The organism is Brevundimonas sp. Root1279, from assembly GCF_001425945.1.
Classification (GTDB): Bacteria; Pseudomonadota; Alphaproteobacteria; order Caulobacterales; family Caulobacteraceae; genus Brevundimonas.
Window position 1 is genome coordinate 220281 of record NZ_LMEB01000007.1, and the last position, 52279, is coordinate 272559.

The window sequence follows — 52279 nt, forward strand, 5'->3', positions numbered from 1 at the left end:
GTCACGGCCGCAACCGTCGCCGCGGCGGCCGCCCTTGTTATGTCGCTTTGGCCCGCCATCGTCTGACTCCCTCCCGGAGACGAACCATGAAGCCGCTTCTGCTCGCCGCCGTCCTGCTGGCGATCCCTGTCGTCGCCAACGCCCAGGTCGCCGCCGGATCCGTCCCCAACACCTTCGACCGCCCGGCGACCCAGCCGGCTCGCCCGGCCGCCGCCCCGGCCGCCCGCGCCCCCGCGCGGCCCGCCGCCGGCGAGACCGAGGCGCTGTCCCCCAACCGTGTCAGCGTCAACTCCGAGGGCGCCCTGCGCGCCTTCATCCGCGGGGCCCAGGCGGGTCAGATCGACTATGCCGTGATGAGCGACGACCTGGCCGGCCAGGTGCGCCAGCAGGAGTCGTCGGTGACTCCGATCGTGCAGGGCTTCGGCGCCATCGAGGAGGTCCGCTTCATGGGCAGCCGCGGCACAGCCGACCAATACGCCGTCACCTTCGCCAACGGGGCGACGGAATGGATGATCGGCTTCAACGAAGACGGCAAGATCGCCGCCCTGCTGTTCCGCCCGGCCCAATAGCCCGCGCGCCGGGAGGCCCCATGCGCAGTCCCCGAGCCGGCCGGGCGCGGCCGTCGATCTCTCTCGCCGCCCTGGCCCTCGTCGCCGCCGGCCTAGCGGCTTGCGCCGGCGGCCCGTCGCACGGTCCGCCCGCCCCGCCCGCGCCGCCGCTGTTCGTCAGTCCCTTCGGCGAGCTGTTCGTGGGCAAGCCGGAAGATGCGTGGCCCGTCGCCGACTGGTTCCTGGGCGCCGACGCCGACCTGGACGGCGCGATCACCTTCGAGGAGTTCAGCGCCGATGGCCGGCGCTGGTTCGACCGTTTGGACGCCGAGCGCGACGGGCGGCTGACGCAGAGCGAACTGACCGCCTATGAGGTCAGCCTGCACGGGTTCGGCGGCGGCCCCCGTCCGGGACCGCGCCAGCGTGCGCGGCCGGCGAAGGCGATCCCGGGCAACTACGGGGTCGTGGCCGAGGCGGGCTTCTTCGGCCTGCCCCAGCCGGTCAAGGCGGCCGACGTCAACGTCGACCAGCGCATCTCCAGCGAGGAATGGGCCCAGGCCACCGAGCGCTGGTTCCGCGCCCTGGACACGGACCACGACGGCAAGCTGACCCTCGCCGCCCTGCCCAAGACCACCCTGCAGCAACGCAGCCAGGGCGGCCGGCCCTAGTCCCTCGAGGCCGGTCAGTCGATGCGGGGTTTGCCCCGGCCGCTCTTGACCGTACTGCGCTTGGCCTTGCCCTCCAGCCGCCGCTCCTTGGAGGCCCGGGTGGGCCGGGTCGGCACGCGGTAGACCGGCTTGATCGAGGCCTCCGCGACGAGCGCCTGCAGCCGCTCGACGGCGTCGGCGCGGTTGCGCTCCTGGGTGCGGAAGCGCACGGCGGTGATCAGGATCTCGCCCGCCAGGGTCGCCCGACTGCCGGCCAGTTTGAGCAGCCGCTCGCGCACCGGATCGGTCAGGGAGGGCGAGTTCAGGGCGTCGAAGCGCAGCTGGACGCTGGTCGAGACCTTGTTGACGTTCTGCCCGCCCGGCCCGCCGGAGCGGAAGAAGCGGAACTCGAGTTCGTCGTCGGGGATGACGGTCATTGGACCGCCCGCTTCGCCATCACCACCGCCCGGTCCAGGGCCTGCAGGAAGTTGGAGCGGTCCTTGGGGCCGAACGGCGGCGGGCCGGAGGTCGCCACGCCCATCGAGCGCAGGTGCTCGCCGACCATGCGGCCGGCCAGGGCCGAGCCGATGGAGTCAGCGGTGAAGGGCGTGCCGTTCGACTTGAGCGCCTGGGCCCCGTTCTGCAGGCAGCGGTCGGCCAGGGGGATGTCCTGGGTGATGACGATGTCGCCCTTGCCCGCCCGCTCGGCGATCCAGTCGTCGGCGATGTCGGGGCCGGCGTCGACGACGATCTGCTCGATCCACGGGTCGCGGCGGGTGTTGATCCAGCCGTTGGAGACCACGAACACGTGCAGGCCGTAGCGCTCGGCCACGCGGTAGACCTCGTCCTTCACCGGGCAGGCGTCGGCGTCGATGAAGAGGCGAGGAAGCATCGAAGGTTCTAGGGGTTAGGTTCTAGGGGCTAGGGAAGGAGAATGGACTGCCGAAGCATCCTTCCCTAGCACCTAGCCCCCAGAACCTAGAACCTCCTTACCGGCTGTACGCGGGCGGCATCGCGCCTTCGCCGCCGTTGCGGTAGCGGTCGCGCAGCAGGAACTGGCGGCTGGTCGGGGCCTGTTCCTGGCCGCCGATGAAGATGGTCTCGGCGATCGACAGGGGCTCCAGCGGGTCGCCTGTCCAGACCACGACGTCGGCGGCGGCGCCGGGGCGCAGCTCCCCGAACTGGCCGGCCATGCCGAAGATCTTCGCCGGATTGACCGTGATCGCCTCGATCGCCGATGCGTAGGGCAGGCCGTGCGAGACGGCGTTGCCGGCGTTGTAGCGGGTCTCGCGGGCGCGGTGGATCGAGCCTTCGTTGCCCTTGATGGCGATGGTCACCCCGGCGGCGTCGAGCGCGGCGGCGTTCTCCATGCGGGCCGCGCGGGTCTCGAGATTGCCCGGCAGGTTGGAGATCGGGTTGAGCAGCACCGGCACGTCGGCGGCGGCGATCTGGTCGGCGACCAGCCAGCCTTCCTCGGCCCCGTCGAGGATGATCTTGACCCCTTCCTCGCGGGCCAGACGCAGCACCTGCTGGATGTCCGAGGCGCGGCGCACGGTGACGATCAGCGGCATGGTCCCGTTGGCGACGGGGATCAGGGCCTCGAGATCGGCGCGCGACAGGCTGAGATCGCGCAGGCCGGCGCGATCATAGGCGGCCTTGTTGCGGGCGTAGAGGCGGACCTCGGCCAGGGTTTCCTTGAACTGGGTGAACTGGGCCCCGCGCGAGCCGCCGGAGATGCTGGCCCCGGCCTCGCCGAAGGGCGCGACCATGGCCACGCGCGGCTTGACCAGGATGTCGGTCCCCGCCGCCAGATGGATGATGGCGGCCTGGCCGGCGAACAGGCTGGGCGCCTGCAGGCCGTCCTCGATGCCCGCGAAATTGGAGTCGTCATGGGCGTGGCCGCCGCCCCCGCCGCCGGCGTGGCTGGGCACCACCACCGCGCGGGTGATGCCGCCCAGGCGGGCCACCGGCAGGGTGAAGGACCAGGGGTCCAGGCCGTAGGAGACGTCGAAGGAGGCGCTGATCGAGTTGGCGCCGTTCGACAGGTCGTCCGAGCCGTTGACCGACGAGATCTCCGAACCGCCGAGGCCGGAATCGACCGCCACGAAGCCGGGCGAGACGACCTTGCCGCGGGCGTCGATGACGCGGGCGCCCGAGGGGGCGGCGCCGGTCCCGACCGAGACGACCCGGCCGTTCTGGATGACGACCGTGCCGTTCTCGATCACCGACGTGCCGGTCAGGACGCGGCCGCCGGTGATGGCGGTCAGCTCCTGGGCGAGGGCGGGGCTGGCGAGGGCGGCCGCCGAGACGGCCGCGAGGATGAGGGTCCTGAGGCGCATCAGCGGGCTCCCTGCGGCACGGTGGCGGCCGACAGGCCGAAGCCCGGCTGGCCGAGTTCGAAGTCGGAGACCGGCTGGTAGGCCGGGTTCATGCGGTCGAAGGCGAGGCCGCCGTCGATGAACACCTGGTCGGCGCGGGCGTAGACCGAGAACGGATTGGCGCTCCAGATCACCACGTCGGCGCGCTTGCCGGCCTCCAGCGAGCCGGTCTGGTCGGCGATGCCGAGCGACCGGGCCGGATTGAGCGTGATCCAGCTCATGGCCCGCTCTTCCGGGATGTTCATGCCGATGCGGCGGCCGGCGGCGAGGCCGGCGGCGGCTTCCTGGTTGAGGCGCTGGGTCAGTTCGGCGTCATCGGAGTGGATGACGGCGCAGGAGTTGGGCTGGGCGTCGACGAGCGCGGCGTTGGCCTCGACCGCGTCCAGGGCCTCCATCTTGAAGCCCCACCAGCCGGTCCACATGTCGGCGCAGATGCCTTCGCGGGCCAGTTGCGGGGCCAGCTTGTAGGCCTCGATGGCGTGGTGGAAGGCGGTGATCTTGTAGCCGAACTCCTTCGACAGATCGATCATCATGGCCATCTCGTCGGCCCGGTAGCAGTGGTTCTGGATCAGGACGGTGCCGTCCAGGACTCCGGCCAGGGTCTCGAGCTGGAGGTTGCGGGTCGGGGGCGAGCCCTCGCCGTCCTCGCGCCACTTGTCCCACTTCGCCTTGTACTCGCGCGCGGCGATGAAGGCGGCGCGATAGCCGGCCATGTTGCCCATGCCGGTGGCGGGGCTCTGATTGCGGCCGCCATAGACGCGCGACGGGTTCTCGCCGCAGGCCATCTTCAGGCCGTAGGGCGCGCCGGGCATCTTCATGCCCTGCATGGTCACCGAGGGCACGTTGCGGACGGTGACGCCGCGGCCGCCGAACAGATTGGCCGAGCCCGGCAGGATCTGGAGGGTGGTCACGCCGCCGGCGCGGGCGGTGTTGAAGCCGGGGTCCTGCGGCCAGAGGCTGTGCTCGGCCCAGACCTGGGCGGTGTTCGGGCTGGTGGCCTCGTTGCCGTCGCTCATGCCCTGCACGCCCGGCGACGGATAGACGCCGAGATGGGAGTGGACGTCGATGATGCCCGGGGTGACGAAGCGGCCGCGCGCGTCGACGACCTGGTGGCCGGACGGGACCGCGGTGGAGGCGTCGCCAACCGCGGCGACGCGGCCGTCGGTGACGATCACCACGCCGTTCTCGAACTTGCGGCCGGCGCCGTCGAAGACCGTGCCGCCGACGATGGCCAGGTTCTGGCGCGGCAGGCCGCGGTAGGTCGAGGGGAAGGGGTCGGGATTGTTGGCGAAGTCGAGGCCCGGGGCCAGCGGCTTGCGGGCCTCTGCGCTGGACGAGCCGTCGGCGGCGGGGGTCTCGCTCCCCGTGGTGGCGCAGGCCCCGAGGGCGAGCACGGCGAGGGCGGCGAGGCTGACACCCCGCAGGCGGCTTAGTCTCATGGAAAGCTCCCCTAGCGCACGGTCGCGCGCAGTCGGGGCGGATTACAAAAGGCTCAGCTGCGCCGCGACAAGGCCGGAAACATTACAAGTCCGTAAGGCGGGATTTCAGGTCGTCCTCGGACAGTCCGTCGACCTCCAGCATCTTGGTCCGCGACTGCCCGCCCCGCGCCAGCGACACGGCGGACTTCGGTACGCCGAGGGTCTTGGCCAGGAGCTTGATCAGCGCCGCATTGGCCTCGCCCTCGATGGGGCGGGCGCGGACGCGGACCTTGAGGACGGGCCGGCCGTCGGCGTCGACATCCCAGCCGTCGATGCGGTCGGCGGACGCGCCGGGGGTCAGACGGACGGGGAGCTGGACCATCGCCTGGAAGGATCAAATCCGCGGGCGGGATTCAAGGGCGGCGGCCCGCCTTTGCTTCAAACCGCTGGCCTAGACAGCCATCGCTCCGGATCGCCGAAGCGCCTCGAAAACGCGGCGGGCCATCAGCGGGTGCGTGATGTTGTGGGGCAGGAGCGGGCCGCACCCCATGGCGGTCGCGATCGCGATGACGGTGGCCCGGTCAACCTCCGAAAGCCCATGATAGGGATCCTTCACGGCACGTCCTCCAACTCAACTGCGTACGTCATGGACCTCCGCACGGTCCAAGTCTATCTAAATCCGTGTTGAGCAAATCCGGAATCAAATCCTCCGTAGTTCGGATGCCCGGATAGGCTTTATTTCAATCACTGTACAAATCATGCAGTATCGCTGAAAAGTTTGACGCAATCGGAAGCGCATGAAGGCTTCGCAGAATCATTGCGCACCGCCGATTTACGTCAAACAGCCAAGATTATAGCCCCCGCCAGCAGGCAGGAATCGCGTTATCGGCCCCTATTGCATCGATCAGTTTGGGGTGGCCGCTGAACGGATCGCACCGGACGCCCGCCCTTCGCCCATGAAAAAGGGCGCGGCCCCGTGCGGCGCCGCGCCCTTCTCGATCCGTCTGGCGGAGGTTGGGCCCTAGCCCAGCGCCTTCATCAGCTCGGGCACGGCGGTCTTGTAGTCGGCGACCCAGCCGTAGTCGGCGACCTGGAAGATCGGGGCGTCGGCGTCCTTGTTGATGGCGACGATGACCTTGGAGTCCTTCATGCCGGCGAGGTGCTGGATGGCGCCCGAGATGCCGATGGCGATGTAGAGGGCCGGGGCGACCACCTTGCCGGTCTGGCCCACCTGGTAGTCGTTCGGGGCGTAGCCGGCGTCGACCGCGGCGCGCGACGCGCCGACGGCGGCGCCCAGCTTGTCGGCCAGGGGGTCCATGACGGCGTGGAACTCTTCCGACGAGCCGAGGGCGCGGCCGCCCGAAACGACGATCTTGGCGGCGCCCAGTTCCGGGCGGTCCGACTTGACCATCTCGTCCGAGACGAAGGTCGTCTTGGTCGCTTCGGCGCCGGCGACGGTCTCGACCGAAGCCGAGCCGCCTTCAGCGGCGGCGGCGAAGGCGGTCGGGCGGACGGTGATGACCTTCTTGGCGTCCGAGGACTGGACGGTCTCCAGGGCGTTGCCGGCGTAGATCGGGCGCACGAAGGTATCGGCCGAGACGACCTCGACGATGTCCGAGATCGGGGCGACGTCGAGCTTGGCGGCGAGACGCGGAGCGAAATTCTTGCCATCGGTGTTGGCCGGGGTCAGCACGGCGTCGTAGCCGGCCGCCAGCGGCAGGACGGTGGCCTCGACGGCCTCGGCCAGCATCTTGCCCAGGCCGGCGCTCTCGGCGAGCAGGACCTTGCGCACGCCGGTGATCTTGGCGGCGGCGTCGGCCACGGCCTTGGCGCCCTGGCCGAGGACCAGCAGGTCCACGTCGCTCGAGATGGCCAGGGCGGCGGTGACGGTCTTGTGGGTGGTGTCGCGAACGTGGGCGCCGTCGTGATCGGCGATGACGAGAACGGCCATTACAGGACCCCCGCGGACTTGAGCTTGGAAACCAGTTCGGCGGCGTCAGCCACCTTCACGCCGGCGGAACGCTTCGGCGGCTCGGACACCTTCTGCACCTTGAGGCGCGGGGCGACGTCGACGCCGTAGTCGGCGACCGCCTTGACCGTGATCTCCTTCTTCTTGGCCTTCATGATGTTCGGCAGGGAGGCGTAGCGCGGGGTGTTGAGGCGCAGATCGACCGAGACCACGGCCGGCAGGCTGGCGGCGACGGTCTGCAGGCCGCCGTCGACTTCGCGGGTGACAGTGGCCTTGCCGCCGCCGATTTCCACCTTCGAGGCGAAGGTCGCCTGGGGCCAGTCGAGCAGGGCCGCCAGCATCTGGCCGACGGCGTTGTTGTCGCCGTCGATCGACTGCTTGCCGAGCAGGACCAGGTCCGGCTTCTCCTCGTCGACCACGGCCTTGAGCAGCTTGGCGACGGCCAGCGGCTCGAGGTCGGCGTCCGACTGGATCAACAGGCCGCGATCCGCGCCCATGGCCAGGGCGGTGCGGATGGTCTCCTGCGCCTGGGTGACGCCGATGGAGACGACCACGATCTCTTCGACCGAGCCGGCGGCGTGGTGCTCCTTGCCTTCCTTCATGCGCACGGCCTCTTCGACGGCGATCTCGTCGAACGGATTCATGCTCATCTTGACGTTGGCGAGATCGACGCCGGACTGGTCCGCTTTCACGCGGGCCTTGACGTTGGAGTCGATCACCCGTTTGACGGGGACGAGAACCTTCATTTGAGTATCCACAAAGTCGCCGGAATGTTGGGTCAGGCAATAGGTACGCCGAACCCGGCCTGTCAACGTAACGTGGCGTCAACTCGCTCCAACGGATCTAACCGATGCACCGTCTCCTGACCATGAAACGGCTGAGCGTCCTGTTCCTCTGCACATTCGCCGTGCTGATGGGCGGAGTGTTCGCCTATGAGGCCCTGGTGACCGCGCCGGGCGACCGCTGCGAAGCCGAGGGCAAGTGGTGGGACCCCAGCGGCCGGGTCTGCGCCCAGCCGATCGCCATCGCCGAGATCACCAAGCGCCCGCCCGGCGTGAGCCGCAAGGACGCCTCCGTGGCCAAGCTGCAGGAGCTGGTCGAGATCGAGCACGGCCTGGCCGCCGCCAAGGCCGCCCGCGACGCCGACGCCGAGCGGCAGCGCGTCCGCCTGGCGGCCGAGCGCTAAGCCGTCAGCGGGTTCCGCCCGGAACCCACTTCACGTCGTCCGCCCCGTTGGCGTTGGCCCGGCGGGCGGCCACGAACAAGTGATCCGACAGCCGGTTGAGATAGCGCAGCGCGACCGGCGACAAATCGCGCCCGGCCTCGATGCCGCGGATCACGTCACGCTCGGCGCGGCGGCAGACGGTGCGGGCCAGGTGCAGGTGTGCGGACAGGGCCGAGCCGCCCGGCAGGATGAAGCTGTCCAGCGCCTTCAGGCTCTCGTTCATCCAGTCGATCTCGGCTTCCAGCCGCTCGACCTGACCGTCGAGGATGCGCAGCGCCTCCCACTTGGGGGCCGGCGTGTGCGGGGTGGCCAGGTCGGCGCCCAGATCGAAGAGCTCGTTCTGGATCCGGCCGAGCATGGCGTCGATGCGATCGTTCTGGCCGGAGTGGAGCCGGGCCAGGCCGAGGACGGCGTTCAGCTCGTCGACGGCGCCATAGGCCTCGACGCGCGGATCGGTCTTGGACACCGGCTCGCCCGAGGCCAGGCGGGTTTCGCCGCCGTCGCCGGTCTTCGTATAGATGCGGTTGAGCACGACCATCCGGTCAGGCCCCGTGCGTGGACTTCCACCACATGCCGAGGACGAGCAGGGCCACCGCCACCGCCTGCAACACCACGCGCAGGCGCATGAGCTTGTTCGACCGCGAGCGGGCCTCCGGCCCGTCCTGGTAGAGCGAGCGGATGCCGAAGGCGAGGGTGACGGCCACGGCGAGGATGGCGACGATGATCAGGATGTCGAGAATACCCATGCGGCCGTTCTAGGCTTCGCCGTCCCGCCGCGCCAGCCTCCGTACAAACCCTGACAGGGGAGCAAGCGACGCACCTGGCACGTTATTCCGGGGTCGTGGATGCCCGGCCGATCGGAGCTGGGCGGCGACGGGAGGATCTGCCCGTGACTCGCTGGGTCTATATTCTGCAGGAGGTCGCCGGGATCACGACCACCCTGGCCGAAAGCCGCGCCCGCCTCGCCGACCTCGTCGGAGCCGCCAACATCGAAGCGGACCGGCACGTCGACAACGCCTTCCACTTCGCCCTCAACCAGACCGGCATCGAACGCTTCCGCAGTGGACCGGCCAAGGCGGAGGGCTGGGTCGAGCACGATCGCGCCGATCCCTGGGCCAGCACCGCCGCACCGGCGGCCGCCGGCGGTCTGCCCAAGTGGCTGCCGTGGCTATTGCTGGCGGTTCTGGCGCTGCTGGCCATCCTGGCCTTCCGCAGCTGCGGCGGCCCGAAGGTCGACGCGCCCGAGGTCGAGACCGCCGCGGTCGAGCCGCTGCCCGCTCCGGACATGCCGGCCCTGCCGAAGATCGAGACTCCACAGCCCGCCAGCACCGGCCTCGCCAGCTATCTGGAAGGGACGGAGCCGACCCCGCGGCGGTTCATCTTCGACAATCTGAATTATGAGACGGATTCGGCTCGGCTGGCGGCGGACGCCAGCAATGTGGTCGGCGCCATCGTGGTCATCCTGAAGCAGCACCCGACCGCGCGTGTCGGGGTGGTCGGCTACACCGACTCCGAGGGCGACGACGCCGCAAATCTGAAGCTGTCGCAAGACCGCGCGACCTCGGTGTCCCAGGCGCTGCAGGCCCAAGGCATTGCGGCCGACCGGATCGAGGCCCGCGGGCTCGGCGAGGCCGACCCGATCGCTTCGAACGAGACGGCCGACGGCAAGGCGCAGAACCGCCGGACCGAGCTGGTCGTGCTGGCGCGCTGATTGAGGAGCCCCGGGGCCGGTTCGCCGGCCCCGGGCGGTAGTCCTCAGTAGCGGTAGTGCTCGGGCTTGAACGGCCCCTCGACCGGCACCGAGATGTAGGCGGCCTGCTCGTCCTTGAGGGTGGTCAGCTTCGCGCCCAGCTTGGCGAGGTGCAGGAAGGCGACCTTCTCATCCAGATGCTTGGGCAGGGTGTAGACCTTGTTCTCGTACTTGGCGGCGTTGGTCCACAGTTCGATCTGGGCCAGGGTCTGGTTGGTGAAGGACGCCGACATGACGAACGACGGGTGGCCCGTGGCGTTGCCCAGGTTCACCAGACGGCCTTCCGACAGCAGGATGATCTTCTTGCCGTCCGGGAACTCGATGTGGTGGACCTGCGGCTTGATCTCGTCCCACTTGAAATTCTTCAGGCCGGCGACCTGAATCTCGCTGTCGAAGTGGCCGATGTTGCAGACGATGGCGTTGTTCTTCATCGCCCGCATGTGCTCGACGGTGATGACGTCCTTGTTGCCCGTTGCGGTGACGAAGATGTCGGCGTCGGCGGCCGCATCCTCGAGGGTGACGACCTCATAGCCTTCCATGGCGGCCTGGAGGGCGCAGATCGGATCGACCTCGGTGACCTTCACGCGGGCGCCGCCCTGGCGCAGCGAGGCGGCCGAGCCCTTGCCGACGTCGCCGTAGCCGCAGACCACCGCGACCTTGCCGGACAGCATGACGTCGGTGCCGCGGCGGATGGCGTCGACCAGGCTCTCGCGGCAGCCGTACAGGTTGTCGAACTTGGACTTGGTGACGCTGTCGTTGACGTTGATGGCGGGGAACGGCAGCTCGCCGCGCTCGGCCATCTGGTACAGGCGGTGCACGCCGGTGGTGGTTTCTTCCGAGACCCCGCCGATGGCGTCGCGGATGGCTGAGTAGAAGCCGGGCTTCTCGGCGATGTAGCGCTTCATGACCGCGAAGAGGGCTTCCTCCTCCTCATTCTGCGGGTTCGACAGGACCGAGATGTCCTTCTCGGCCTTGGGGCCGAGGACGCACAGCAGGGTGGCGTCGCCGCCGTCGTCGAGGATCAGGTTCGGATAGCCACCGTCGGCCCATTCGAAGATCTTGTGGGCGTAGTCCCAATACTCGACCAGGGTCTCGCCCTTGGTGGCGAACACGGGGGTGCCCGAGGCGGCGATGGCGGCCGCGGCGTGGTCCTGGGTCGAGAAGATGTTGCACGACGCCCAGCGGACCTCGGCGCCGAGGGCTTCCAGGGTCTGGATCAGCACCGCGGTCTGGATAGTCATGTGCAGGCTGCCGGCGATGCGGGCGCCCTTCAGCGGCTGGGCCGCGCCGTACTCCGCCCGCAGCGCCATCAGGCCGGGCATTTCGGTCTCGGCGATGGCGATTTCCTTGTTGCCGTAGTCGGCAAGCGAGATGTCGCGGACGATGTAGTCGGTCATGAGGGGCCTCTGGCGCGTCTTGCGGTTTGGCGCCGCTATAGCCCGCCCGCCGCCGGGGGGCAATGAACCCATAAGGATATCCTTATATGAAGCTTCGGACATAAAGGCCGGGGCCGCTCGCCGGACATTGTTTTCCGTGCCACCATCCTCCGTGGGAGGAGCGTCATGACAGTCGAGGGACTGAACCGTCGCCTGCTGGGCGGCGCAATGCTGGTCGGTCTCGCCGCGCCGGGCCTGGTCCGGGCGCAGGAGGCGCCTGACAGCGATTTCCTCGCCGACCAGACCACCGACCGGGTCCGACGCTCGACTGTCCCCGTCTACATCAACGGCCAGGGCCCGCTTCGCTTCGCCGTCGACACCGCCGCCAGCGCCTCGGTGGTCGCCAGCGACCTGGTCGAGCGGCTGGCCATCGCCCCCGCGGGCGAGGTCGACATGCATACGGTGATCGGGCTGGAGCGGGTGCCGGCCGTCCGCGCCGAGACCCTGGCCAGCGGCGCCCTGCAGGTCGGCGGCGTGCGCCTGGCGGTCGGCTCGCGGGCCGGACTGATCGGCCTCGACGGCCTGCTGGGGCTGGACCTGCTGGCCGACCAGCGGCTGATCATGCGCTTTCGGGGGTCCGGCCGGTCGTCGATCAACCGGTCCCGTCCGGACCCGGACAAATTCCTCGGCGTGGTGCGCCCGCGCGTTCGCTTCCAGCCGCCGCAGGGCGGGAACACCGAGCTGATGGTGGTCGATGCGACGGTTCGCGGCCACCACGTGCAGGCGATCGTCGACACCGGGGCCCAGGTGACGCTGATCAATCCGGCGTTGGCCGCGATCGCCGGGGCCCGCCCATTCCAGAGCCGGACGATCGGCGGCGACCCGGTCGTCCAGTCGCCCACCGGCCGCGCCGCCCTGGCCGAGGCGATAATCCTGTCATCAGTGCGTTTCGACGATCTGGCCATCGACCGGCTGGCGGTGCTGATGGGCGACTTCCACATCTTCCGCCTGCTCGGCCTTCAGGACACGCCGGCCATGTTGATGGGGGTGGACGTGCTGGGCGTGTTCAACCGCGTGGTGATCGATCTCAAGCGCGGCGAGATCATTATGGACGTCTGAGGGGGCTTGTCCGTCGCCGCGGCGCGCGTCAGGGAAGCGGCATGACCCGCGACCTCTCGATCCCCCGCCACGACTGGACCCTGGAAGAGGTGGAGGCGCTGTTCGCCCGCCCGTTCATGGAGCTGGTGTTCGACGCCGCCACGGCGCACCGGAGGTGGTTCGACCCGTCCGAGGTGCAGAAGAGCCAGTTGCTGTCGATCAAGACCGGCGGCTGCGCCGAGAACTGCGGCTACTGCTCGCAGTCGGCCAGCTTCGACACGGGGCTGAAGGCCGAGAAGCTGATGGACGCCCAGGCGGTCATCGCCGAAGCGATGGCGGCCAAGGCGGGCGGGGCGAGCCGCTTCTGCATGGGCGCGGCCTGGCGCGAGCTGAAGGACCGCGACACGCCCAAGCTGGCGACGATGATCGCGGGGGTGAAGGCGCTGGGGCTGGAGACCTGCGCCACCCTGGGCATGCTGACCGCCGACCAGGCGAGGCAGCTGAAGGACGCCGGGCTGGACTATTACAACCACAACCTCGACACCGGGCCGGACTACTACGCCGAGGTGGTGACGACGCGGACCTATCAGGATCGGCTCGACACCCTGCAGCACGTCCGCGACGCGGGCATGAACACCTGCTGCGGCGGCATCGTCGGCATGGGCGAGGCGCGGCGGGACCGGGCCGGCCTGTTGCATGCCCTGGCCACCCTGCCCGAGCACCCCGACAGCCTGCCGGTCAACGCCCTGGTGCCGGTCACCGGCACGCCGCTGGGCGACCGGGTCAAGAAGGAGGGCGAGATCGACCCGATCGAGTTCGTCCGCACCGTCGCCGTCGCCCGCCTGGTCTGCCCCAAGGCCATGGTGCGGCTGTCGGCCGGGCGCGAGACGATGAGCCCGGAGATGCAGGCCCTGTGCTTCCTGGCCGGCGCCAACTCGATCTTTGTCGGCGGCAAGCTGCTGACCACGCCCAATCCCGAACAGGACGAGGACGCCCGCCTGTTCGCCCTGCTCGACCTGAAGGCCATGGAGCCCAGGGGCGAGGGCGCCGCCTGCGCAGCCTGATCGGGTGAAGGTCTTTCAGCCCATCCTCGCCGGCGCGACGATCCGCGACCGGATCGTCGCCTGCCTCGGCGCCCTGATCGGCATCGCAGTGACCGGCCTGGTCAGTCGCGCCCTGCTGCCCGGGCAGGCCGCCGCCGGGCTGATCCTGACCGCCTCGATGGGCGCCTCGGCGGTGCTGCTGTTCGTGGTGCCTGCGAGTCCGCTCGCCCAGCCCTGGTCGATCATCGGCGGCAACGTCATCTCGGCGGCGGTGGGGGTCACCGCGGCCCTGCTGATCAAGGACCCGATCGTGGCCGGGGCAGTCGCGGTCGCCGCCTCGATAGCCGCCATGTCCCTGGCGCGCTGCCTGCATCCCCCCGGCGGCGGCGCGGCGCTGGTGGCGGTGCTCGGCGGTCCGGTGATCGCAGGGGCGGGCTATTCGTTTGTCGTGTCGCCGGTGCTGATTGACGCCGTGCTGCTGACCGCGACGGGCTATCTGTTCCACCGCTTCTCGGGCCACGCCTATCCGCACCGCACGGCCGCCGTGGCCCAGCCGGCCGGCCTGGAGCTTACAGAGGCCGACGTCGACGCCGCTTTGGCCGAGTTCGGCGAGCCCCTCGACGTCAGCCGCGACGACCTGCGCCTGATCGCACAGACGGCGGCCTCGCGCGCCTTCGCCCGCGTAAGCCGCCCTTAAGCGACGCCCCGGACCCTGCCCTCATGAACCGCAAAGCTCGCGCCGCCGCCCGAACCGCCCTTGTCGCCCTGGCGGCGGCCGTCCTGTCCGGCTGCACGCCCGATCCGTCGACGGATCCGATCGAGACCGGATCGGTCCTGCTCGAGATTTCGCCCGCCTCCATCCTCTCGCCGGACGGGACGATGACCTTGCTCTACGGCGGCGAGACCGACCCTGGCGTCCTCCTGAGCGGAGGCTTCCTGCAGCGCACGCCGATCGCCACGTTCGACCCGCCCGCCAGGGTCTCTTGGGCTCCCGATTCCCGCCACTTCTTCATCAACGACTCGGGCGGCGGCGAATGGAGCAACTTCCGGCTCTGGTCTGCGCGCGGCGGCAGCCCGGTCGAGTCGGAGACGCTGCGGCAGGCCGCGATCGATACGCTGGCGCGCCTCAACGGCTGTGGAGACGCCAGGACGATCAATGTGCTCACTCACGGGATGGGCTGGGCCGAAGGCGGCAAGCGGGTCCTGGTGCTCGCGGAGGTGCGGCGGTCGAGCCGAGACTGCGTCCGCAGCGGGGTCGACTACATCCTGGTGGTCGCCGACCCGGACGCCGGGACGATCGTGGAGACCCACGTTGAGGGCGAGGCGCGCGAGGCTTATCCGACCCTTGAATGGACGCCCGTAACCGAGCCTTAAAGCCCGCGCTCTAGGGTGGCGCCATGGATCGTCGCGCCCTCCTCGGATTGAAGTCCGCCACCCCCCAAACCGACGTCGTCAAGACGAGCGGCGGCGGCGGCGGGGCGCCGCAGCCCAGCTACACCCGCCTGCCGACGATCACGGCCAACATTCGGCGGCCTGGCGGGGCCATGGGCGTGATGACGGTCGAGACCGGGATCGACGTGCCGGACGCCGCCCTGCGCACCCGCGCCGCCCAGTCGACGCCGCGCCTGCGCGCCGCCTATGCCGTGGTGGTGCAGCAAACCGCCAACGCCCTGCTCCCGGGAGCTCCGCCGGACCTGGAGCGGCTGATCGGCCAGCTTCAGGCGGCGACGGACCGGACCCTCGGACGGGCCGGCGCGCGGCTGCTCATCGGCACGGTGATGGTGGCGTAGGGTCGAGGGTTGAGGGTCCGCGGCCCAAGCCCCCGATTTCCTCACTCGCCCCTCGACCCTCGACCCTAGTCCTTGGTCGGACTCACCCGGCTCGCATCGCCATAGGTCAGGGCCAGGAAGACGTCCTCGAGGTCCGGGTCCTCGGTGGTGATGTCGTGGATGGTCACGCCGGCGGCGCGCACCGCGGCCAGGACCTGCTCCACCGACGACTGACCCTTCTTGTAGGTGATCGCGAAGGCGCCGTTCGGTCGGGCGGCGACCTCGAAGCCCTTGACCGTCGGCAGGCCGGCCAGCTCGCCCTCGGGGGTGACCACGACGTTGCGGGTGTCGAGACGGCGCAGTAGCTGCGGCGTCGGCTCGCAGGCCACGACCTCGCCGCGGTTCATGATGGCGATGGTGTCGCAGAGCTCCTGCGCCTCTTCGAGGTAGTGGGTGGTCAGCAGGATGGTGACGCCCTCGGCGTTGATCCGGCGCACGTACTCCCACAGCTGGCGGCGCAGCTCGACGTCGACGCCGGCGGTGGGCTCGTCGAGGATCAGGATGGGCGGATTGTGGACCAGGGCCTTGGCCACCATCAGCCGGCGCTTCATGCCGCCGGACAGGGCCCGGACATAGGCGTTGGCCTTGTCGGTCAGCCCCAGGGCGGCCAGCAGCTCGTCCGAGCGGCGCTCGTTCTTGGGCACGCCGTAGAAGCCGGCCTGGACCTCCAGCGCCTCGCGCGGGGTGAAGAAGACGTCGGCGACGATCTCCTGCGGCACCACGCCCAGGGCGGCGCGCGCGTCGCGCGGCTGTTTGTCGATGTCGCGGCCCCAGATCGAGGCCGTGCCGCCCGTCTTGTTGACGATGCCGGCGAGGATGTTGATCAGCGTCGACTTGCCCGCGCCGTTGGGGCCCAGCAGGCCGAACATGGAGCCGCGCGGAATGACCAGGTCGACGCCGCGCAGGGCCGTCTTGGCCGGGGCCTTCTTGGTCCCAGCGTAGGTCTTCTCCAGCCCCCGCACCTCGATGGCGTTGTCGGGCAGGGCGTCGTGATCGGTCATGGTCGGCTTTCGCGAAACAGTGCGCCTAGGTAGGCGCGCGGGGCCTCACCGCCAAGCCCGGCGTCGGTCATGTAAAACACGCTTGACAGCCCGCCAGATTATGTCTAGCTTGCTTGTCATTATGAACAGCTTGCTTGACGGAATATCGTGATGAGCCGCACCCGACTGATCGGCTGGACCGCCTTCGCCTTCTGCATTCTGGGCTACGGCGCCTTCACCGCCATCTTCGTGCTGAACCGCATGGGCCACCTTGAAATGCGCGATGTCCTGATCTTCGGCGGCCCGGCCGCAGTGATCGGCGAGATCGGCCTGTGGGTCGCGGCCGGGTGCCTGGGCTGGACCCTGTTCAAGCGTCGCAAGGCCCTGTTCGACCGGATGTTCCGCCGCACGCCCCGCGAGGTTTGACGCAGAGGGCCGGTCCTTCTAGGGGTTCAGCGACTGCCTCCCCTATCCAAGGTCGCCCCATGCCGCCCCGCCACCTCGATGCGATCATCCCGCCGCCGGAAGAGATCGTGGTCTCGACCAAGCGCGTGGCCTGCGACGGCGGCGGCGGCGCGCTCGGCCATCCGCTCGTCTACATGGACATGGGTGAGGACAACCACGTCGAGTGCGGCTACTGCGACCGCCGCTTCGTGCTGTCGGCCCATCCCAAGGCCGAGAACGAGTACAGCAGCCCCGCCGCCCGCCCGCCCGAGGCGCACTGATCGGCTAACCGGACGCCATGGCCTCCGCCGAAACCCCCGCTGAAATCTTCAAGCGCGCGCTGGCCCACGCCGCCCGCGCCCTGGCGGAACAGTCCGAGCTGGAGGTCCACTTCGGTTCGGACGGGCCGAAGCTCGCCGACGGCGTCCTGACCCTGCCCCATCCGCCGCGCGACCCGGGCGCCCCGGAGAGCGCAGCCCTGCGCGGCCAGGCCGACCGGCTGGCCCTGCGCCTGGCCAATCACGACGAGGGACTCCACAGCCGTCTGCGGCCCGCCGACCGCATGGCCGCCGAGGTCTTCGAGGCCGTCGAACAGGCCCGCGTCGAGGCCGTCGGGTCCCAGTCGCTGGCCGGGGTGCGGGCCAACCTCAACGCCGCCCTGCTGACGCGGCTGGAGAAGACCGGCGCCCTGCGCGTCACCGAGGCCGAGCGGGTTCCCGCCGCCGAGGCGGTGGCCCTGCTGGTGCGCGAACGGCTGACCGGCCAGCGCGCGCCCGACGGGGCCGGGGCCCTTCTGGACCTGGTCCGCGCCGATCTGGAGGCCAAGGCGGGGACGAAGATCGACGCCTTGTCCGAGGTGGCCGACGACCAGGTCGCCTTCGCCGCCCGACTGAAGGATGTGCTGCGGGCGCTGGAGCTGGATCCGGGCGACGCCAACGCGGACGACCGCTCCGAGGACGAGGGCGACCAGGAGCCGGACCCGCAGGACCAGGACGCGGCCGACGACCAGGACGACGAGGACGACGCCGGCGGCGGCGAGGGCCAGTCGATGGACGGCTCCAGCGACGACCAGACGGCCGGCGAGGAACGCGAGAGCCGCCCCGAGGGCGCGCCCGCCGACCCCGACGGCGAGGCCTCGGACGAGGGCCCGGAAGTCAATGAGGGCGCCCTGCCCAACCGCCAGCAGACGGCGGACGACGGCCGCGCCATCGACGCCTACCGGGTCTTCACCACCGCCTATGACGAGGTCATCGACGCCGTCGACCTGTGCGACCCCAACGAGCTGGAGCGGCTGCGCTCGCTGCTGGACCAGCAGCTGGCGGCCCTGTCCTCGGTGGTGGCGCGGCTGGCCAACAAGCTGCAGCGCCGCCTGATGGCGCAGCAGAACCGCAGCTGGGCCTTCGACCTCGAGGAGGGGGTGCTCGACACCGCCCGGCTGACCCGGATCATCACCGACCCGACCAGCCCGCTCAGCTTCAAGGCCGAGAGCGAAAGCCCGTTCCGCGACACCGTCGTGACCCTGCTGCTCGACAATTCGGGCTCGATGCGCGGTCGGCCGATCATGGTGGCGGCGGTCTGCGCCGACATCCTGGCGCGGACGCTGGAGCGCTGCGGGGTCAAGGTCGAGATCCTCGGCTTCACCACCCGCGCCTGGAAGGGCGGCCAGAGCCGGGAAGCCTGGATCAGCGCCGGCAAGCCGGGCAATCCGGGGCGGCTCAACGACCTGCGCCACATCATCTACAAGTCCGCCGACGCGCCCTGGCGCCGGGCCAAGAAGAACCTCGGCCTGATGATGCGCGAGGGGCTTCTGAAGGAGAACATCGACGGCGAGGCCCTGACCTGGGCGCACGACCGGCTGATGGCCCGCACCGAGGCGCGGCAGATCCTGATGGTCATCTCGGACGGCTCGCCGGTCGACGACTCGACCCAGTCGGCCAACGCCGCCCTGTATCTGGACAAGCACCTGCGCCAGGTCATCGAGCATATCGAGACCAAGTCGCCGGTCGAGCTGATCGCGATCGGCATCGGCCACGACGTGACCCGCTGGTACCGCCGCGCCGTGACCATCGTCGACGTCGAGCAGCTGGGCGGGGTGATGATCGAGAAGCTGGCCGAGCTGTTCGACAGCGAGGCCAAGGCGGCGCCCAAGCAGCGGCGGCGGAAGGCGGCGTGAAGCTGCTGGCGCGGCTGGCCGGGCTGGTCGCCCTGCTGCCGCTGGCGGCCTGCGCCACGGCGACGGCGGTTCCGCCCCTCCCCGACACCGCACAACCCGGCTGGACCGCCGTAGCGGCCTCGACCCGGCCCGTCGGCCTGGGCCTGCCCGGCGGGGCGCGACTGGCGGACGGGGTGCGTTTCGCCGGCGGGGTGGAGCTGGTGCTGGACGAGGCCTCGCCGTTGCACAGCCTGTCGGACCTGAAGTTGGTCGGCGAGCACGGCTTCGTCAGCGTCACGGACGCCGGCGACCTGGTGCGCGGACGGCTGGTGCTGGACGGTCGTGGCGAACTGGCGGGAGTGGAAGGCCTGGCCTTCAGGCGGCTGACCCTGCTCGACGGCAGCCCCATCGTCGACAAGACGGACGGCGACGCCGAGGGGCTAGCGATCACCGGGGGCGGCGACCTGCTGATCAGCTTCGAGCGGGACCACCGGATCTGGACCTACGGGCCGATCGATAGCCTGCGCTGGGAGCCTGAGGCCGTCGCTCGGCCGGACTTCGCCTTCACGCTGAACGACGGCATGGAGGGCATCGCCGCGGCCCCGGGCGGCTGGCGCGTCGCCGGCGAGAGCGGGGGCGTCTGGAGATGTACGCCGCGCGCCTGTTCGCAGGTCGTGGCGCCGCCGCAAGACCCTCTGCCCGACAGCGAATACCGGATCACCGGCATGGACCGCGACCCGGCCGGCGACTGGTTCGTGGTGCAGCGCCTCTACCGCCCGCCAGTTGACGCCCGCGCCCAGGTGCGGCGCATGGCCGAGGACGGAGCGCTCGGCCCGGTGCTGATCGAGCTGAAGCTGCCCGGCACGACCGACAATTTCGAAGGAATCGCCGCCGCGCCCCGCGGCGACGGCGTACGGCTGTACATGCTGTCGGACGACAACGGCGCAGACGTGCAGCGGACGCTGCTGCTGGCGTTCGACGTCAGACCCGCTCGCTGACCTTGATCGCCGCGCGGCAGCCGGCCTTGATCACCGCACTGAGCAGGCCGTAGCCGGGGGCCTCGCGGCTGCCGTGTTCAACGGCGTGGTCATGGTGGGCCATCTCCTCGTCGCGGAAGCGGCTCAGTTCAGCGGCCAGGGCCGGGTCGCGGTCCTGCAGCTCCGCGATCTGTTCGGCGTAGTGTTTCTCGATCACGTCCTCGACCGCCTCGGTGCAGGCGTGGGCGGCTTTCTCGCCCATCAGGGCGGTGCCGGCGCCGAGGGCCAGGGCGGCCAGGCGCCAGACCGGGGTCATGACCGTGGGGCGGACGCGCTCGGCGTTGAGCAGGGCGTCGAAGCGGGCGAGATGGACCGCCTCCTGGCCGCGCATCTCCTCGAGATCGGCGGCGATGGCGTCCTTGCCGGCGCGACCCTCGAAGACGGCGCGCTGGGCCCGATAGATGTGAACGGCGGCGTATTCGCCGGCGTGGTCGACCCGCAGGATCTCGGCGCGGCGACGCCGGCTGGCGCCGACGCCGGGACGCGGCAGCGGGGTCTTGTGGGCCGGTTCGGCCACGGGTTCAGGGGCGCGGGGCGCGGGCATCCTTGGGCCTCTTGGCGGCGAGCAGGCTGAACACGGCAAGCGCGGCCGAGATCAGCACGTTCCATCCTGCCATTGACAGGCCGAGGAAGCGCCACGTCACCGCGTCGCAGAGGACCGCACGCTCGGTCGCGCCGCCGAAGGCCAGGGCCGCCATCGCCTCAAGATCGACCCCGCCGCCGCCGGCGCAGGCCGCGGGCAGCTCCCACCATTGGTTCTCGCCGCCCAGGTGGAACAGGGCGGTGATCGTCCCGGTGGTGAAGACCACGGCCAGGAGGAAGGCGGCGATGCGCGGGGTGCCGCGGCTGCCGCGGCTGATCACGTGCCAGAGGGTGGCGGTCAGGGCGATGGCCACGGCGCCCCAGTAGACCTCGCGCTGCTTGAGACAGAGGTTGCACGGCGCCAGGCCTGCAAAGCGCTCGAACGCATGGGCCGTGGCCAGCATCGCCAGGGAAATGGCGAGGGCGAAGGCGGTCCACCACCGCGTCAGGAGTCGATAAAGGCCTCTCATCGGACGATGTTCATAGCTGGGCCGGAGGCGAGGGTCGAGGGTCGAGGCGCCGCCGACCGTTGACCTCGTCCGTCGCTGCTCAGAGCAGGTACTTCACCGCCACGAAGGCGCCGACGAGGACGACCAGGCCAATCACGGTCCACATGGCCAACCGCTTCTCGACCATTTCGAGCATGGCGGGTCCCCAGCGCTTGAGCACGAAGGCCACCAGGAAGAACCGCGCGCCGCGCGTGACGACGCACAGGGCGAAGAAGAGAGCCAGATTGAACTGGAAGATGCCCGAGGCGATGGTGATCAGCTTGAACGGGATCGGGGTCAGGCCCTTGATCAGGATCACCCAGGCGCCGTGCTGCTGGAACAGGGCCTTGGACGCCTCGAAGGTGTCAGCCTTGCCGAGCAGCGACAGGATCCACATCCCGACCGGCTCCAGCCAGTAGCCGATGGCGTAGCCCAGCAACGCCCCCAGCACGGACGCGATGGTGCAGACCGTGGCGTAGAAGTAGGCGCGGTCCGGTCGGGCCAGCACCATGGGCGCCAACATGACGTCTGGCGGGATTGGGAAGAAGGAGCTCTCGGCGAACGAGACCACGGCCAGCGACCGGGTCGCGTGACGGTGGCGGGCCAGCGAGAAGACCCAGTCGTAAAGCTTGCGAAGCAAATCCATTCCCCGACGGCGAGCTCTCGGCTCTAGCAGTCCCCGGGGCGGGGCGCACCTGTGGAAACATCGCGTGAGTCGCGGTCGCGGCGATGGGTCGCTATAGAAGAGGAACCGCCTCTCCCCGGGACCGGAACAGCCATGCGCTACCTGCACACCATGGTCCGCGTGACGGACCTCGACGCCTCGCTGCATTTCTACTGTGACCTGCTGGGTCTGCAGGAGATGCGGCGCATGGACAATGAGGCCGGGCGCTTCAGCCTGATCTTCCTGGCCGCCCCGAAGGACGGCGAACGGTCCAACGCGGAGCGGTCGCCCGAGGTCGAACTGACCTTCAACTGGGACCCGCAGCCCTACGACGGCGGGCGCAATTTCGGCCACCTGGCCTACAAGGTCGACGACATCTACGCCGCCTGCGAGCGGCTGCAGGCCGGCGGGGTGACCATCAACCGGCCGCCCCGCGACGGTCACATGGCCTTCGTACGGTCGCCCGACGGCATCTCGATCGAGTTGCTGCAGGAGGGCGCGCCCCTGGCCCCCGCGGAACCCTGGGCCTCCATGCCCAACACCGGGAGCTGGTGAGTAGATTGAGAGCTTACGCCGTTCTGTCGCTGGCCCTGCTGGGGCTGACCGCCTGCGCCTCCACCTCGGAAACCTATCCCTCGCGCACCGCCACCGAGCAGTTGCTTGTGGCGCGCGCCGCCGACCGGGCGGTGGAGGGCCTGACCCTGCCGATCCCGATGGGGTCGAAGGTGTTCGTCGACGACGCCTTCTTCCGCGCCGAGAACGCCCCCTATGCGGTCAGCGCCATCCGCTCGGCCCTGTCGGAATCGGGCTACGCGCTGGCGCCGTCCAAGGGCGACGCCGACGCCGTGCTGGAGCTGCGCGCCGGGGCCCTGTCGCTGGAGCAGATGCGCCGCGTCTTCGGCGTGCCCGAGATGCGCGTGCCGATCAACGACAGCTTCAACGTCGTCTCGATTCCCGAGCTGTCGGTCTACAGCCGTCGCGACCGGGTCGGCGTGGCCGAGTTCTCGGGCTTCCTCTACGAGCCCAAGACCGGCGCCCCCCTGGGCGCCGTCGTGCCCATGACCGGCGAATTCCGCATCCGCAGCCACAAGCTGCTGATGATCGTCGCCTGGGGCCAGCAGTCGATCGACCCCGGCGAACGCGATCCGGGCGACAGCTGGCGGGAGTTCTAGGGTTTTATCGCCTTGCCGTAGGCGATGCGATGTGGCGGTCCGGATGGTCGTCGCTCATGCGCGTTCGCCCTCATAGCCGAGCCGCCAGATCGCATAGCCGGCCATGGCGCCGCCGATCGCGGCGGGCGGGGCCAGCAGGAGGACGGCCGGATCGACCGGCGCCCCGCCCAGCCCCATCATCACGATCAGGACGGCCGGCCCTCCGAACGCTCCGATGAGACCTCCGAAGATCAGGGCCGTGTTGCGATCACGACGCCCGTTCATGTGAAGCGCCAGCCACAGCGGCCCGCCGACCACGCAGACGCCGACGATCCAGAAGGGCAGCATGACCAGGCCCGCGATCAGGCCGAGGCTGACCCCGGCCGGGCCGGCGGCCAGACCCATCAGGGCGGCGGTGACGCCGCCCGCGGCCCAGGCGGCGAGTCCGGCCGCCAGCAGGGTGAGAATGACGAGGACGGCGCGCTTGGCCGGGGCGAGGACGCTGACAAACTTCACTGGACCAATTCCTTCGGTATTTAAGATATTCCTTAAACCCTAAACGGCGAGACTGGCAAGTGGTTCGCAAATCGCTTAAATACCGACGATGCAGCGCGTATTCGAAGCCCTCTCCTCCCAGACCCGGCGCAAGATCCTGGCCTATCTGGCGCACGCCGACCTGACGGCGGGCGAGATCGCCGCGCGCTTCGAAATCTCCAAGCCGGCGGTGTCCCAGCATCTGACGGTGTTGGAGAACGCGGGCCTGGTGACCAGCGAGAAGAAGGGCCAGTTCGTCCACTACAGCCTGGTGCCCGACCATCTGGCCAACACCCTGCACGCCTACGCCCAGGAGGTCTGCCCGGTGTCCAAGCCGCTGAAGGCCGAAAGCGCCGCCATCGCCGAGAAGCGGAAGCCCTAAGCCGCGCTAGCGCAGCGGTCGGTAGGCCATGCGGTGCAGGACCCAGCCTGCGGCGCCGCCGGCGACGGCCAGGACGGCGACCGCGTAGACCAGGTTGCGGGCGGTGTCGTCGCCGCCATGGGCGAGGAAGGCGACCAGCACGCTGACGCCTCCGCCGACCAGGACGGCCAGGGCGCGGCCGCGGCGGCCCAGCCGGTGCAGCACAGCCCAGAGCGGGGCGACGAGCACGGTCAGGCCGACCAGATAGCCGATGAAGCCCGCCGCGATCCCCAGCACGATCAGCACCACCACCATGTAGAGGCCGGTCCAGTGGGATACGCCCGGGGCGAGGTCGTTGACCAGATAGGCGAGGCTGAACAGGAAGCCGGCGATGGCCCCGCCGACGGCGGCGGAGACCAGAAACGCGACGATGATGGATCCAGGATCCCTCAGCACGACACATCCTCCCCAACCTCGCCATAGTGCCGTCTTTTCGGCCTTCGGGCATCGCGGCCGAACGGACTATGTCGGATGGGAACGGTAGGGGCCTACCTATCGACGGCGCCTTCGGACAGGTTGACGGCGAGCCTGGGGCGCGGCGCTGGGCGAACGACCGCCGACGCCTCCTCCTCGTGGTCCTGCACAGCGCCGAAATGCTCGGCGACGGTGCGGCCGTCCTTGCTGCGGCGATCGCGGAACAGGAAGCCGAGAATCTCGTGGAACCAGACCCGGCGGCCCATCCGGTAGTACCAGCGGATGGCGTGGCGGATCTTGGGGTCGGGATGCCAGATCAGCCGCCCCAGCGCCCGCGGCCGGGTCTGACACAGGACCTCGATCGCCTTGACCCAGAGGAAGACCCGCCAGGCCGGCATCCGCTTCATGGCGAGGACCTGGTGCTTGTAGTCCCAGCGGGTGCGGTCCGGCTGGATCACCGCCCGATTTTCGGCCAGGCGGTAGTAGGGCGTCCAGCGGTGCGGGGTGACGTAGAGGGCCTGGATCTGGTCCGGGTCGTAGGCGACAAGCTGGCGGAAACCGCGCCAGAAATCGATGTCGGTCTGCTCGTCGAACCCCGCCACCCAGGTGGCCATCGACAGGATGCGGTGCTTGCGCAGCAGCTGGATCGCCTCGCGGTCGACGTTGGCGGTCGCGCCCTTCTTGATCAGCTTCAGGGTCGGTTCGTCGGTCGACTCCATGCCCATCAGGAAGCGCTCGAAGCCCGCCTGTTTGTAGAGGTGCAGTTCGTCCTTATCGCGGACGATGTCGCCGGCCCGGGTCGAGCCGACCAGGGTGATATCGAGCTTGCGGGCGATCACGGCGCGCAGGAAGGCCAGCCACGGTTTCTTGCCGGCGCTGGGATTCTCGTCGGCGAAGTTGAACACCTCGACGCCATGCTCGCGATGGAGCCAGGCGATCTCGTCGGCCAGCTTCTCCGGGTCGCGGTGGCGCCAGCGGGTCCAGAAGCCGCGCTGGCCGCAGTAGTTGCACAGGTGCGGACAGCCCCGCGAGAACTGGATCACCACCGCCCGCTTGCCGCCCCAGTAGGAGTAGCGGCGGTGGTCGATGAGCTCCCAGCCGACCCGATAGGCGTCCAGTTCGCGGATCACCGGGGCCGGCGGCGTGGCCATCGGCCGCCCATCGCGGCGGAAGGCGAGGCCCGGGATGTCGGTCAGGTCGGCTCCGGTCTCGAGGGCCGCCATCAGCCGGCGCGCCGTCTCCTCGCCCTCGCCGCGCACCACGGCGTCGACCCAGGGCTCGTCGCGCAGGATCTCGCGCCAATAGTAGGTCGGATGCACCCCGCCGTAGACGATGCGGACAGCGGGCAGGGCGGCCCGGATGCGGGCGGCGGCCTCGGCGATGATCGGGTGGCCCGAGGACGAGCCGGAGTGGCCGAACAGAACGGCGTCGGGGGCGCGGCGCACCGCCTCGGCGACCACCTCGGCGACCGGCATGGGCCCGAACTCCCCGTCGAGCAGGGACACCTCATGGCCGTCGTCGATCAGCGGGCCTCCGACCGCAAGCAGGCCCAGCGGCGGCAGCTGCTCTTTCGGGATGCGGCTGCCGATGGCGGGGTGAGGGACATTGATCAGGAGGGTGCGCATGCGGGGCTCCGGGATGTCCGACGAGCTTGGCCGTGGCGAGGGCAGGCGTCCTCAACGCGCGGAGGCGCTTCGATGCACGGTCTGTGGAGCTTTGGTGCAGGCCTCCCTTGCGCGGCGCACGGCTTGCGGTGAAGGTCGCGCCCTGAAGTTTCCGGGAGGGTTTCCATGCGTCGTCTGCTCGTCTCCACCGTCTGCGCCGTCGCCGTGCTGGCGGGCGCTCCCGCCGCCGTCATGGCCCAGGACGCGACGCCCGCTGCAACCGCCCCGGCCCAAAGCCCGAGCGAGAGCGAAGACGCCCGGTTGGCGGCCTTCTTCGAAAAGGCCTTCCAGGAGCGGATCGCCCTGTCGCCGCAGACGATGACTTCGCTGGGCATCAAGACCGACTACGGCAAGCTGGACGACGGCACCGACGCCGCCGCCGACCGCTCGCTGGCCCTGGCCGAGCGCCAGGCGGCCGAGTTGAACGACCAGTTCAATCCGAAGACCCTGAGCGACGAGAGCCGCATGTCCTGGCGGCTGTTCGAATACGGCGTCGAGCAGGCGCGCCTGCAGAACCAGTGGCGCGATTGGGGCTATCAGTTCGCCGCCAACGGCAATCCGACCACCGGCCTGCCGGTGTTCATGATCAACAATCACCGGGTCGATTCCGTCGCCGACGCCGAGGCTTATGTCTCGCGCCTGAAGGAGTCCGAGCGGGTCATGGGCGAGATCGCCGCCGAACTGCGCGACCGGGCCGTCAAGGGCGTGATCTCGCCGAATTTCGTGTTCGAGCCCTCCATCGCAAACACCCGCAACATCATCACAGGCGCGCCGTTCGACGACGGCAAGGACAATCCGGTGTGGGCCGACTTCCAGAAGAAGGTGGGCGCGCTCGATACGGACGCCGCCACCAAGGAACGCCTGCTGGCCGAGGGTCGGGCGGCCCTGACCGGCGAGTGGAAGCGCGGCTATGAAGGCGTGCTGACGGCGCTGGACGAGGTGAAGGCCCAGGCGGCCGCCATGCCGAACCGCGACGCCGGCGTGTGGCGGCTGCCGCGCGGCGAAGAGTTCTACAACGCCCGCCTGCGGCTCTCGACCACCACCGACCTGACCGCCGACCAGATCCACCAGATCGGCCTGAACGAGGTCGAGCGGCTGCACGGCGAGATGCAGACCATCATGGACCAGGTCGGGTTCACGGGCACGCTGCAGGAGTTCTTCGCCTTCCTGAAGACCGATCCGCGCTTCCAGTATCCGAATACCACCGAGGGCAAGGAGCAGTACCTCACCGACAGCCGGGCCTTCATCGCCCAGGTGATGGCGGCGGCGCCGCAGTATTTCAGCGACCTGCCCGAGGCGGCGCTGGAGGTCCGCTCCGTGGAGCCGTGGCGCGAGGCGACCGCCTCGATCGCCTTCTACAACGCGCCGGCGCCGGACGGATCGCGCCCGGGCATCTACTACGTCAACCTGTCGGACATGACCCAGGTGCTGAAGCCCCAGATCGAGGGCATCAGCTATCACGAGGGCGCGCCGGGGCATCACTTCCAGATCGCCTACGCCCAGGAGATGCAGGGCCTGCCGTCGTTCCGCCGCTTCGGCGGCTACGGCGCCTACGCCGAGGGCTGGGGCCTGTACGCCGAGCGGCTGGGCAAGGAGATGGGCTTCTACCAGGACCCCTATTCCGACTTCGGCCGCCTCTCGACCGAGCTGTGGCGGGCCGTGCGCCTGGTCACCGACACCGGGCTGCACGCCAAGCAGTGGAGCCGCGAGGACGCGATCGAATACTTCCGCCAGAACTCGCTGCTGAGCGAGCGCGACATCGTCAAGGAGGTCGAGCGCTACCTGACCAACCCGGGCCAGGCGACCAGCTACAAGATCGGCGAACTGAAGATCACCGAGCTGCGCGAGAAGGCCCGGGCTGCGCTGGGCGACAAGTTCGACATCCGCAACTTCCACGCCGTGGTCCTGGGTTCGGGCTCGGTGCCGCTGGACATCCTGGAGGATCAGGTCGACGCCTGGATCGCCGCGGGCGGCGGAGCTCTGTAGGGTCTAGGTTCTAGGGGCTGGGTTCTAGGGGAAGGAAGGGCAGAGGTCCGGCCTCGCTTCCCTAAAACCTAGTCCCTAGCCCCTCACCCCTGTATCAGGCGGCCATGCCCTTCACCGCCACCGTCCTGACCATGTTCCCCGAGGCCTTTCCGGGCCCGCTCGGCGTGTCGCTGATCGGCACCGCGTGGCGCGAGAAGGGGCTCTGGACCCTTGATACGCTTGACATACGGGCCTTTTCCGAAGATAGGCGCGGCTTCCTGGACGACACCCCCGCGGGTGGCGGGCCTGGAGCCGTGCTCAAGGCGGACGTGGTGGCGAGGGCGCTCGATAGCGTAGCCCAGCCGCAGCGGCCCCTTCTGTACATGAGCGCCCGGGGTCGGCCCCTGACCCAGGCGCGCGTCAAGGAATGGGCCAAGGCGGACGGGATCACCGTTCTCTGCGGTCGGTTCGAGGGGGTGGACCAGCGGGTGCTCGACGCCCGGGGGTTCGAGGAGGTCTCCGTCGGGGACGCGGTGCTCGCCGGCGGCGAGGCGGCGGCCATGGTGGTCATCGAGGCGTGCGTACGACTGATCCCCGGAGTGCTGGGCCAGGCCGAAAGCCTGAGTTCGGAGAGCTTCGAGGACGGCCTTCTGGAACATCCGCAGTACACGCGACCGCGGACGTTCGAGGGGCTGGAGATACCCGAGGTGCTTCTGTCGGGCGACCACAAGAAGGTCGCACAATGGCGCGAAGAGCAGCGGGAACTAACCACGCGGGAGCGACGGCCGGACCTCTGGGCGGCGCATCTCGCCAAATCACAGCTAAAGGGCGGCAAAGCCCGAGGAGAGTAGAATGAACATCCTGCAGACCATCGCGGCGGAAGAAAAAGCCCGCCTGATCGACAAGCGCGCCATTCCGGAATTCCAGCCGGGCGACACCCTGCGCGTCAACGTGAAGATCAAGGAAGGCGAGCGCGAGCGCGTTCAGGCCTTCGAGGGCGTGTGCATCGCCCGCGCCGGCGGCGGCGTGAACGAGAACTTCACCGTCCGCAAAATCTCCTTCGGCGAAGGCGTGGAGCGGGTCTTCCCGATCCTGTCGCCGAACATCGAATCCATCGAGGTGAAGCGTCGCGGCGTCGTCCGTCGCGCCAAGCTGTACTACCTGCGCGACCGTCGCGGTAAGTCGGCCCGTATCGCCGAGAAGCAGACCGCCCGTGCGCCGAAGGGCGCCGCGGTGCCGGTCACCGGCTCGGCCGAAGGCCCGGCCGACACCGAAGCCTGAGCTTCGGATCGCTGACAAAGACGAAGGCCCCGGTCGCAGGACCGGGGCCTTTTTCGTGGCCGGAAGGCCGGGACGCCCCTAGGACGGCGGCCGCTCCGGCGGGCCGCGAGCGAGCTCGGCGACCTGGGCGCGGCGGTTGCGCCGACGAGCGCGGCCATAGCCGATGAAGGCGGCTACGGTCGACGCCACCAGGATCGGCACGACCACCGGCAGATGGTCGACCATGCGCCAGCCATAGAACTCGCTGACCGCGAAGACGGCGACCAGGGCGACCACGCCCCCGCAGAGCGCCGCACGCCAGGCGCCGCCCGTGGGCCGGGGGGCGTAGACCTCGGCCCGATCGGCCGCTTCGCGCTGGAGTCTGGGTTGGTCCATGGGCCCGTCCTGGGGGCCACGCGGATCGCCGGCCGCTCGGCCGGTCCGGGGATCGACCTCCGTCAGATGGGGATGCGGGCGGCGATACGCCAGCGAGACGGCGCCTCCGGGCGGCGATGAATCCTTTTCCCGGCAGGCGCGTTGCTGAGTCATGACCGCTGTCAGACCCCTCGCCGCGCACCGCCGCTTCTTCGCCTGGGCCGAGCACGCCGGCCGCGCCCACGGCCATCTGGTCGAGGCGGCCAGCTATGAGGCCGCCGCGGTCGGCTATGCGGAGCTGTATTCACCGGCCCCGATCGACGGCGGCGAGGTGCGCATCCACGTCGCGGGGGTGGATGACCACCGGCAGCATTGCTTCCTGGTCGACCTCGACGACGCCGCCGCGCGCGTCTGCTGATCGGGCCTACTGCGGAAACAGGCGGTTGTCGGCGTCGTGCTGGCCTTCCAGGCTGCGCTTCAGTTCATTGATGGCGTCGTGGTCGCCGCTGAGGCGCTCCCAGGCCCGGCGGATGGTCTCCCGGGTGGTGGCGGAGATGTGCGAGTCCTCGAGCGCCTTCGCGAAATGCGCGCGGACGTGATCCTCGGTGCTTTCGACGGCGTCGACGAGGCTGAGCTCATCGCGCAGCAGGGCGTGCTTCACATCAAGAAAGGCGCGCTGGGCCTTGGCGAGCAGGGAGCCCTCGGCGTCGGGCTCGCCGCCCAGGCCGCGGACGCTGAAGCTCAGGTCCTCGGCGACTTCGCGACGTTCGACGTCGCGTCGTTCGAACAGTTCGCGGTAGCCGGTCTCGGCGGTCTCGCCGGCGGCGTTGCGATAGCCGTCGGCGCTGTCGATGGTGCTTCGGATCAGGCCGTTGAGCACCTGGATGTCGTGTCGGTTGGCGTTGGTCATGGCCTCGTCTCCCGGAGAAGAGACCTGAGTAACCGCCAGCCAGCGGTGAAGGTTGCGAGAACGCTGTTACAGACGCGTCCGCAGTGACCACAGTTCCGGGAAGCAGCGGCGCTGGAGCGTCTCGGTCAGATAGCCGACACCCTCGGTGCCGCCGGTGCCGCGACGACGGCCGATGATGCGTTCGACGGTGACCACATGCTTGTGGCGCCAGGTCAGCAAGGCGTCGTCCAGGTCCACCAGCTTCTCGGCCAGTTGGTACAGCGGCCACCAGCGGGTGGTGTCGCGGTAGACCTCCAGCCAGGCGTCCTCGACCCCCTCGGAGGGCTGATACGGACGGCTGACGTCGCGGGCGAGAACCTCGGCCGGCACCGGCAGGCCGGCGGCGGCCAGCTGGGCCAGGGCGTCGTCGTAGAGACTGGGCGCCTCGAGGGCGGCCTTAAGCGCGGCATAGGCCTCTGGGCGCTCCTCGTGGAAGCGCAGGAAGCGGTCGTCCTTGAGGCCGAGCATCGACTCGAAGCGGCGGAACTGGTCGCTCTGGAAGCCCGACGACGAACCGAGCACCCCGCGGAAGCGCAGGTAGTCGGCCGGGGTCATGGTGGCCAGGATGTCCCAGCTCATGGTCATGACGGCCTGGATGCGGCTGACGCGGGCCAGGCTCTTGTAGGCGGGGACGAGGTCGCCGGCGCGGACCAGACCCTGGGCCAGGGCCACTTCGTGCAGGATCTGCTTGAGCCACAGCTCCTTGGTCTGGTGGATGATGACGAACAGCATCTCGTCATGCTCGGTCGACAACGGGTGCTGGGCCGCCAGCAAGTCGTCGAGCGCCAGATAGCCGGAGTAGGTGATGTCGGACGGGTGAGCCGCTTCGGTCATGGGCGCGGTATCGCGCGCGGCGCTTCCGGGCTCAAGACTTGTCGTCATCGCGGCCCGGATCGTGCGTATTGTCGACGCGGTCGTCCCAGCCTTCACGGTCGGACTTGAAGGCCAGAGCCATCAGGAGCCAGGCGAGGGCGACGGTCCCGAAGATGCCCAGCGACAGGGCGATCCAGCCATGCACGGTCAAGTCGCCGCCGCCGATGGCGCGCCAGAACCCGCTGACGCCGAGCGTCGAGGCCGCCGCGATGGCGACGGCGACGAGAAGATTGACCAGCAGACGAGGAAGACGGGGCATGGCCCCCTCCTACAGCTCCAAGCCTAGCGCTGCACCCATTGGCCCTGGGCGTTGCGGTACCACTCGCCGGAGGAGATGCGGGGGCGCAGCTGGGTCTCGAACATGCGCGAGCCGGCGACGTCGGGGGTGGTGCCCGCCGAGGTGGCGCTGCGGGCGTAGGCTTCGCGGCGGGCGGCGTTGGTCACCTGCACGGCCTGGGTCAGGGCGGCGTCGGACGAGGCGACGCGGAAGCCCACGAAGCCGTCGGCCTGTTCACCGACGGTGCCGGCCGCCTTGGCGGCGTCGATCAGCGCCTTCTGCTGCGGAGTCTGGGCGAAGGCTGCGCCGGCGGCCACGCCGAGGGCGGCGATGGCGGCGGCGATGACGAAGATCTTGCGGAACGACATCAGGGGGCGGCTTTCGCGATCAGAACAGGTTCGGGTTCTCGACGAGGAGGTCCTGGAGCTCCTTGTCGAGACGGACGCGGACGTCGGCGTCCAGCTTGGCGTAGATCTGGATCGGATCGACCTGCAGGCGGACCGTGGGCGTGCACGCGCCCAGGCCGAAGGCGGCGGTGAGGCCGATCAGGGCTAGGCTCTTGCGCGTCCGGTTCATGGACAGGTCTCCGGTTTCGATCCGCGCCGATTTAACGCTGCGTATGGTGAATGGGTTCTGAACGGCAAAGGCGGCCGGATCACGGCGCAGGATCGGGGTCCGGCTGGCCGGCCCGGGCGCGGTTCAGGGCCATGAGATCGCTGATCAGTTCGTTGACGTTCAGGGTTGTGTCGAGCGTCAGGTCAATGCCGGTGCCGGACGGCAAGGGCAGCTGGCGATTGAGGAACTCCCGGCTGATCAGATCGGCGATTGAGACCCGCAGTTCCTGGTGTTGGGGCGGGTCGTGGCGGCCGCGGATCCGGAACAGGACGCTGAGCCGGCCCTGCTCGAGACTGTTCACCTCGGCCGACAACACGTCGAACGAGAGGTTCTCCATCGCCTGATAGGCCAGGTCCTGAACCGTATTGGGGGGAACGCCCGCGCCGCCGCCGCCGGCTTCGAGGCCGGACAGGGCTTCGCGGCCGATCGACAGGCGGCCGGGCCGCACCGCCGAGAGGGAGCCGCCGACGACGCGCAGGCCGTGCTCAGGATCGTTCGTAAACGGCAGGCGACCGGAGACGACGGCGTCCAGCACCACCTTGTCGCGGAAGCCCGAGCCGGCGATCACCTCGCCCAGCTGGACGTTCTCGAGCACCAGGACGCCGCTGTACGGCTGGGCCCGGTCAAACGGCAGGGCGAAGGGCTCGAGCTTGACCAGCCCCCCGGCGACATCGACGTCGCCGCCCTCGATGGTGATGGCCGCCTTGTCGAGGGCGAAGGTGACGTCGAGGTCGGTGACCGGGGCGGCGGTGTCGAGGCTCTCGGCCGTCAGATACTGGCCCGGGGCGGTGGTCAGGGGCGCCAGACTGGTCAACTGAACCGTGCCGGTCAGGCCCTTCACCGGACCGACGGGACTGACGAAGTCGAGACGCGGTATGTCCAGGACGCCGGAGCTGGAGCCCTCGGCGTCGGCCAGCCAGTCGACCCGGCCCCGGAAGCTCACGGAACCGATGGCGGGCGACCCGACGAAATCGGCGGCCAGGGGACTGAGGTCGTCAGGCTGGAGACCGCCCTCCGCAAAGACAAGGCTCGGGACGTCGATGTTCAGGCCGCCCGCGCCGCGGGCGCCGTCATGAGCCAGGGAAAGGCGGCCGAGGGAGGTCTCGCCGTGGGCGAGATCGAATTCACCGGTCCAGTCTTCGCCCACGAGGCGGGCGCGGCCGCTGGCCGCTACGGGGTGGAAGCGGGTCGGCTCCGTGGCGTCGACCAGACGGGCGCGCGCGATGCGAGCGTCGAGGCCGAGGCCACGGGGACCGCCGGTGGCGACGAACTCGCCGCGGGCGTCGCGGACGTCCAGCGCCAGGAAGGGCACGGCGGCGTCGAGGTCCGACAAGCCGCCCTCGGCTCGCCAGGCGCCGTCGGTGACCGTGACGAGCGGAGCGGCGACGGGGCACAGGCTGCCGGAGATGTCGGTGACGTCATTCTCGTCCAGCTCAAGGCGGCCGACAGTGACCGGCGCGCAATCGGCGGCCACATAGGTCAGGCGGCCGTTGTTCGAGGCGAGCTCGCCGCGGGTGGTCACGGTGATGTCGCGGGCGAGGTCGAAGTCGAGCGCCGCGCGGCCGTCGAGGACGGCCTGGAAGCCGCCGGGCGTCAGGCGCCAGTCCGGAATATTGAACGCCGCCTCGGGCAGACCCTCGCCGCGGGTCGCAGCCAGCGCGAGAGCGCCGCCGCCCATCTGGCCGCGCTGGGCGGAGAAGATCGGTCCCGCGCCGGGGCTGACGGTCAGGACGCCGCCGTTGGCCGGGCGCAGGGTCGCCGGGCGGGCCAGCGCCAGCCGAGTCCCGCCGCCGCTGGAGACCAGGGTGAAAGCCGGAATGTCGACGGCGAAGTCGCCCAGGGCCCGCTTCATCGCCGCCAGCTCAGGCGCGTCGTCGCGCGCCGACGGACCGAACAGGGGCCAGGCGCCGTGGGCGGCGCGCAGGCCGCCGTCGGCGGTCAGGCGGAGGCCGGTGTCGGAGACCAGTTCGAAATCGGCGGTCCCCCGCGCGCCGGACAGGACCATGTCGTCCCAAACCAGCCGGTCCGCGGCCAAACCGACGGGCCCGAAGGCTTCGACGGCCGCGCCGCGGCCGCCGAGGGTCAAATGGTTGGACGTCAGGGCCACGCCCGAGCCCTGCAGGCCCGCGGCCGAAGCACGGCCGGCGGCGGCGCGGACCGGCCCCTCCAGCCGCCAGGCGAGACCTTCGTCATCGCGCGTAAGCACCGCCTGGGCGTTGTTCCAGCGAACCGTCGGGGCGGCGCTGTCGAGATCCGGGGCGTCGATGCGGGCCGCGGCGAGCTCGGCGTCGGCCTGGCCCTCGATGACGAAGGTTTCGATCCAGCCGGTGGTCTTGCCGTTGAAGTCGAGGCTGATCCTGGCCTCTTCGGCCGCGGTATCGCCGAAGGCCAGCCGATCGGCGACGAGGTCGGCGTCGACACGGGCGACCCCGTCACCGCGACGCTGCTTGAGGTCGGGATAGGGCAGATCGCCGACAAAGGTCAGGCGCGCGCCGGCGCCCTGCGCGCCGGGGGTCGTCAGCTGGTCGGCGAAGACCGCGCCGCGCACCGCCACGCGATCGCCCGTGGTGGTCAGCTCCAGGGCGGCGGACAGCGCGTTCGCTTCGGTCGCGCCGCTCTTCAGGTTCGCGGCGGGCATGCGGGCGCTGAGGCGAACCAGTTCGCCGTTGTCGACGCGGGCGTCGCCGAGGATGGTCGCGACGCCGTACTCCGTATCGAGGCGCACCCGCCCCTGCTCGACGAGCACCAGCGGACCGCGCTGATCCGGACGCGGCGGCCGGTCCTTGAACTGTTCGATCAGGGGATCGAGCGAGCCCAGAGACAGCTTGCCGTCGCGCCAGGAGGCCCTGAGCACCGGGCGCAGCAGGCGGATCCGACTGGGGGTGACGCCCAGGCCTTCCTTCGACCAGGGCGCGCCGACGGCGTAGTCGACCTCCACCCGCTCGACGACGACGTCGGGATTGCGCGGGTCGCCGATACGGATGCGGGCGATGACGCCGTCCAGCTCGACCTTCTCGATCTCCAGGTCCGCCTCGACCCCCTGGCGCTCCAGCCAGCCGACCAGCACCTGCCGGGCCGCGGCGCGGCGGTTCAGATAAAGCAGGCCGGCAAGGACGAGGAGGACGCACAGGATAACGCCGGCCACCAGCAACAGAAGCCGTCCGCCGCCGCCGCGCGGACGGGTCGGGCACGGCGTCGGCGAGACGGACGACGCCTGATCGGGCTCAGCGACGTCGCTCATCCGTGGCGCTTGTCCATCAGCAATGGAAATTCTCCAGACAGCACATAAAGCGTGACAATGAAAACACGGTACAGTGGCGCTTCAGCCACTTTGAATGCAGAGCGGACTTCAGCAAGGCAGAAGCATCATCCGCTCGCGAAGACCTGAACGAAAGAGCGTCAATACACTGTTCGAATCTCTAGATAAGCTCTTCGATCACGCAGGCTTTACCGCACGAATTGGGGCCGGTTAACGACTTGTAACGATCCGTCTTCCCATGATCGCGTCAGCGGGCTATACGGCCTGTCTCGCGTCGGGGTGTTTTCGGACGCGATCCATGCATTTGTCAGTAGCTTTGGGCGCCGGACGGCGTCGTCAGTTTTCGGGGACCGATGGCTCAGTTCGATCCACGTCGCCAACCGATGCGCCTCGCGCCACACGCCCTCACGGCGGTGGCCGCGCTCTCGGTGGCCTTGCTTGCCGGTCGCGTATATCAGCCCGCAAAGGCTGAAGAAGTTCCCGAACTCACTGCCGCGCAGCTCGCCGTGATCGAGGCCCAGGCCTTCGCCGCCGCCGGGACGCCCGCCGGCCTGACCACGCCGGAAGCCGTTCCGGTGCAGATCCGCAAGGGCGAAACCTTCGAACAGGCCGTGCGTCGCACAGGCATTGCGCCGGAAGAGGCCTCGGCCGTCGCCGCCACCCTGTCGAACGCCATGGATGTGACGGCGATGCGGGCCGGCCAGAAATTCGAGACCGCTATCGCCAAGCCGCGCGGCGGCCGCGGCGACGCCCGGCTGATCGGCCTGACCATGCGCACCGGCCCGGCCAGCCAGGTCACCGTGTCGCGCAGCTTCGACGGCGCCCTGCGCCTGCGCGCGCTGGAAGAGAAGGTCACGCACGAGATCGTGGTGCTGAACGGCAAGGTCGAGGGCTCGTTGTCGCGCACGGCGCGCCGCGAAGGCGCCCCGGCGGAAGTCGCCCGCGTGGCCGGCCGCCTGTTCTCGCACAAGTTCGACATGGACCGGGACGTCAAGTCGAACGACGCCTTCACCTATGTCTTTGGCCGCACGGTCACTGAGAACGGCCGCACCATCGGCACCGACGGTCTGCTGTACGCCGAGCTGAAGGGCGTGGCCTTCTATCGCTTCAAGCCCGCCGGCGCCCGCGAGGCCCAGTATTTCGACGCCACCGGCAAGAACACGCGTTCGGCCTTCATGCGCACCCCGCTGGAACGCGGCTTCCGCGTCTCGTCGAGCTTCGGCTTCCGCCGCCACCCGATCGCCGGCTATCGCAAGATGCACCAGGGCATCGACTTCGCCGCCGGCACCGGCACGCCGGTCGTGGCCCCGGCCGACGGCGTGGTGGTCGAGGCCCGTCGCTGGGGCGGCTACGGCAACTGGCTGCGCATCCGTCACTCGAATGGCCTGGAAACCGGCTACGGCCACCTGTCGCGCTACGCCTCCGGCATGCGCGCCGGACAGCGCGTTCGCCAGGGCCAGGTCGTCGCCTATGTCGGCTCGACCGGCGCCTCGACCGGCCCGCACCTGCACTATGAAATCTGGCAAGGCGGCCGCCGCATCAATCCGGCCGGCGTGAAGACCCAGGAGGGCACGGTCCTGGCCGGGGCCGACCTGGCCGCCTTCCGCGCCGAGAAATCCCGCATCGACCGCATCATCGCGGCCGGCGGCGAGCGCCGTCCGCAGGTTCAGCAGGCCGCGCTGCGGCCTGCCGGCGCCGGTGCTCCTGCTCCCGCGGCCGCCCCGGCGCGCGGCTAGGGTCCCTCAGCTCCCGGCGTTGGCCGCGGCGATCAGGGCGTCGTCGAGGCCGCTTGCCCGGATAGACGCCTCGCGCTGGAACAGCCGACCGGCGTAGGCCTTGAAGGCCTCTCGCTCGGGCAGGGTCTTGAACTGCAGCCCCCAGCCGATCTGGCTGCCGACGTAGACGTCGGCGGCGGAGAAGCGGTCGCCGAGAATCCACGGCCCGTCGCCGGACACCGCCGCTTCCAGCGCGTCGACGACATTCTCATATGTGCCGTAGCCGACCATGCCCGCCTTGTCGGCCGGCGCGAGCAGCCCGAGCGCCTTGGCCGAAACCGAGGCCTCGACCGGCCCGGCGGCGAAGAACAGCCAGCGATAATAGGTCCCGCGCCTCGGGTCATCGAGGGCCGGAGCCAGGCCCGCCTCGGGAAAGGCGTCGGCCAGATAGGCGCAGACCGCGGCTCCCTCGGTGACGGTCACCCCGCGATGGGTGATGGCCGGCACCTTGCCCATTGGGTTGATCGCCAGATAGTCGGGAGCCTTCATCGTCGTGCCGTAATCGAGAACGACGGTGCGATAGGGCTGCCCGACCTCCTCCAGCATCCAGCGCGCGATGCGACCGCGCGACATGGGGTTGGTGTAGAAGACGATTTCGTCGTCGGCGGCCTGGATCATCTGGGCTCTCCCGGTGTTTTCGGGGGCAACGCTAGACCGAAGGCGCGATGGAACAAAGAAGAAACATTCTGAAGGCGCTTGCCGGATCGGCCCTGGCGGGAGGGGCGTCGGCCCTGGCTCCCGGCGCGTGGGCGCAGGCCGCCGGCTTCCGATCGTCGCGGATCGTGGTCGAGACCCGCGGCGCCGGCCCGGACCTGATCCTGGTCCCGGGCCTGGCCTCGACCGCCGCGGTGTGGCGGGGCACGGCCGACAGGCTGGCGGGGCGGCGCAGGCTGCACCTGGTCTCGGTGCGCGGCTTCGGCGACCTGGCGCCGGGCGCCAACGCCCAGGGCGCGGTGATCGGGTCGGTGGCCGGCGAGATCCGTCGCTATGTCGCCGAGGCCGAGCTCGAGCGCCCGGCCCTGATCGGCCACTCGATGGGCGGCCAACTGGCCCTACGCGTGGCCGCCGACGCGCCGAGCCGGATCGACCGACTGATGACCGTCGACGCTTCGCCCTTCTTCCCGGCCCTGGTCAGCCCCGGCGCGACCGTGGGCGACATCGAGCCGATCGCCCAGGTGGCTTATCAGGCGGTGCAGTTCCTCGGCGACGACGCCCTGCAGGCGCGCGGCCGCAACGTCGGCCTTGAGCTGGGCGGCGCCGCCGACGCCATGTTCAACGCGGTCGGCTGGCAGGGCGGCGACCGTCAGGTGCTGGCCCAGGCGCTGTACGAGGTGATGACCATCGACCTGCGCCACCGGTTGCCGGACATCACCGCGCCGGTGACGGTCGTCTACGGCTGGAGTTCGGACAAGAACTCGCCGCGCAGCCGGGCGGACAGCCTGTTCCGCGGCGCCTACGCGTCCCTGCCCCGCCCCGCGACGTTCGAGCGGATCGAAGGGGCCGAGCACATGGTGATGATCGACCAGCCGACCCGGTTCATGGCGGCGGTCAACCGCTTCCTCGACTGAGGCTCAGTCGGCGTCCGGCTGGTTGTCCGGGTGCGCCTCGATGAAGGCCGAGTGTTCACGCGCCGCCGCGTCGACGGCCAGCAGGCGCGGGAAGGCGTCGAGTGGGACATTGAAGCGCTGGGCCGAGTAGATCTGCGGGATCAGGTAGCAGTCGGCGAGGGTCGGGGCGGAGCCGAAGCACCAGCCGCGGCCGTGGGTGGCCACCAGGGCCTCCAGAGCCTCGAAGCCGGCATGGATCCAGCGACCGGCCCAGGCGTCGATGGCGGCCTGGTCGGCGCCGAACTCTTCGCGCAGCACCTTGCCGATGCGCAGGTTGTTGATCGGGTGGATGTCGCAGCCGATGACCGCCGCCATGGCCCGGACCTGGGCGCGGGCGAGGGGAGCGGACGGCAGCAGCGGCGGCTTCGGATAGGTCTCCTCCAGCCATTCCAGGATGGCCGGGCTCTGGATCAGGACGGCGCCGTCCACCTCCAACGCAGGCACCAGCCCTTGGGGATTGAGAGCCAGATAGGCCTCGGACTTCTGCACGCCCTTCCGCAGGTCGACGCCCCGCTGCTGGTAGATCAGGCCCTTGAGCGCCAGGGCGATGCGGGTGCGATAGGAGGTGCCGGAGCGCCAGTAGCCGTGCAGGATCATCGCGGCCTCACCGTAAACGAAAGCGGCTGGAGCCCGCCGATCGAAGCCTCGACGCGGTCGCCGGGTCCGATCGGACCGACGCCCTCGGGCGTGCCGGTGAAGATCAGGTCGCCCGGGCGCACGTCCCACAGGGTGCGTGCCTTGGCCAGGATCTCCGCCGGCGACCAGACCATATCGTCGAGCCGGCCGGTCTGGCGGGTCTCGCCGTTGACGCGCAGTTCGATGACGGCGGCCGGGTCGGGCAGGGCGCCGAGCGTCACGGGGCCGCAGGGGGCTGACTGGTCGAAGCCCTTGGCGGCGTCCCACGGGCGGCCCTTGGCCTTGGCGGCGGCCTGCAGGTCGCGACGCGTGAGGTCGCAGCCGACGGCCCAACCGGCGATCTCGCTGTCCGCGCCGACGACGCAGACCAACTCGACCTCATGATGCAGATCGGCCGTCTCGGTCGGATAGAGCGGATCGGCTCCATCGACGACGAGGGCGTCGCCCGGCTTGGAGAAGAAGAAGGGCTCGGCCCGCTCGTGGCCCATCTCGCGGGCATGGGCGGCGTAGTTCTGGCCGACGCAATAGATGCGTCGCACGGGCACGCGGGCGGCCGACCCAAAGATCGGCAGGGAGGCGGTCGGGGCGGGCGGGAACAGCCAGTCGGTCATGGCCGTTGTCTAGGCCGGGTTGCGGCGCTTCGCCAGCGGCGTGGCCCATGCTGCATTGCGGGAACCGGCACGGCGGAGTGGCGTTCCGGCTCAGGACTCTCTATCTAACAGCCAAGCTTAAGCCAGCGGAGCGCGCATATGGCCACGACCAAGGCGGCACGAACTGCCGTGAAGAACGACCTCAACACCCTGAAGGACGACCTGAAGGTGCTCGGCGCCGAGGAAAAGGCCGCCCTTAAGGAAAAGGCCACCGCCGCCGAAGCCAAGCTGCGCGCCAAGGCCGCTGACACGGAAGCGCGCCTGCGCGAGCAGTCGGAAGTCCTGCGCGAACGCGCCCGCGGCTACTATGACTCGGCCCGCGTACGCGGCCAGGCCTACTATGACGAAGCCTCCGAGCGCTTCGACGAGGCCCAGCGCTATCTGACCGAGCGGGTGCAGGAGCGTCCGATGCAATCGACCGCCATCGCCCTGGGCGTCGGCGTGGTCCTCGGCCTGCTGCTCGCCGGCCGTCGCCGCTGATGATCGGGGCGGGGCTGGTCAAACAACTGGGGCGCAAGGCGATCGCCGCCGGCGTCGCCGCCGGTGCGGCCCTGGTCGCCGTCATCTGCTTCGGCGCGACCGTCTACTTCCTGCTCAGCATGGTGCTGGTCGAGGCCGCCGCGGCCGCGCTCACCATGCTGCTGTTCGCGGTCGCCGGACTGGTGGTGGTGATGGTCTTCCTCAAGCGCGAGGCGCAGGAGGAAGAGTACGAGGAAGAAGAGTCCCCGGGCATGGGCCAGCGGGCCTTCATGCTGTTCAAGGAACGCCCGATCCTGGGCACCGTCGCGGCCCTGGCCGGCGGCTGGATCTTCCTGCGCAATCCGGCGCTGGCGACCATGGTGGCCGCGGCCTTCACCGAGAAGAGCCACCCGCCGCGCCGTCGCCGCTGAGTACGACCCGTTGAGATCGAAAGGGCCGCGGTTCATGCCGCGGCCCTTTTGCTTTGAGCGACAGGGGTTCAGGTCGCGGCCAGCTCGCGCTCCCCGGGGGCGTTGGGATCCGGCGCGGTCGCCGTCTTGCGGGTGTCCTGACGACGCGGCAGCCGCCAGGTCTGCTTCGCCTCGAAGCCCTCGCCGGTCCAGGCGATGGCGGTGACGACGATCTCCTTGGCGTCCCATTCGATCTGGTTGAAGCTGGGCGGGGCGCCGCGCTCGCGATGCGACAGGGTCCCGCAACCGACTGCATAGGAGCAGTGGTCGCCGACATTGATCGGCAGGGCGAAGGGCACGTGCACGTGGCCGGTGGTGATGATGTCGACCCCGGCCTCGGCGAAGATCAGAGCGGCGGCGTCGCCGCGCTTCACATCGCCGGTCATGGGCGTGCCGATCATCTCGACCAGGGGATGGTGGCAGGCCAGGACGCGAAGGGCGCCGACGGGAGCCTGCCGCAGGGCCTCTGCCGCCTTGCGGGTCTGGTCCAGGTCGATGACGCCCTTGGACCAGTTGGGCCGCGCCTGCCAGCCACGGGCGGTGACGACGCCGCGCACCATCAGGTTCGGGCTCAGGAACTGGTGGTCGTGCGCCGGATGGCCGGTGGCCTTCTCAAACGCCTTCCAGGGATGAAACAGACGCGCCGGCAGGCTCCAATAGGGAACATCGTGGTTGCCGACGATGACGAAGCGCGGGTCCGGCATGCGGCGGATCCATTCGCCGGCCGCCCTGAACTCGTCAGGAAAACCCTGCTGCGTGATGTCGCCGGTGATCAGGATCAGGTCCGGCGGCGCGGCGTGGGCGAAGTCGAGCGCCGCCTCGCACGCGCGTTTGTGCTCGCAGCCGAAATGCACATCGGAGAACTGGAGAATACGCCCCACTAGACGCTGTCCTCGGCCGCCGGCGGTATGGGGGCGAGGGCCTGGAAGGCCTTGCGGATGAAGCGGACGCGAGCATGCGGCCGCAGCAGGGTCGGCTCGCCGTCGATGACCGCGGGGATGCGCGAGCGGGCGCGCATCGCGACCTTCTGCGTGGCCTTGGTGGTCACCGAGGGGTCCTGGCGCCAGTCGCCGACGACGGCGGTGGCGGCCAGTCGGAAGGCCGCTGCGGCGTCGGCGGGGTTCATGGCCGCAGCCTCGAGTCCCGTGTTCTCCTCCATGACCCGCGAGATCATCGGGCTGATCAGCACCAGGGCTTCGGACCGGCGCTCCGGTCGGCCGTCGAGGATGTAGCGGATGCGGCCGGAGAACGCGCGTCGGAAGGCGCGGCGGGCGTAGGCCCAGGCCAGGCCCAGCTTGCCGACGCGGATCGCCTCGCGCGCCGGGGCCCACAGGGCGGGAGAGCCGAAGATGGCCGCGCAATAGAAGGCTTGGCGGGTCTGGCCGTCATCAACCTCGCCGCCGGCGACGGATTGCGGCGCACCCTCCTCGAGCGCGGATTTCAAAGCGGCCTTCCAGTCGGTGGTGCCGTACAGCGCCTTGGGCAGCATGTTCATGGTGCCGCCGGGCAGGGGCGCGATCAGGGGACCATCCGGACCGGCCTTCGAGGCGATCGTCCCCGCCGTCCCGTCGCCCGCGAGGACGAACAGGACGTCGGGACGCGCTTCGAGCGCCGCATCGATCTGGGCGTCGAAACGCCCGGCGTCGAGCACCTCCACCGACGCCTCGCAGGCGTACTGCGAAAGCAGGGCTTCGGCCTCAGCCGGGGCGCCCGAGCCCACGCTGCCGGACAGCGGGTTCACCAGCATGATGACCCGCTTCAGCTGGATATGTTCGGTCAGGGGACGAGGTCCCTCTGCGGATGCGACAACGTCGGCCGGCGCCGTTGCGGGCGCGGCCGGCGGATCGGTCGCAGTGCTCAAGGTGGCGCTCATCCGGCCCGAACGTCCCGCCGGACGTGATGTTCCGGCGGGACGGGGAGCGAAGCGCGACTATTGCTTCTTGAGCTCTTCGGTCGCAGCGGCGACGCCGGCCTGAGCCGCATCGCCGGTCTTCTCAGCCGCGCCCTTGGCCGCGTCGCCGGCCTCGTCGGCGCCCTTGGCGGCCTCGCCCTTCACCACGGACACGCCCTTGGCGATCCATCCGTCCATCATGGCGCCACCCTCGGCGAGAGACTGCTCCTTGATGCCCAGGGCGGCCGTCAGCACGCCGAACAGGGCCAGCAAGGTGATCAGCAGGCTCACCACCGGATTGCCCCGGCGATGCTTTGTGCGCGCCCACACAGGACTGTGATCAGCGCCGTCCGCCATGCGGACCGGTTCGGAAAAACGCATACGAAACCCCCGTTTGTCGCCCCATGCGGGGCCGACCGCGCCCTCCGCGCCGCCGTCCTTACGAGCCCGCATCGGGCCCATCAGCCAGCTTAACCCGGGAACCGTGGCGGTTCGCCAGCATTATCAACCGCGGGGAGAACACGAGGGATGAAGGACATACCCATGAAAAAGGCAGTCATCGCCATAGCCGGCGCAGGACTCCTCGCCAGCGCCTGCGCAAGCGACCCCTATATCACTGACAGCGAAGCCACCCGCCAAGGCGCCATCGGCGCCGGTCTCGGCGCGGTTGCGGGCGCCGTCATCGGCAACAACGTCGGCGGCGGCAGCGCCGGGACGGGCGCCCTGATCGGGGCCGTCGCGGGCGGCGCCATCGGCGCCATCCGCGGCTCCAACCAGGACCGCGCCAATCAGCAGCGCTATCGCGACAGCCAAGGGCGGTACTACTACTGCTACGACGGCCGTCAGGACGAGTGCTACTGGGAGAACGGTCAGCGCCGCTAAGGACGCAAGCCGCGATACCTTGAGAAATCGGGGGGCGGTTCGTCGTGCGGCGGACCGCCCTTTTTCTTGCCCGGAAGGGCGACAGGAGGGCGACGAATGAAGGGGCTGTACGGAATTCTGGCGGTGGTGGCGCTGGCGGGGTGTGCGAGCACGCCGGCGACGCCCGAACGGGCGGCGATCGTGGCGGAGCCGGGCCGGTGCACGGCGCAGCGGTTCGAGGTCTATTTCCCCGAGGCCGAGGCGCGGCTGACCGACGCCGCAAGGCAGACGCTGGGCGCGACGGCGGCGCAGCTGCAGGGCTGCACCATCCAGAAGGTCACGGTCATCGGCCTGGCCGACGGCAGCGGCACGCCGGCCGCGAACCAGACCCTGTCGGAACAGCGCGCCGTGGCGGTGACCAAGGCGCTGGAGGCGCAAGGCTGGCCGGCGCCCGCCTTCGATGTCGAGGCGGCGGGGGCCCAGGGCGCAATCCAGGCGGACGGCTCGACCGCGCCGATGCGCCGGCGCACCGAGGTGCTGGTCGAGGTCGCGCCGCAGTAGCGCTGAGACAGCACGCCGCGTGACGGGAGGCGGGGGACGCGGCTAAGGTCGCGCCCGTGACCCCGATCGTGACCCGCCTCGTCAAAATTCTCGTCCTTCTCGGGCTGCTGCTGGCGCCCGCGAGCGCGTTTGCGCAGGGCTCCAAGGGCGTGCAGCGCACCGAGCGGATTGCGGCCGAATTGGTCGCCATGTCGCAATGGGCGGCGCCGGGCTCGACGGCGATCGTAGCCGTGCGCCAGGACATCGAGCCGGGCTGGCACACCTATTGGCGCAATCCGGGCGACAGCGGCGGCCCGACGACGCTGGACTGGACCCTGCCGGCGGGCGTGAAGGCCGGCGACATCGTCTGGCCCCTGCCCGAGCGCCAGCGGCTGCAGAGCCTGATGAACTACGGCTACCAGGGCGTGGTCTATCTGCCCGTGCCGATCGAGATCCCGGCGGATGCGCGGCCGGGCGCCACCCTGCCGCTGAAGGTCGAGGCCACCTTCCTGGTCTGCAGCGCCGAGATGTGCGTGCCGGACGACCTCACCCTGACCCTCGACCTGCCCGTCCGCGAGGGCGCCGCCCCGCTCGACCGGGCCCACGGGGCAGCCATCCAGCGCATCGTCGAGACCGCGCCGCGCCCGGCCGGGATCACCGCCCGCATCGCGCTGCGCGACGGGGTGCTGAGCCTGAGCGCCGCCGGCGGGCCGCTGGCCGGACGCGATCCGGGGCCGAGCTATTTCTTCCCCTTCGAGGGCGGCGTCATCGACCACGCCGCGCCCCAGTCGGGCCGCTTCGGGCCGCAGGGCCTGACCCTGGCCGTGAGCCCGGGCGGCAAGGTCCGCTCGAGCGGGCTGGGCGGCCCGGTGCGCGGCGTGCTGGCGACCGACCTGGGCGCCTTCGAGATCGAGGCCGAGCTGGGCCCCGCCCTGGCCGGCACGAGCGGTTCGGGCGACCTGGCGCCGGCCCCCGATGCGGGCGCGCCGACGGAGGCCGCCGCGACCGACGGCGCCGCCTTCGGGCCATTCGTGAAGGCGGCCCTGTTCGCCCTGCTGGGCGGGCTGATCCTCAACCTCATGCCCTGCGTCTTCCCGATCCTGGCGATGAAGGCCGCGGCCCTGGCCCATTCGGCCCATGACGCCGGACAGGCCCGCCGCGACGGCCTGGCCTTCCTGGCCGGGGTGCTGGCCACCTTCCTGCTGCTGGCCGGCCTGCTGCTGGTCCTGCGCGCGGCCGGGCAGGCGGTCGGCTGGGGCTTCCAGCTGCAGTCGCCGCCGGTGACGGCGGGCCTGGCCCTGCTGATGCTGGTCATCGGCCTGAACCTGTCGGGCGTCTTCCAGGTCGGCGGCAGCCTGCAGGGCCTCAGCGTGGGCCGCTGGGCGCGGCTCGGCGGACCGGCGGGGGCCTTCCTGACCGGCGCGCTGGCGGTGATCGTCGCCGCCCCCTGCACCGCCCCCTTCATGGCCGTGGCCCTGGGCGCCGCCCTGCTGATGCCCTGGCCGATGGCCCTGATCGTCTTCCTGATGCTCGGCCTCGGCCTGGCCCTGCCCTACGTGCTGGTCAGCCTGATCCCGGGCCTGCTCTCCCGCCTGCCCAAGCCGGGCGCCTGGATGGAGCGGCTGAAGGGGTTGCTCGCCTTCCCGATGTACGGCGCCGCCCTGTGGCTGGCCTGGGTGTTCAGCCGTCAGACCGGGGCCGAGGCCATGGCCCTGCTGCTGGCCGCGGGCCTGCTGCTGGCGCTGGGCGTCTGGCTGATCGGAACCGGCCAGTCCGCCCAGGCGGCCGGGCGACGCGGTCTGGTCTGGCTGGCGGCCGGAACGGTCTCGATCCTGCTGGCCCTCGCCGGCCTGTTCGCGGCGGCCCGGGCCCCGGTCGAGCCGGCGACAGGGGCGCCCGCCGCGGAGGCCGCCGGCATCGCCTCGGCGCCCTGGTCACAGGCCGCCGTCGACGCCGCCGTGGCGGAAGGACGGCCGGTGCTGGTCAATTTCACCGCCGACTGGTGCGTGACCTGCAAGATCAACGAGCGGGGCGCCCTGTCCTCGCCGCGCGCCAAGGCGGCCCTGGAGGCGGCGGGCGCCGTCTATCTGGTCGGCGACTGGACGCGGCGTGATGACGCGATCACCGCCGAGTTGCAGCGCCACGGACGGTCGGGCGTTCCCCTGTATCTGTTCTACGCCCCCGGGCAGACCGAGCCGCGCATCCTGCCGCAGCTGCTGACCGAGGGCGTCGTCATCGAGGCCCTGAAGGAGGGCCGCCCAGCCGGATCCTGAAGGAGGCCGCCATGACCGCTCGCTTCGCCCTCCCCGCCGTCGCCCTCGCCGTCCTGGCGCTGGGGGCCTGCCAGCAGCAGTCGACCTCTCCCGAAGCCCCGGCGGCGGCGGCCAAGGCCGAGGCGACCGCGGCCGTGACGCCGACCTCGGCCGCCATGCCCATGGCCGGCCAGGCCGCCCCGGCCTTCACCCTGGTCGACGCCCAGGGCGTGCAGCGGTCGCTGGCCGACTTCCGCGGCAAGACCGTCGTGCTGGAGTGGACCAACGAGGGCTGCCCCTATGTGAAGAAACACTATTCCGGGGCCATGCAGGCGCTGCAGCGCGCGGCGGTGGCCGACGGCGTGGTGTGGCTGTCGATCATCTCCTCGGCCCCGGGCACGCAGGGGCATGTCGAGGGCGAGGCGGCCCGGCAGTGGCGCGACCGCACCAAGGGCGCCGCCACCCACCTGCTGCTCGATCCGACGGGCCAGGTCGGCAAGCTGTACGGGGCCAAGACGACGCCGGACATGCGGGTGATCAATCCGGAGGGCCAGCTGGTCTACGTCGGCGGGATCGACGACCGGCCCACCAGCAAGGTCGAGGACCTGGAAGGGGCGAACAACTACGTCCAGGCGGCGCTGGCGGACATGAAGGCGGGTCGGGCGGTGCGGACGGCCTTCGCGCCGTCGTACGGGTGCTCGGTGAAGTATCCGGAGACGGTGGGGACCTGAGCCCCGCTCGGTCACCTTCACCCTTCCGCGAAGCGGGAACCTGAGCAGGTTCGTCACGAAGGACACGAAGGGAGCACGAAGAACACAGAGGGGGCCGAGCTGGATCGCTTCGTGCCCTTTGTGTGATCTTGGTGGCCTTTGTGACGAACTAGCCATTCGTCCCGATGCCCGGCTTCGCCGGGATATCGCGCCCCTCTCTCCGTTCAACCCGCTTTTCAGGAACGTCATCCTCGGGCTTGACCCGAGGATAGGATGTCGTGCGCTGCGGTGACGGGAGACGGCCCTCCGCGAGCGGAACATCACCTGTGACGGAGCACCGGACCGTCTGGCCCTCGGGTCAAGCCCGAGGGTGACGGTTGGAGTGCGGTCCGAGTGCGCGAGCCCTAGACCTCCGGCTGCGGGGGAGCCGTGATCACTTCGACGTTGTCGTTGAGGAGGTAGGCCAGCTCGTCGAGGGCGACGCGGCGTTCGGCGGGGTTGGGGGCGGTTTCGACGGCGGCGACCTTCTTGGGCATGTCCTCGGCGATGCCGCGCAGGATGCATTTGAGGTCCCCGTCCGTGCCGCGGTCCTTGAGGATGAGGTGGCCCTGCATGTCGAGGTCGGCGAGGGCCACGGTGCGGGCCTTGAAAGCGGTGAAGGCCTCGCCGGTGAGGAAGCCGGGGGCGTCGGCGGCGCCGGAGGCCATCCAGCCCTGGACTTCGCCGTGAAGGACGCCCGAGCGGGCGACGATGTCGGCGAACAGGGGCTCGCCCGCGACGGAGACCGGCGCCTCGGCGACGGCGGCCGGCTGGGCCGCGGCGAGGGCCACGTTGGGGTCGGAGAGCAGGAGCGAGACAGCCAGGGCGACGCCGCAGGACATGGAGAACCTCTCGGACGAAATGATTTCTGTTCCGAATCCCGGATTCGGGTGTTGAACCGGCTTACGCCCCACCCGTAAACGAGGGGTTCACCCCCTCCCCTCCCGAGATCGCCCATGACCGCCCGCACCCAGGCCCTGACCATGCTTCGCGCCGTGGCGAAGAAGGACGCCGGGGCCCGTATCGTGCACCAATTCGCCACCGATCCGCGCCGAACCGAGCGGATGGGGGTTGAGGCGGCCGGCCTGTATGTCGACCTGTCCAAGCAGTCGTGGAGCGCCGAGGGCTTCGAGGCGGCGCTGGACCTGGCGCGGACCTGCGACGTCGAGGGCCGGCGCAACGCCCTGTTTGCAGGCGAGGCGGTCAACAACACCGAAGGCCGCGCGGTCCTGCACCCGGCCCTGCGCGCCGCCGACGACGCCGACTTCCATGCGCTCGGCGAGGCCGTGTCCAAGGAGGTGACCTCGACCCGGGCCGAACTGGCCCGCTACGCCGTCGACATCGGCTCGGGCGCCGAGACCGGCGGCAGCAAACAACCCTTCACGGCCATCGTGCACATCGGCATCGGCGGCTCCGACCTGGGCCCGCGCCTGCTGTGGGACGCGCTGCGCCCGCTGGAGCCGACCATCGATCTGCGCTTCGTGGCCAATATCGACCCGCGCGACATGGCCGAGGCCCTGGCCGGGCTGGACCCCGAGACCACACTGGTGGTGGTGGTGTCCAAGACCTTCACCACCCAGGAGACGTTGGCCAACGCCGATCTGGCCAAGGCCTGGCTGGCCGAGAGCCTGTCGCCGCGGCGCATGGTCAAGCACCTGGTCGGCGTCACCGCCGCCCCGGACAAGGCCAAGGAATGGGGCTGCGGTCGCACCTTCGGCTTCCGCGACTGGGTCGGCGGCCGCTATTCCCTGTGGTCGGCGGTGAGCCTGTCGGTGGCCGTCGCCCTGGGCTGGGACGTGTTCGAGCGGGTTCTGGACGGCGCCCGGGCCATGGACGAGCATTTCCTCCAGGCCGACCTGGAGAAGAACGCCCCGGTGCTGATGGCGCTGGCGCAGGTGTTCAACGTCGAGGGCCTCAACCGCCCGGCGCGCACCGTCGCCCCCTATGCGCACGGCCTGCGCCGCCTGCCGGCCTTCCTGCAGCAGCTGGAGATGGAATCGAACGGAAAGCGGGTGAAGCGCGACGGCAAGCCGGTCGACACCGCCACCGGCCCGATCGTGTTCGGCGAGCCGGGCACCAACGGCCAGCACGCCTTCTTCCAGCAGATCCACCAGGGCCCGATGGTGGTCCCGGCCGAGTTCGTGGTGGTCGGCCACACCTCCGAAGCCGCCATGGACGACCGCGAGGGCGACGCCCCGCTGTGGTCCAACGCCCTGGCCCAGGCCCAGGCCCTGATGGTCGGCAAGTCCGAAAAGGAAGCCCGCGCCGAGCTGATCGCGGCGGGCGCGGACGAGGCCGAGGCCGACCGGCTGGCCCCGCACAAGACCTTCCCGGGCGACCGGCCCTCGACCACCCTGCTGATGGACGCCCTGACCCCCGAGGCGGTCGGCGCCCTGCTGGCCCTGTACGAGCACAAGACCTTCGTCGAGGGCGTCATCTGGGACATCAACAGCTTCGACCAGTGGGGCGTCGAGCTGGGCAAGGTGCTGGCCAAGGCGATCCTGAAGGACGTTGCGGCGGGCGAACCGAGCGCCGGTCTGGACCCGTCGACGGCGGAGTTGCTGAAGCGGTTGATGGTGTGAAGTCCGAGCGCGGCTAGGATCGCCCTTCAGCGAAGCGGAACCCAAGCTGGTTCGTCACGAAGGACACGAAGGGGACACCAAGGACACGAAGGGGCTTGGAGGCCCTCGGTCGCTTTGCGCCCTTCGTGAGATCTTCGTGTCCTTCGTGATGAACCAGCCAGCTTCAGACTGATGCCCGGCTGGGCCGGGGAGCACTGCCTGTCGCGGAATGCGGCTTACGCCGACTGCGGCGACCCTCACCCTTTCGCGCAAGGACGACGGCTGCGCCGCCGTGCGCTCAAGCCCTCTCCCATTGGGAGAGGTGGGGCGAAGTGCTATGCTTGGTCATCGGAGGGGCGCTCATCCATTCGGAGGCGCCGATGTTCAGACCCACACTGGTGATCGCGGCGCTCGCCGCCCTCGCCTTTCCCGCCATCGCCCAGGACCCCGCGGCGCCGACGCGCTCGGAGCGGGTGGCCTTCGCCGAGGGGGCCGGGTCGGCCACGGTGACCGGGACGATCACGGGCTATGAAACGGTCGACTACGTCATTCCGGGAGAAGCCGGCGAACGGCTGACGGTCAATCTGCAGACCAACACCTCGACGGCCTACTTCAACGTCACCGGGCCGGACGCCAGCGAGGCGATGTTCGTCGGCTCGGTGACGGGCAACCGCTTCAGCGAGGTGTTGGCGACGGGGGGCGACTACACCGTCCGCATCTATCTGATGCGCAATGCGGCGCGGCGGTCGCAGAAGGTCGATTACACCCTGACGGTGGCGATGCGCGCGGACACCTCGGCCGCGTTGACGACCCCGCAATAAGAAGACGGGCCCCGTTTCCGGAGCCCGCCTCCCTCGCCCGCACGTCCGGCCTTACTCAAGCGGCCGGACGGAAGGTGATCGGCTTACCAACGACGGTCGTAGCGATAGTCGCGGTTGCGGTTCTGGCTGCTGCGCCACTCGCCGTGGTTCCGCCAGAAGCGGCCGTCCCGGTAGTAGCCGCGGCCCTGATAGGTGCGGCCGTCGACGTAGCGATTGTTGTCGTAGCCGTACTGGCGGCCGTCATACTGGCCACTGTTGTACTGGTAGCGGCTGTTGTAGTCGCGGCTGTTGATGCCGTGCTCGCGCTCCCAGTGGCCCTCGTTCCGGTAGCAGCGGCCGCCGCGATAGTAGCTGCAGTCGTCGCCGTTGTTCGAGCCCGCAGCCGCGCCGACCGCAGCGCCGGCGAGGGCGCCGCCGGCGATATAGGTCCCGTCGCCGTTGCCGAGCACGGCGCCGGCGAGGCCGCCGACGACGGCGCCGAGGATGGCCTTCTCGGCCTGGTCGTTGTCATTGCGGTCGCGATAGTTCTGGGCGGCGGCCGGCGTGGCGGCCATCAGGCCCAGGGCGCCGACCACGGCGGTCGCGGTGAGGCTGGTCTTGGAAAGCGTCTTCATGGTCGGTCTCCTTTCCCGGCCGCGCTGATGCGCCGGTTGTGGAGACGTTTATGGACCCCCGCGTCTGAACGGCCCCGCTGGCGGTCGTTCATTGGCGGTTCATTGGGAAATCACCGACCTCGCGCCTTGACGCTCCGCCCCCCTCTGCCTAACTGCCGCTCGCGTTAGCACTCGGGCGATGCGGCTGCCAAAGCCAGCCCCGACCGGGTGCGGCCCGACTTTCTCAAGGAGATACATCAGATGGCGTTTCGTCCGCTCGGCGACCGCGTGCTCGTGAAGCGCGTGGAAGAGGAATCCAAGACCAAGGGCGGGATCATCATCCCCGACACCGCCAAGGAGAAGCCGCAGGAAGGCGAAGTCGTCGCCGTCGGCCCGGGCCTGCGCGACGAGTCCGGCAAGGTCAACGCCCTGGAGCTGAAGGCCGGCGACCGCATCCTGTTCGGCAAGTGGTCCGGCACCGAGGTCAAGCTGGAAGGCGAAGACCTGATCATCATGAAGGAATCGGACGTCCTGGGCGTGCTGTCCTAAGCACCCGCGTCTGAATTTCTTTCCAGCAACAATCTACTAGGAGCAGCCACATGGCCGCCAAACAAGTTCAGTTCTCTACCGACGCCCGCGAGAAGATGCTGCGCGGCGTCAACATCCTCGCCAATGCGGTGAAGGTGACCCTCGGTCCCAAGGGCCGCAACGTCGTGATCCAGAAGTCCTTCGGCGCCCCGCGCTCGACCAAGGACGGCGTCTCGGTGGCCAAGGAAATCGAGCTGGAAGACGCCTTCGAGAACATGGGCGCCCAGATGATCCGCGAAGTCGCTTCGAAGACGAACGACAAGGCGGGCGACGGCACCACCACCGCCACCGTCCTGGCCCAGTCGATCGTCCAGGAAGGCCTCAAGTCGGTCGCCGCCGGCATGAACCCGATGGACCTGAAGCGCGGCATCGACAAGGCCGTGGCCGTCGTCCTGGCCGACATCAAGGCCTCGGCCAAGAAGGTCTCGAACAACTCCGAGA

At 69.9% G+C, this 52279-nt stretch carries 66 protein-coding genes (2 of these 66 only partly in view); 33 read left to right on the forward strand and 33 right to left on the reverse strand.

Annotated features, from left to right (window positions below; genetic code table 11):
- The 3 genes in view from ubiB to ASC65_RS11795 are tightly spaced (at most 20 nt apart) and all read left to right on the forward strand, a layout consistent with a single transcriptional unit that may run on beyond the window.
- Nucleotides 1-66, forward strand: the 3' end of a protein-coding gene (ubiB, locus tag ASC65_RS11785) for a 2-polyprenylphenol 6-hydroxylase (protein WP_056453294.1). The gene continues 1533 nt to the left of window position 1, outside the view; 66 of the gene's 1599 nt are visible here — the last part of the coding sequence; its start codon lies off the left edge, out of view; its stop codon occupies nt 64-66.
- Nucleotides 67-86: 20 nt separating this feature from the next.
- Nucleotides 87-569, forward strand: coding sequence for a hypothetical protein (locus ASC65_RS11790; RefSeq protein WP_056453297.1), 483 nt, complete (start codon nt 87-89; stop codon nt 567-569).
- A gap of 20 nt (nt 570-589) precedes the next feature.
- The gene (locus tag ASC65_RS11795) at nt 590-1216 is read left to right on the forward strand and encodes an EF-hand domain-containing protein (protein WP_056453300.1); all 627 of its coding nucleotides are present in this window, start codon (nt 590-592) and stop codon (nt 1214-1216) included.
- A 14-nt stretch (nt 1217-1230) separates the two neighbouring features.
- On the opposite strand, the gene arfB is transcribed toward ASC65_RS11795, so the two are convergent.
- The 8 genes from arfB to ASC65_RS11830 form a co-directional block, all read right to left on the reverse strand.
- Nucleotides 1231-1632, reverse strand: coding sequence for an alternative ribosome rescue aminoacyl-tRNA hydrolase ArfB (gene arfB / locus ASC65_RS11800; RefSeq protein WP_056453303.1), 402 nt, complete (start codon nt 1630-1632; stop codon nt 1231-1233).
- On the reverse strand, nt 1629-2087 hold the full coding sequence (locus ASC65_RS11805; protein WP_056453306.1) for a YaiI/YqxD family protein: 459 nt from the start codon (nt 2085-2087) through the stop codon (nt 1629-1631). Before ASC65_RS11805 ends, arfB begins: the two co-directional genes overlap by 4 nt.
- A gap of 97 nt (nt 2088-2184) precedes the next feature.
- Nucleotides 2185-3534, reverse strand: coding sequence for an amidohydrolase family protein (locus ASC65_RS11810; protein ID WP_056453309.1), 1350 nt, complete (start codon nt 3532-3534; stop codon nt 2185-2187).
- Entirely contained in the window at nt 3534-5012 is a 1479-nt protein-coding gene (locus tag ASC65_RS11815; protein ID WP_056453312.1) for an amidohydrolase, read from the reverse strand. Before ASC65_RS11815 ends, ASC65_RS11810 begins: the two co-directional genes overlap by 1 nt.
- An 82-nt stretch (nt 5013-5094) precedes the next feature.
- Nucleotides 5095-5373, reverse strand: coding sequence for a DUF167 domain-containing protein (locus tag ASC65_RS11820; protein ID WP_056453315.1), 279 nt, complete (start codon nt 5371-5373; stop codon nt 5095-5097).
- A 69-nt stretch (nt 5374-5442) separates the two neighbouring features.
- Complete coding sequence (locus ASC65_RS17180; protein ID WP_156459648.1) at nt 5443-5607, reverse strand: hypothetical protein; 165 nt, start codon at nt 5605-5607, stop codon at nt 5443-5445.
- 405 nt (nt 5608-6012) lie between these two features.
- Nucleotides 6013-6942 carry an electron transfer flavoprotein subunit alpha/FixB family protein gene (locus tag ASC65_RS11825; RefSeq protein ID WP_056453318.1) on the reverse strand — a complete coding sequence of 310 codons (930 nt, stop codon included), beginning with the start codon at nt 6940-6942 and terminating at the stop codon, nt 6013-6015.
- Nucleotides 6942-7706 carry an electron transfer flavoprotein subunit beta/FixA family protein gene (locus tag ASC65_RS11830; protein ID WP_056453321.1) on the reverse strand — a complete coding sequence of 255 codons (765 nt, stop codon included), beginning with the start codon at nt 7704-7706 and terminating at the stop codon, nt 6942-6944. Before ASC65_RS11830 ends, ASC65_RS11825 begins: the two co-directional genes overlap by 1 nt.
- A gap of 104 nt (nt 7707-7810) precedes the next feature.
- On the opposite strand from ASC65_RS11830, the gene ASC65_RS11835 reads away from it, so the two are divergent.
- Nucleotides 7811-8146, forward strand: coding sequence for a hypothetical protein (locus tag ASC65_RS11835; protein ID WP_056453324.1), 336 nt, complete (start codon nt 7811-7813; stop codon nt 8144-8146).
- 4 nt (nt 8147-8150) lie between these two features.
- On the opposite strand, the gene ASC65_RS11840 is transcribed toward ASC65_RS11835, so the two are convergent.
- Entirely contained in the window at nt 8151-8723 is a 573-nt protein-coding gene (locus ASC65_RS11840) for a cob(I)yrinic acid a,c-diamide adenosyltransferase (protein WP_056453327.1), read from the reverse strand.
- 4 nt (nt 8724-8727) lie between these two features.
- The gene (locus ASC65_RS11845; protein ID WP_056453331.1) at nt 8728-8931 is read right to left on the reverse strand and encodes a twin transmembrane helix small protein; all 204 of its coding nucleotides are present in this window, start codon (nt 8929-8931) and stop codon (nt 8728-8730) included.
- A 143-nt stretch (nt 8932-9074) separates the two neighbouring features.
- On the opposite strand from ASC65_RS11845, the gene ASC65_RS17485 reads away from it, so the two are divergent.
- Nucleotides 9075-9896, forward strand: a complete 822-nt coding sequence (locus ASC65_RS17485; protein ID WP_056453334.1) for an OmpA family protein — start codon at nt 9075-9077, stop codon at nt 9894-9896.
- Between the two features lie 44 nt (nt 9897-9940).
- Here the strand turns inward: ASC65_RS17485 and ahcY are convergent, their stop codons facing one another.
- Nucleotides 9941-11332, reverse strand: a complete 1392-nt coding sequence (gene ahcY, locus ASC65_RS11855) for an adenosylhomocysteinase (protein WP_056453337.1) — start codon at nt 11330-11332, stop codon at nt 9941-9943.
- A gap of 165 nt (nt 11333-11497) precedes the next feature.
- Here ahcY and ASC65_RS11860 point away from each other — a divergent pair, with 165 nt between their 5' ends.
- From ASC65_RS11860 to ASC65_RS11880, 5 genes are read left to right on the forward strand one after another with little or no spacing between them, the layout of a single operon-like run.
- Nucleotides 11498-12430, forward strand: coding sequence for a retropepsin-like aspartic protease (locus tag ASC65_RS11860; protein WP_056453340.1), 933 nt, complete (start codon nt 11498-11500; stop codon nt 12428-12430).
- A gap of 41 nt (nt 12431-12471) precedes the next feature.
- Nucleotides 12472-13473 (forward strand): biotin synthase BioB, encoded by a 1002-nt coding sequence (gene bioB / locus ASC65_RS11865; RefSeq protein ID WP_056453343.1) that lies wholly within the window; start codon nt 12472-12474, stop codon nt 13471-13473.
- 4 nt (nt 13474-13477) lie between these two features.
- Complete coding sequence (locus ASC65_RS11870; RefSeq protein ID WP_056453346.1) at nt 13478-14149, forward strand: HPP family protein; 672 nt, start codon at nt 13478-13480, stop codon at nt 14147-14149.
- Between the two features lie 23 nt (nt 14150-14172).
- Complete coding sequence (locus ASC65_RS11875; RefSeq protein ID WP_056453349.1) at nt 14173-14826, forward strand: hypothetical protein; 654 nt, start codon at nt 14173-14175, stop codon at nt 14824-14826.
- Between the two features lie 23 nt (nt 14827-14849).
- Entirely contained in the window at nt 14850-15242 is a 393-nt protein-coding gene (locus tag ASC65_RS11880) for a hypothetical protein (protein ID WP_056453351.1), read from the forward strand.
- A gap of 65 nt (nt 15243-15307) precedes the next feature.
- Here the strand turns inward: ASC65_RS11880 and ASC65_RS11885 are convergent, their stop codons facing one another.
- Nucleotides 15308-16282, reverse strand: coding sequence for an ABC transporter ATP-binding protein (locus tag ASC65_RS11885; protein ID WP_056453354.1), 975 nt, complete (start codon nt 16280-16282; stop codon nt 15308-15310).
- Nucleotides 16283-16432: 150 nt separating this feature from the next.
- Here ASC65_RS11885 and ASC65_RS11890 point away from each other — a divergent pair, with 150 nt between their 5' ends.
- The 4 genes from ASC65_RS11890 to ASC65_RS11905 are packed head-to-tail and all read left to right on the forward strand — an operon-like array spanning nt 16433 to nt 19855.
- Entirely contained in the window at nt 16433-16687 is a 255-nt protein-coding gene (locus tag ASC65_RS11890; RefSeq protein ID WP_056453357.1) for a hypothetical protein, read from the forward strand.
- A 59-nt stretch (nt 16688-16746) separates the two neighbouring features.
- Nucleotides 16747-16986 carry a zinc-finger domain-containing protein gene (locus tag ASC65_RS11895; protein WP_056453360.1) on the forward strand — a complete coding sequence of 80 codons (240 nt, stop codon included), beginning with the start codon at nt 16747-16749 and terminating at the stop codon, nt 16984-16986.
- A gap of 17 nt (nt 16987-17003) precedes the next feature.
- Nucleotides 17004-18878 carry a cobaltochelatase subunit CobT gene (cobT, locus tag ASC65_RS11900; protein ID WP_056453363.1) on the forward strand — a complete coding sequence of 625 codons (1875 nt, stop codon included), beginning with the start codon at nt 17004-17006 and terminating at the stop codon, nt 18876-18878.
- Entirely contained in the window at nt 18875-19855 is a 981-nt protein-coding gene (locus ASC65_RS11905) for an esterase-like activity of phytase family protein (protein ID WP_156459649.1), read from the forward strand. Before cobT ends, ASC65_RS11905 begins: the two co-directional genes overlap by 4 nt.
- Here ASC65_RS11905 and ASC65_RS11910 read toward each other — a convergent pair.
- The 3 genes from ASC65_RS11910 to ASC65_RS11920 all read right to left on the reverse strand — a co-directional run bounded on the left by ASC65_RS11910 (nt 19839) and on the right by ASC65_RS11920 (nt 21604).
- Nucleotides 19839-20438: a demethoxyubiquinone hydroxylase family protein gene (locus ASC65_RS11910; protein WP_056453366.1), complete on the reverse strand. Its 600-nt coding sequence runs from the start codon at nt 20436-20438 to the stop codon at nt 19839-19841. The two genes, ASC65_RS11905 and ASC65_RS11910, sit on opposite strands and share 17 nt — an antisense overlap.
- Nucleotides 20416-20946, reverse strand: a complete 531-nt coding sequence (locus tag ASC65_RS11915) for a disulfide bond formation protein B (protein ID WP_056453369.1) — start codon at nt 20944-20946, stop codon at nt 20416-20418. The genes ASC65_RS11910 and ASC65_RS11915 overlap by 23 nt, the downstream gene beginning before the upstream one ends.
- 79 nt (nt 20947-21025) lie before the next feature.
- Nucleotides 21026-21604 (reverse strand): YqaA family protein, encoded by a 579-nt coding sequence (locus ASC65_RS11920; protein ID WP_056453540.1) that lies wholly within the window; start codon nt 21602-21604, stop codon nt 21026-21028.
- Nucleotides 21605-21742: 138 nt separating this feature from the next.
- Between ASC65_RS11920 and ASC65_RS11925 the strand changes: the two genes are divergently transcribed.
- Both ASC65_RS11925 and ASC65_RS11930 read left to right on the forward strand, forming a co-directional pair.
- Nucleotides 21743-22183: a VOC family protein gene (locus ASC65_RS11925; protein ID WP_056453372.1), complete on the forward strand. Its 441-nt coding sequence runs from the start codon at nt 21743-21745 to the stop codon at nt 22181-22183.
- Nucleotides 22180-22800: a DUF6655 family protein gene (locus ASC65_RS11930; RefSeq protein WP_235561488.1), complete on the forward strand. Its 621-nt coding sequence runs from the start codon at nt 22180-22182 to the stop codon at nt 22798-22800. Before ASC65_RS11925 ends, ASC65_RS11930 begins: the two co-directional genes overlap by 4 nt.
- Nucleotides 22801-22854: 54 nt before the next feature.
- Here the strand turns inward: ASC65_RS11930 and ASC65_RS11935 are convergent, their stop codons facing one another.
- Nucleotides 22855-23295, reverse strand: a complete 441-nt coding sequence (locus tag ASC65_RS11935; RefSeq protein ID WP_056453378.1) for a hypothetical protein — start codon at nt 23293-23295, stop codon at nt 22855-22857.
- Between the two features lie 88 nt (nt 23296-23383).
- Here ASC65_RS11935 and ASC65_RS11940 point away from each other — a divergent pair, with 88 nt between their 5' ends.
- The gene (locus ASC65_RS11940; RefSeq protein WP_056453381.1) at nt 23384-23695 is read left to right on the forward strand and encodes a metalloregulator ArsR/SmtB family transcription factor; all 312 of its coding nucleotides are present in this window, start codon (nt 23384-23386) and stop codon (nt 23693-23695) included.
- A 6-nt stretch (nt 23696-23701) separates the two neighbouring features.
- On the opposite strand, the gene ASC65_RS11945 is transcribed toward ASC65_RS11940, so the two are convergent.
- Nucleotides 23702-24130 (reverse strand): hypothetical protein, encoded by a 429-nt coding sequence (locus ASC65_RS11945; RefSeq protein ID WP_056453384.1) that lies wholly within the window; start codon nt 24128-24130, stop codon nt 23702-23704.
- A gap of 92 nt (nt 24131-24222) precedes the next feature.
- Nucleotides 24223-25773, reverse strand: coding sequence for a magnesium-protoporphyrin IX monomethyl ester anaerobic oxidative cyclase (gene bchE, locus ASC65_RS11950; RefSeq protein ID WP_056453387.1), 1551 nt, complete (start codon nt 25771-25773; stop codon nt 24223-24225).
- Nucleotides 25774-25938: 165 nt separating this feature from the next.
- Here bchE and ASC65_RS11955 point away from each other — a divergent pair, with 165 nt between their 5' ends.
- The 3 genes from ASC65_RS11955 to rplS all read left to right on the forward strand — a co-directional run bounded on the left by ASC65_RS11955 (nt 25939) and on the right by rplS (nt 29058).
- Nucleotides 25939-27798, forward strand: coding sequence for a DUF885 domain-containing protein (locus ASC65_RS11955; RefSeq protein WP_056453390.1), 1860 nt, complete (start codon nt 25939-25941; stop codon nt 27796-27798).
- Nucleotides 27799-27902: 104 nt separating this feature from the next.
- Nucleotides 27903-28628, forward strand: a complete 726-nt coding sequence (trmD, locus tag ASC65_RS11960) for a tRNA (guanosine(37)-N1)-methyltransferase TrmD (protein WP_056453392.1) — start codon at nt 27903-27905, stop codon at nt 28626-28628.
- Nucleotide 28629: 1 nt separating this feature from the next.
- Nucleotides 28630-29058 carry a 50S ribosomal protein L19 gene (rplS, locus tag ASC65_RS11965; protein WP_056453395.1) on the forward strand — a complete coding sequence of 143 codons (429 nt, stop codon included), beginning with the start codon at nt 28630-28632 and terminating at the stop codon, nt 29056-29058.
- A gap of 78 nt (nt 29059-29136) precedes the next feature.
- Here the strand turns inward: rplS and ASC65_RS11970 are convergent, their stop codons facing one another.
- The gene (locus ASC65_RS11970; protein ID WP_056453398.1) at nt 29137-29433 is read right to left on the reverse strand and encodes a hypothetical protein; all 297 of its coding nucleotides are present in this window, start codon (nt 29431-29433) and stop codon (nt 29137-29139) included.
- A gap of 151 nt (nt 29434-29584) precedes the next feature.
- Here ASC65_RS11970 and ASC65_RS11975 point away from each other — a divergent pair, with 151 nt between their 5' ends.
- Entirely contained in the window at nt 29585-29830 is a 246-nt protein-coding gene (locus ASC65_RS11975; RefSeq protein WP_056453400.1) for a DUF5961 family protein, read from the forward strand.
- Between the two features lie 6 nt (nt 29831-29836).
- On the opposite strand, the gene ASC65_RS11980 is transcribed toward ASC65_RS11975, so the two are convergent.
- The 6 genes from ASC65_RS11980 to ASC65_RS12005 form a co-directional block, all read right to left on the reverse strand.
- Nucleotides 29837-30322 carry a PA2169 family four-helix-bundle protein gene (locus ASC65_RS11980; protein WP_056453403.1) on the reverse strand — a complete coding sequence of 162 codons (486 nt, stop codon included), beginning with the start codon at nt 30320-30322 and terminating at the stop codon, nt 29837-29839.
- Between the two features lie 66 nt (nt 30323-30388).
- Nucleotides 30389-31195, reverse strand: coding sequence for a tryptophan 2,3-dioxygenase (locus tag ASC65_RS11985; RefSeq protein ID WP_056453406.1), 807 nt, complete (start codon nt 31193-31195; stop codon nt 30389-30391).
- Nucleotides 31196-31226: 31 nt separating this feature from the next.
- Complete coding sequence (locus ASC65_RS11990; RefSeq protein ID WP_056453409.1) at nt 31227-31493, reverse strand: hypothetical protein; 267 nt, start codon at nt 31491-31493, stop codon at nt 31227-31229.
- A gap of 23 nt (nt 31494-31516) precedes the next feature.
- Nucleotides 31517-31879, reverse strand: a complete 363-nt coding sequence (locus ASC65_RS11995; protein WP_056453412.1) for a YdbL family protein — start codon at nt 31877-31879, stop codon at nt 31517-31519.
- A gap of 19 nt (nt 31880-31898) precedes the next feature.
- Nucleotides 31899-32087, reverse strand: a complete 189-nt coding sequence (locus tag ASC65_RS12000) for a YnbE family lipoprotein (protein WP_056453415.1) — start codon at nt 32085-32087, stop codon at nt 31899-31901.
- A 79-nt stretch (nt 32088-32166) separates the two neighbouring features.
- On the reverse strand, nt 32167-35367 hold the full coding sequence (locus tag ASC65_RS12005; RefSeq protein WP_056453418.1) for an intermembrane phospholipid transport protein YdbH family protein: 3201 nt from the start codon (nt 35365-35367) through the stop codon (nt 32167-32169).
- 524 nt (nt 35368-35891) lie between these two features.
- On the opposite strand from ASC65_RS12005, the gene ASC65_RS12010 reads away from it, so the two are divergent.
- Nucleotides 35892-37121 carry a M23 family metallopeptidase gene (locus tag ASC65_RS12010; protein ID WP_235561489.1) on the forward strand — a complete coding sequence of 410 codons (1230 nt, stop codon included), beginning with the start codon at nt 35892-35894 and terminating at the stop codon, nt 37119-37121.
- Nucleotides 37122-37127: 6 nt separating this feature from the next.
- Here the strand turns inward: ASC65_RS12010 and ASC65_RS12015 are convergent, their stop codons facing one another.
- Nucleotides 37128-37778, reverse strand: a complete 651-nt coding sequence (locus ASC65_RS12015) for a glutathione S-transferase family protein (RefSeq protein ID WP_056453425.1) — start codon at nt 37776-37778, stop codon at nt 37128-37130.
- Nucleotides 37779-37825: 47 nt separating this feature from the next.
- Between ASC65_RS12015 and ASC65_RS12020 the strand changes: the two genes are divergently transcribed.
- Nucleotides 37826-38728 (forward strand): alpha/beta fold hydrolase, encoded by a 903-nt coding sequence (locus ASC65_RS12020; protein ID WP_056453428.1) that lies wholly within the window; start codon nt 37826-37828, stop codon nt 38726-38728.
- 3 nt (nt 38729-38731) lie between these two features.
- Here ASC65_RS12020 and maiA read toward each other — a convergent pair whose 3' ends face one another.
- Nucleotides 38732-39364 carry a maleylacetoacetate isomerase gene (maiA, locus tag ASC65_RS12025; protein ID WP_056453431.1) on the reverse strand — a complete coding sequence of 211 codons (633 nt, stop codon included), beginning with the start codon at nt 39362-39364 and terminating at the stop codon, nt 38732-38734.
- Nucleotides 39361-40014, reverse strand: a complete 654-nt coding sequence (locus ASC65_RS12030) for a fumarylacetoacetate hydrolase family protein (RefSeq protein WP_056453434.1) — start codon at nt 40012-40014, stop codon at nt 39361-39363. The genes maiA and ASC65_RS12030 overlap by 4 nt, the downstream gene beginning before the upstream one ends.
- 138 nt (nt 40015-40152) lie before the next feature.
- On the opposite strand from ASC65_RS12030, the gene ASC65_RS12035 reads away from it, so the two are divergent.
- Entirely contained in the window at nt 40153-40533 is a 381-nt protein-coding gene (locus ASC65_RS12035) for a glycine zipper domain-containing protein (protein WP_056453437.1), read from the forward strand.
- On the forward strand, nt 40533-40943 hold the full coding sequence (locus tag ASC65_RS12040; RefSeq protein WP_056453440.1) for a hypothetical protein: 411 nt from the start codon (nt 40533-40535) through the stop codon (nt 40941-40943). The genes ASC65_RS12035 and ASC65_RS12040 overlap by 1 nt, the downstream gene beginning before the upstream one ends.
- 68 nt (nt 40944-41011) lie before the next feature.
- Here ASC65_RS12040 and ASC65_RS12045 read toward each other — a convergent pair whose 3' ends face one another.
- Genes ASC65_RS12045 through ASC65_RS12055 form a run of 3 tightly spaced genes read right to left on the reverse strand, consistent with a single transcriptional unit; the run spans nt 41012 to nt 43254 of the window.
- The gene (locus ASC65_RS12045; RefSeq protein ID WP_056453444.1) at nt 41012-41863 is read right to left on the reverse strand and encodes a metallophosphoesterase family protein; all 852 of its coding nucleotides are present in this window, start codon (nt 41861-41863) and stop codon (nt 41012-41014) included.
- Nucleotides 41863-42855 carry a diacylglycerol/lipid kinase family protein gene (locus tag ASC65_RS12050; RefSeq protein ID WP_056453446.1) on the reverse strand — a complete coding sequence of 331 codons (993 nt, stop codon included), beginning with the start codon at nt 42853-42855 and terminating at the stop codon, nt 41863-41865. The genes ASC65_RS12045 and ASC65_RS12050 overlap by 1 nt, the downstream gene beginning before the upstream one ends.
- A 57-nt stretch (nt 42856-42912) precedes the next feature.
- A complete protein-coding gene (locus ASC65_RS12055; RefSeq protein ID WP_056453449.1) occupies nt 42913-43254 on the reverse strand; it encodes a hypothetical protein in 342 nt (113 codons plus the stop codon).
- A 162-nt stretch (nt 43255-43416) separates the two neighbouring features.
- Between ASC65_RS12055 and ASC65_RS12060 the strand changes: the two genes are divergently transcribed.
- From ASC65_RS12060 to ASC65_RS12075, 4 genes are all read left to right on the forward strand, one after another.
- Nucleotides 43417-43755, forward strand: a complete 339-nt coding sequence (locus ASC65_RS12060; RefSeq protein ID WP_056453452.1) for a YMGG-like glycine zipper-containing protein — start codon at nt 43417-43419, stop codon at nt 43753-43755.
- Nucleotides 43756-43851: 96 nt separating this feature from the next.
- Nucleotides 43852-44295 carry an OmpA family protein gene (locus ASC65_RS12065; protein ID WP_082526022.1) on the forward strand — a complete coding sequence of 148 codons (444 nt, stop codon included), beginning with the start codon at nt 43852-43854 and terminating at the stop codon, nt 44293-44295.
- A 56-nt stretch (nt 44296-44351) separates the two neighbouring features.
- The gene (locus ASC65_RS12070; protein WP_327019507.1) at nt 44352-46547 is read left to right on the forward strand and encodes a protein-disulfide reductase DsbD family protein; all 2196 of its coding nucleotides are present in this window, start codon (nt 44352-44354) and stop codon (nt 46545-46547) included.
- A gap of 11 nt (nt 46548-46558) precedes the next feature.
- Nucleotides 46559-47257 (forward strand): thioredoxin family protein, encoded by a 699-nt coding sequence (locus tag ASC65_RS12075; protein WP_082526023.1) that lies wholly within the window; start codon nt 46559-46561, stop codon nt 47255-47257.
- 383 nt (nt 47258-47640) lie between these two features.
- Here the strand turns inward: ASC65_RS12075 and ASC65_RS12080 are convergent, their stop codons facing one another.
- A complete protein-coding gene (locus ASC65_RS12080) occupies nt 47641-48117 on the reverse strand; it encodes a hypothetical protein (RefSeq protein ID WP_056453453.1) in 477 nt (158 codons plus the stop codon).
- A gap of 114 nt (nt 48118-48231) precedes the next feature.
- On the opposite strand from ASC65_RS12080, the gene pgi reads away from it, so the two are divergent.
- Both pgi and ASC65_RS12090 read left to right on the forward strand, forming a co-directional pair.
- The gene (pgi, locus tag ASC65_RS12085) at nt 48232-49857 is read left to right on the forward strand and encodes a glucose-6-phosphate isomerase (RefSeq protein WP_056453454.1); all 1626 of its coding nucleotides are present in this window, start codon (nt 48232-48234) and stop codon (nt 49855-49857) included.
- Nucleotides 49858-50216: 359 nt separating this feature from the next.
- Entirely contained in the window at nt 50217-50657 is a 441-nt protein-coding gene (locus tag ASC65_RS12090) for a hypothetical protein (RefSeq protein WP_056453455.1), read from the forward strand.
- Between the two features lie 83 nt (nt 50658-50740).
- On the opposite strand, the gene ASC65_RS12095 is transcribed toward ASC65_RS12090, so the two are convergent.
- Nucleotides 50741-51271 (reverse strand): hypothetical protein, encoded by a 531-nt coding sequence (locus ASC65_RS12095; RefSeq protein WP_056453456.1) that lies wholly within the window; start codon nt 51269-51271, stop codon nt 50741-50743.
- Nucleotides 51272-51511: 240 nt separating this feature from the next.
- Between ASC65_RS12095 and groES the strand changes: the two genes are divergently transcribed.
- On the forward strand, nt 51512-51799 hold the full coding sequence (gene groES / locus ASC65_RS12100; RefSeq protein WP_056453459.1) for a co-chaperone GroES: 288 nt from the start codon (nt 51512-51514) through the stop codon (nt 51797-51799).
- Nucleotides 51800-51849: 50 nt separating this feature from the next.
- Nucleotides 51850-52279, forward strand: partial view of a chaperonin GroEL gene (gene groL, locus ASC65_RS12105; RefSeq protein ID WP_056453462.1) — the 5' portion only. 1223 nt of this gene lie beyond the right edge of the window; 430 of the gene's 1653 nt are visible here — the first part of the coding sequence; it begins with the start codon at nt 51850-51852; its stop codon lies off the right edge, out of view.

What these genes read in the sequence shown, in the direction of transcription:
- ASC65_RS11790 (WP_056453297.1), top strand. Translation starts at nt 87, where the DNA reads ATGAAGCCGCTTCTGCTCGCCGCCGTCCTGCTGGCGATCCCTGTCGTC.
- ASC65_RS11795 (WP_056453300.1), top strand. Translation starts at nt 590, where the DNA reads ATGCGCAGTCCCCGAGCCGGCCGGGCGCGGCCGTCGATCTCTCTCGCC.
- arfB (WP_056453303.1), bottom strand. Translation starts at nt 1,632, where the DNA reads ATGACCGTCATCCCCGACGACGAACTCGAGTTCCGCTTCTTCCGCTCC.
- ASC65_RS11805 (WP_056453306.1), bottom strand. Translation starts at nt 2,087, where the DNA reads ATGCTTCCTCGCCTCTTCATCGACGCCGACGCCTGCCCGGTGAAGGAC.
- ASC65_RS11810 (WP_056453309.1), bottom strand. Translation starts at nt 3,534, where the DNA reads ATGCGCCTCAGGACCCTCATCCTCGCGGCCGTCTCGGCGGCCGCCCTC.
- ASC65_RS11815 (WP_056453312.1), bottom strand. Translation starts at nt 5,012, where the DNA reads ATGAGACTAAGCCGCCTGCGGGGTGTCAGCCTCGCCGCCCTCGCCGTG.
- ASC65_RS11820 (WP_056453315.1), bottom strand. Translation starts at nt 5,373, where the DNA reads ATGGTCCAGCTCCCCGTCCGTCTGACCCCCGGCGCGTCCGCCGACCGC.
- ASC65_RS11825 (WP_056453318.1), bottom strand. Translation starts at nt 6,942, where the DNA reads ATGGCCGTTCTCGTCATCGCCGATCACGACGGCGCCCACGTTCGCGAC.
- ASC65_RS11830 (WP_056453321.1), bottom strand. Translation starts at nt 7,706, where the DNA reads ATGAAGGTTCTCGTCCCCGTCAAACGGGTGATCGACTCCAACGTCAAG.
- ASC65_RS11835 (WP_056453324.1), top strand. Translation starts at nt 7,811, where the DNA reads ATGCACCGTCTCCTGACCATGAAACGGCTGAGCGTCCTGTTCCTCTGC.
- ASC65_RS11840 (WP_056453327.1), bottom strand. Translation starts at nt 8,723, where the DNA reads ATGGTCGTGCTCAACCGCATCTATACGAAGACCGGCGACGGCGGCGAA.
- ASC65_RS11845 (WP_056453331.1), bottom strand. Translation starts at nt 8,931, where the DNA reads ATGGGTATTCTCGACATCCTGATCATCGTCGCCATCCTCGCCGTGGCC.
- ahcY (WP_056453337.1), bottom strand. Translation starts at nt 11,332, where the DNA reads ATGACCGACTACATCGTCCGCGACATCTCGCTTGCCGACTACGGCAAC.
- ASC65_RS11860 (WP_056453340.1), top strand. Translation starts at nt 11,498, where the DNA reads ATGACAGTCGAGGGACTGAACCGTCGCCTGCTGGGCGGCGCAATGCTG.
- bioB (WP_056453343.1), top strand. Translation starts at nt 12,472, where the DNA reads ATGACCCGCGACCTCTCGATCCCCCGCCACGACTGGACCCTGGAAGAG.
- ASC65_RS11875 (WP_056453349.1), top strand. Translation starts at nt 14,173, where the DNA reads ATGAACCGCAAAGCTCGCGCCGCCGCCCGAACCGCCCTTGTCGCCCTG.
- ASC65_RS11880 (WP_056453351.1), top strand. Translation starts at nt 14,850, where the DNA reads ATGGATCGTCGCGCCCTCCTCGGATTGAAGTCCGCCACCCCCCAAACC.
- ASC65_RS11885 (WP_056453354.1), bottom strand. Translation starts at nt 16,282, where the DNA reads ATGACCGATCACGACGCCCTGCCCGACAACGCCATCGAGGTGCGGGGG.
- ASC65_RS11890 (WP_056453357.1), top strand. Translation starts at nt 16,433, where the DNA reads ATGAGCCGCACCCGACTGATCGGCTGGACCGCCTTCGCCTTCTGCATT.
- ASC65_RS11895 (WP_056453360.1), top strand. Translation starts at nt 16,747, where the DNA reads ATGCCGCCCCGCCACCTCGATGCGATCATCCCGCCGCCGGAAGAGATC.
- cobT (WP_056453363.1), top strand. Translation starts at nt 17,004, where the DNA reads ATGGCCTCCGCCGAAACCCCCGCTGAAATCTTCAAGCGCGCGCTGGCC.
- ASC65_RS11910 (WP_056453366.1), bottom strand. Translation starts at nt 20,438, where the DNA reads ATGCCCGCGCCCCGCGCCCCTGAACCCGTGGCCGAACCGGCCCACAAG.
- ASC65_RS11915 (WP_056453369.1), bottom strand. Translation starts at nt 20,946, where the DNA reads ATGAGAGGCCTTTATCGACTCCTGACGCGGTGGTGGACCGCCTTCGCC.
- ASC65_RS11925 (WP_056453372.1), top strand. Translation starts at nt 21,743, where the DNA reads ATGCGCTACCTGCACACCATGGTCCGCGTGACGGACCTCGACGCCTCG.
- ASC65_RS11940 (WP_056453381.1), top strand. Translation starts at nt 23,384, where the DNA reads ATGCAGCGCGTATTCGAAGCCCTCTCCTCCCAGACCCGGCGCAAGATC.
- bchE (WP_056453387.1), bottom strand. Translation starts at nt 25,773, where the DNA reads ATGCGCACCCTCCTGATCAATGTCCCTCACCCCGCCATCGGCAGCCGC.
- ASC65_RS11955 (WP_056453390.1), top strand. Translation starts at nt 25,939, where the DNA reads ATGCGTCGTCTGCTCGTCTCCACCGTCTGCGCCGTCGCCGTGCTGGCG.
- trmD (WP_056453392.1), top strand. Translation starts at nt 27,903, where the DNA reads ATGCCCTTCACCGCCACCGTCCTGACCATGTTCCCCGAGGCCTTTCCG.
- rplS (WP_056453395.1), top strand. Translation starts at nt 28,630, where the DNA reads ATGAACATCCTGCAGACCATCGCGGCGGAAGAAAAAGCCCGCCTGATC.
- ASC65_RS11970 (WP_056453398.1), bottom strand. Translation starts at nt 29,433, where the DNA reads ATGGACCAACCCAGACTCCAGCGCGAAGCGGCCGATCGGGCCGAGGTC.
- ASC65_RS11975 (WP_056453400.1), top strand. Translation starts at nt 29,585, where the DNA reads ATGACCGCTGTCAGACCCCTCGCCGCGCACCGCCGCTTCTTCGCCTGG.
- ASC65_RS11980 (WP_056453403.1), bottom strand. Translation starts at nt 30,322, where the DNA reads ATGACCAACGCCAACCGACACGACATCCAGGTGCTCAACGGCCTGATC.
- ASC65_RS11985 (WP_056453406.1), bottom strand. Translation starts at nt 31,195, where the DNA reads ATGACCGAAGCGGCTCACCCGTCCGACATCACCTACTCCGGCTATCTG.
- ASC65_RS11990 (WP_056453409.1), bottom strand. Translation starts at nt 31,493, where the DNA reads ATGCCCCGTCTTCCTCGTCTGCTGGTCAATCTTCTCGTCGCCGTCGCC.
- ASC65_RS11995 (WP_056453412.1), bottom strand. Translation starts at nt 31,879, where the DNA reads ATGTCGTTCCGCAAGATCTTCGTCATCGCCGCCGCCATCGCCGCCCTC.
- ASC65_RS12000 (WP_056453415.1), bottom strand. Translation starts at nt 32,087, where the DNA reads ATGAACCGGACGCGCAAGAGCCTAGCCCTGATCGGCCTCACCGCCGCC.
- ASC65_RS12005 (WP_056453418.1), bottom strand. Translation starts at nt 35,367, where the DNA reads ATGAGCGACGTCGCTGAGCCCGATCAGGCGTCGTCCGTCTCGCCGACG.
- ASC65_RS12015 (WP_056453425.1), bottom strand. Translation starts at nt 37,778, where the DNA reads ATGATCCAGGCCGCCGACGACGAAATCGTCTTCTACACCAACCCCATG.
- ASC65_RS12020 (WP_056453428.1), top strand. Translation starts at nt 37,826, where the DNA reads ATGGAACAAAGAAGAAACATTCTGAAGGCGCTTGCCGGATCGGCCCTG.
- maiA (WP_056453431.1), bottom strand. Translation starts at nt 39,364, where the DNA reads ATGATCCTGCACGGCTACTGGCGCTCCGGCACCTCCTATCGCACCCGC.
- ASC65_RS12030 (WP_056453434.1), bottom strand. Translation starts at nt 40,014, where the DNA reads ATGACCGACTGGCTGTTCCCGCCCGCCCCGACCGCCTCCCTGCCGATC.
- ASC65_RS12035 (WP_056453437.1), top strand. Translation starts at nt 40,153, where the DNA reads ATGGCCACGACCAAGGCGGCACGAACTGCCGTGAAGAACGACCTCAAC.
- ASC65_RS12040 (WP_056453440.1), top strand. Translation starts at nt 40,533, where the DNA reads ATGATCGGGGCGGGGCTGGTCAAACAACTGGGGCGCAAGGCGATCGCC.
- ASC65_RS12050 (WP_056453446.1), bottom strand. Translation starts at nt 42,855, where the DNA reads ATGAGCGCCACCTTGAGCACTGCGACCGATCCGCCGGCCGCGCCCGCA.
- ASC65_RS12055 (WP_056453449.1), bottom strand. Translation starts at nt 43,254, where the DNA reads ATGCGTTTTTCCGAACCGGTCCGCATGGCGGACGGCGCTGATCACAGT.
- ASC65_RS12060 (WP_056453452.1), top strand. Translation starts at nt 43,417, where the DNA reads ATGAAAAAGGCAGTCATCGCCATAGCCGGCGCAGGACTCCTCGCCAGC.
- ASC65_RS12065 (WP_082526022.1), top strand. Translation starts at nt 43,852, where the DNA reads ATGAAGGGGCTGTACGGAATTCTGGCGGTGGTGGCGCTGGCGGGGTGT.
- ASC65_RS12075 (WP_082526023.1), top strand. Translation starts at nt 46,559, where the DNA reads ATGACCGCTCGCTTCGCCCTCCCCGCCGTCGCCCTCGCCGTCCTGGCG.
- ASC65_RS12080 (WP_056453453.1), bottom strand. Translation starts at nt 48,117, where the DNA reads ATGTCCTGCGGCGTCGCCCTGGCTGTCTCGCTCCTGCTCTCCGACCCC.
- pgi (WP_056453454.1), top strand. Translation starts at nt 48,232, where the DNA reads ATGACCGCCCGCACCCAGGCCCTGACCATGCTTCGCGCCGTGGCGAAG.
- ASC65_RS12090 (WP_056453455.1), top strand. Translation starts at nt 50,217, where the DNA reads ATGTTCAGACCCACACTGGTGATCGCGGCGCTCGCCGCCCTCGCCTTT.
- ASC65_RS12095 (WP_056453456.1), bottom strand. Translation starts at nt 51,271, where the DNA reads ATGAAGACGCTTTCCAAGACCAGCCTCACCGCGACCGCCGTGGTCGGC.
- groES (WP_056453459.1), top strand. Translation starts at nt 51,512, where the DNA reads ATGGCGTTTCGTCCGCTCGGCGACCGCGTGCTCGTGAAGCGCGTGGAA.